This is a genomic window from Paraburkholderia saeva, assembly GCF_907164555.1.
GTDB classification, from domain to species: domain Bacteria; phylum Pseudomonadota; class Gammaproteobacteria; order Burkholderiales; family Burkholderiaceae; genus Paraburkholderia; species Paraburkholderia saeva.
Window position 1 is genome coordinate 343,506 of the sequence record NZ_CAJQZC010000004.1, and the last position, 57,671, is coordinate 401,176.

The window sequence follows — 57,671 nt, forward strand, 5'->3', positions numbered from 1 at the left end:
GGAAATCGTGCCTTCCTTCGGAATCACGAATTCGACGTTCGCGTGATCCTTGTACTTCGCGCGGTAGGCGTCGAAGTCGTAGTCGAGGAGGATCGGAATCTCGCCCGACAGCACGCGCGCGTAGGCCGTCTGTTTCGGCACGATCGGCGCGTTGGCCTTCAGCTTGCGAAACCAGTCGAGGCCCGGCTCGAAGTTATCGAGCGTGCCGCCCAGTGCCAGGTTCACGGCGACCGCGCCTGCGTAACCGACGAACGCACTCGACGGATCGAGATAGCCCACCATGCCTTTATATTCAGGCTTCAGCAGGTCGGCCCATGAACGCGGCACCGGTTTGCCTTCCAGCGCATCCTTGTTGACGAAGAAGCCCAGCGTGCCCGAGTGGATCGTGAACCAGTAACCTTGCGGGTCCTTCAGGTTCGCGGGAATGTCGTCCCAGTGCGCCGGTTTGTAGGCCTGAATGACGCCCTTGTCCTTCGCCTGAAAGGCCGACGAAACGCCGAGATAGACGACGTCGGCGACGGGGCTTTTCTGCTCGGCCATCAACTGTGCGATCGACTGGCCGGAGTTCTTGTTGTCGTACGGCACGCGAATGCCGGTCTTCTGCTGGATCGCGGCAATCTGGCTTGCCCAGTCCGCCCATTCGGGCGGGCAGTTGTAGCAGATCGCGGTTTCTTCGGCGTGAGCGAAGGGCGCTGCCAGCAGTGCGGCCGACGCGACGAGCGTCATGCCTGTCACGCGCGCGAGCCGGCGTAGCAGCGAGTCGATAAGGAAGGGACGACGGATCACAACAGGTCTCCTTTCAGGGAAAACGTCAGGGCGTGTGGATGAAGCGTGATGGATGCGGCAGTTTTCATCGTCCGGCTTGCGGCAGTTCGCGCACGCGGGCGACGCCGCCGTCACTGGCGCCTGCGATGGCCGCGATCGTCGCGCCTTCGCGCAACGTGTGCGGCAGTGTCAGCGAGAGCGATGCGTCGCATTCGTAGGTGCCTTCGATTCGGCCGGTGAGCCGGCGCCATGCGGCGCAGCCGATTTCGCGATTCGGCGCGCTGATACTCGCGAGCGGCGGCGACAGCAGCTCACCGACCGCGAGTCCGTCGAAGCCGAGAATCGACATGTCGCGTGGCACGTCGAACTGCGCGCGACGCAGGCCGCGCATGACGACCATCGCCAGCAGATCGTTGCTGCAGAAGAGGGCGGTAGGACGCGTTGCGCCGCTCGTCAGATGCGCGAGCACCGGGGGCGCGAGTTCGTCGGCGTTGAAATCGATTTCGAGCGCAGGCGCGGCCTGAAGTCCGGCCTGCTGCATTGCCTGTACGTAACCGGTATGGCGCAGCCGCGCGCGGTCCGACGCGGCGAGCGTGCCCGCGAGCATCAGGATGCGCCGGTGTCCGTGCGCGATCAGCATGCGCACGCCATCGTAGGCGGCAAGCCGGTTGTCGACGGAAACGGAAGGGCGGCGCACTGTGTCGTTGTGCATCAGCACGTAGAGCAGGCCGTCGCGGTCGAGTTCGTCGAGAATCGGATGCGTATCGGCATCGGCGACGGTCAGGATCATGCCTTCGACCCGTTGCGTGCGCAACGTGTCGATTGCGTGACGCTCACGGTCGGCGTCGTATTGCGTCGTCATCAGCATCAGGCGGTAGCCTTGTGCCGAAGCGAGTTCGTCGATGCCTTGCAGGCACTCCGCGAAAACAGGATTCGCAAGCGTCGGCAGCACGACACCGATGAGACGCGAGCGCTCGCCGCGCAACTGGCGGCCAAGCGGGCTCGGGCGAAAGTGGAGGGCGTCGATCGACTGACGGACCTTGTCGAGCGTGACCGGGTTGACGGTATGCGGGGCGTTGATCGCCCGCGAGACCGTTGCAATCGAGAAACCCGCGTGCGCCGCGACATCCTTGATCGTAGGTATCATCCACTCGCCCGTTTTGTAAACGTTTTCGTCGAGCGGATTATCTGGAAGGTTTGTGACTGTGCGATGACGCTTTCGGCGGGATGGGGGCGACGATGTCAGCCATGGTGGGCGTGGCGTTCGGCGGACCGCGCTCCGGCCGCGGCGGGTCGGGGCGCTGGCAGGTAATGGTAGAATCGCGTCCGCGCTGCCGGGGTGATGAAATTGGTAAACATAGCGGACTTAAAATCCGCCGCTTAACGGCTTACGGGTTCAAGTCCCGTCCCCGGCACCACGTATCAATCCAGGAATTTCCAAAGAAGTATGGAAACCCGCGACAGACAAAGTCTTCGCGGGTTTTTTTCATTCCAGGGTATTCCAGGCTCGGCCGTCGCGCGAAGAGCCATGCTGCGGCCAGCATTGCGCTCGTGCGCCTCCAAAGTCCGTTTCATGAATCGAACAGATTCTCGCTCCTGCCTGCTTTTTTGAAACGATGGTCTGCTGTCGCTGAGCGACGCCATGTTGAGCGCCAACGCCTTGACTAAAGAAGGTGTGCAGGTGAGACCATTCAGCGCGGCAGCAACGGTGGCGATCGATGTCACGCTTTTGACCTTGTTCTTCGATTGACCGCGAGTATTATTAATTCACGCCCCGTCATCAGCCCGGAATGGCGCCTGCCCGACACACGGTACAAATCCTGGCCAGCTCGCGATCTTGTGATTCGATTGATTGCGTGTGACTTTGTGTGCGCGCGCTGAGCGATAGTTGCTCAAAGTAAAACGATTCGAAGGGAATGCCGGGATCGTCCCGCCAATGGCAGGGTTCGCTGGGAATTCCCTTCGGTATTGAAAGGAGCGCGATATGGAAATCGGCATGCAGATGACCTGCATCGAATTCCCAGGAGCCGCATCCCTGGAGCGCGAGGCTGCATTGCAATTGCTGCGCTTGCAAACATATGGCGTCCTCATTTCGCGGTGTCGGCTGGCGATTAAGGCATTCGCCGCGTGCCCCGAAAGCGGGCATGACGGGGCCCAACCTGAAACCGGATCAACCGAAGACAAATGCAGACGCATAGGACGATGCGTCCGCGATAGCGCGGATGCAGCCGTTCAATGGGCGTTTAGTATCGCCGTTCGTTGCCTCGAACTGATTTCCCTTTGTTTCTGACCATAGTCCCTGCCGCGCACGCACTGGCGAGCGACGATTCTGCCGCGGCGTCGATCGTTCGATGGAAACGAAACGAGAGACCTGGATTGTTCCTGCGGTGAACCGTCACATAACCTCAGTAACGGCATAACTTCTACATTTTTTGCGCGCCGTTACGGGTAACAGGCAGCACCGTCTTTACGGTCGCTTCTTCAATGTTTGCCAAGGAGCATTAATGATGGGAAAAATAGCCAAACTCACGCGAACAGGCAGCATGACTCCGCTGGCCATGGCGCTGGCAGTATGCATAGCACTGGCTGGCTGCGGTTCGTCGCCGCCGCCCCCTCCGCCGCCAGTCTCTCAAGCTCCCGCGCCCGCGCCCGCGCCTGAAGCGCCTCCGCCGGCACCGGCGCCGACGCACGAACACTACACGCTTGCGGGCGGCGCGACCTTCAACTCGGGCCAGGCGAAACTGCGCCCCTCGGCCGATGTGCAACTGGACAAGATCATTGCTCACGTGCAACACGAGAGCGTGCAAACGGTGACGGTGACTGGCTACACCGACTCGGTGGGCTCGTCGGAGTCTAATCATCAACTCTCATTGCGCCGTGCGCAGGCAGTAGCGCATTACCTGCAGGAGCACGGGCTGAAGGCGAACGAGTACGTCGTGCACGGCAACGGAGAGTCCGATCCGGTGGATACGAACGATACAGAGCAGGGTCGCGCCCAGAATCGTCGCGTAGAGATCGATGTTGTCGGAGGCTAGTGTTCCGTACCGGAAGAAACGCTATGAGGCGGGTCGTTTCCTGCGATCGGGCTTATTCGAGGGCGGGCGCAGGACGACCCGGCATGGCTGTGGAAGTATCACCCGGCGAACGAGAACCCCTTGTGGCGATGAGCCGCTCTCGTTCGCTCCTGCATTCGCCGGTGTGTCACGCGCCGATTGTCCTCATGGTCAGTCGAAATCGTCGGACGCAGGGGCCCGCAAAACTCGACGTCACTCTGTAATAGGCCTTACGCATGTACGCCTTGCTGAAGGCGACCCATGGATCCTGGATTTCCTCGTGACAAAAAGCATCCGTCCGGCGTCCGCATGGAATGGATCAGCCCGCAGCCTGCGGGCTGCAATAACGCGCAGCGTGCCCTGTCTCCCGCTGCCGCACGTCATTTTTCAAAGCGCCGGCAGTGATAAGCAAGCCACGAATGATCGTTTTGATGGGCGAAAGCCGGTTCTTATACTGACCTCCTGATAGCCGTTGTCATAACAACGACCGACCTTTGAACCGGGTCGGTCCGTGGCGGAGAGGACTCAGTTGTCGTCGACGATTTTTCACACCGTTGCAGCCGCCGCACCCGCGCCCGTTTCGGCGCGCTACAGCCACGCGGTCGAAGCCGACGGCTGGCTCCATGTAACGGGGCAGTTGCCGGTCGACCCTGAACGGCCCGACGCGCCGCTGCCTGGCGATATCACTGCGCAGGCCCGGCTGTGTTTCGACAACCTGAAGCGCATTGTTTCCCATGCGCGTTACGCGCTGGACGACACGGTATTCGTGCGTATCTATCTGCGTGATTTCGATGCCGATTTTGCGGCGTTCAATCGCGTATACGACGCGTACTTCGACGATCCACAACGGCTGCCTTCGCGCACCACGGTGGGTGTGTCGCGCCTTGGCCGCGACGCACGCGTCGAGGTCGACATCGTGCTGTTCTCGCGCGAAAAACGTGCAACGGCGTCGCAGCCCCATACCTGACGCGAGCGGGAGCCGTCACTTTCGGATCATCTGAATCATCGCGCGCCCGACCGGCGCAACCATTCTCGGGGAACACTCATCATGTATGGAAAAATCACGCGACGCATTGCGCTCGCTCTGTCGTTTGCGATGCTGGCGGGCCCGGCGCTCGCGGCCGACAGGACGGTGACGATCGGCTACCAGACTGATATCGAACCGTCGAAGATCGCCCAGGCGGAAGGGCGTTACGAAAAGGCGAGCGGCTGGAAGATCAACTGGAGAAAGTTTTCGACCGGCGCGGAAGTGATCGCCGCGATGGCCTCGGGCGACGTGCAGGTGGGTTTCACCGGCAGCAGTCCGCTGGCTGCGGGCATCACGCGCGGGCTGCCATTGCAGACGTTTTTCATCGCGGCGGAAATCGGCTCCGCGGAAGCGCTCGTCGTACGTAACGGGAGCAACATCAACAGCCCGCAGGATCTGATCGGCAAGAAGATCGCGGTGCCATTTGTATCGACGACGCACTACAGCCTGCTCGCCGCGCTCAAGCACTGGAACATCTCGCCGCAGCAGGTCACGATCCTCAATCTTGCTCCGCCGGAAATTGCCGCCGCGTGGCAGCGTGGCGACATCGACGCGGCCTATATCTGGGACCCGGCGCTCGGCAAGGTCGCGAAAACAGGCAGGGTGTTGACGACGTCCGCCGAGGTGCGCAGCTGGGGTTCGCCGACTTTCCTCGCCTGGGTGGCGCGTAACGACTTCGCGCAGGCGCATCCGGATTTCCTTGTGACGTTCGCGAAGGTGACGGGTGAGGTCAACGCGGAATATCGCAAGGACGGCGCGAACTGGGCGGCGAATTCGCCGCAGGTCCGGGAGATCGCACGCATCAGCGGCTCGGATCCGGCGGACGTTCCGGCGTTGCTGCGCGGTACGACGTTTCCGCTCCTGAGCGAGCAGTCGGGGCAGACGCTGCTCGGCGGCGGGACGGCAACCGCGCTTGCGGATACATCACGCTTTCTGAAGGACCAGAAGCGCATTGACGAAGTGCTGCCGGATTACCGGCCGACCGTCACGGCATCCGTCGTCCAGCAGGCGATCGGACACTAGGTCGCCGGATCACTGCGCTTTGCGTCAACGTCAACAACCCGCGCTGTCCGTCAGCGAAAGGCGTACACGATGATTTCCATCGATTCGCTCAGCGTGAGCTTTGAGAGCCCGGGCGGACTTCGCACGGTGCTCTCGGATATCGATCTCGATCTGCGCGACGGCAGCTTTACCGTCGTACTGGGTCCGTCAGGCTGCGGCAAGACGACGTTGCTGAATGCGATCGCCGGCTTCGTGACGCCTTCTTCGGGAACGCTCACCATCGACGGTCACGCGATTGTCGGACCGGGCGCCGATCGGGGCGTCGTGGCTCAGGACGACGCGCTGCTGCCGTGGCAGAACGTGGCGCAGAACATCGGCTTCGGTCTCACGCTGGCCGGCGTGCCGCGCACCGAGCGCGCGGCGAAGGTGCAGTCGTTGCTGGCGCTGACGTCGCTCGAGGAATACGCGGACTATCCGTTGTGGAAGATTTCGGGCGGCATGCGCCAGCGCGTCGCGCTTGCGCGCTCGCTCGCCGTCGATCCGCGCTTCCTGCTGCTCGACGAGCCGCTTGGTGCGCTCGATTCGCTGACGCGCACACGCATGCAGGAGTATCTGCTGCGACTATGGACCGGCTACGGCAAAGGCATCCTGATGATCACGCACGACGTCACCGAGGCGCTCTTCATGGCCACGGATCTCGTCCTGATGAAGGCCGACCCCGGACGTATCGATTCGGTTCGCCGTCTGCATTTCGGCGAGCGCTTCGTCGCGGGCGAGCCATCCAGACAGATCAAGAACGATCCGGCCTTCATCGCACTGCGCGACGCAATCGAAGCCGGATTCTTTGCCGGCGAAATGGAGGAAGCTTGACGACAGCCAACACCCTTACGGGCAACACAGACGCGCGTACTGGCGTCGCGCCTGCGCGCCCCGAAGCCCGCGCCACGCAACCGGGTAGCGGCGGCGCTGGCCGCGAACGTGGCGCCGCGTCGCGCTCGCGCGCGGTGAGCGCGGTCACGGTGATCGTGCTGGTTGCGATCTGGTCGCTGGCCGCCGCCATGCATTGGGTCAGCCCCGTGTTCCTCCCATCTCCGCTTGCCGTCCTGAAGAAGGTCGTCGCGGTATCGACTGTCGGATTCAGCGATGCGACGTTGCTGCAGCACACGCTTGCGAGTCTGTCGCGCGTTTTTGCTGCGCTCGGGCTCGCCGTGCTGACGGCCGTGCCGCTGGGCGTGCTGGTTGGGGTGAACCGCACGGCGCAGGCGATAGCCGATCCGTTGATCGAGTTTTACCGGCCCATTCCCCCGCTCGCATATCTGCCACTGATCGTGATCTGGTGCGGCATCGGCGAGCCGTCGAAGATTCTGCTGATCTGGCTCGCGATCTTCGCGCCGCTGACCATCGCGACCCGCCAGGGCGTGAGCCGCGTGAAGGCAAGCCGTCTGCGTGGTGCACAGGCGCTGGGCGCTACGCGCTGGCAACTGGTCCGCTACGTGATCGTGCCTTCGGCGGCGCCTGATGTCCTGACCGGCATCCGCATCAGTCTCGGCGTGGGCTGGTCGGTGCTGGTCGCCGCGGAGCTGATCGCGGCGACTCGGGGGCTCGGGTTCATGATCCAGTCGGCGGCGCAGTTTCTGGTGACGGACGTCGTCGTGATGGGCATCGTCGTTATTGCCGTGATCGCGGCGGCATTCGAATGGGGACTGCGCCGTCTGCAGCGCACGCTTGTGCCATGGGACGGGCAGGCATGAGCGCGGCGACGGGCAAAGGGAACAGCATTGCACTCGACGTCGACGTGCTGGTGCTGGGCGGTGGCCCGGCGGGCGCATGGGCGGCGTTGAGTGCCGCGCGGCGGGGTGCCACGGTCGTTCTCGCGGACAAGGGTTATTGCGGCACGTCGGGTGCCGCGGCGGCGTCGAACAACAACGTCTGGTACGTCGCGGATTCGAACGACTACGAGCGACACTTCGCTGAACGACATGCGTCCGGGGGCGGCCTGAACGAACGGGCGTGGACCGATGCACTGCTGGCGAATGTGGTCGGGCGCCTGCATCTGCTGGGCGACCTCGGCTATCCGTTCGCGAGAAAAGACGACGGCACGGCGAATTACGCCACGCTGCGCGGGCCGGACTACATGCGCTTCATGCGTCAGCAGATTCGCCGCGCCGGTGTGACCGTTCTCGATCACAGCCCTGTGCTGGGGCTCGTCCGGCACGATGGCAGGGTGACAGGCGGTTACGGCATCCGGCGCGACGGCTCGACCTGGCGCGTTGGCGCGGGCGCCACGGTCATCGCGACGGGCGGTTGTGCTTTTCTTGGCGGCGCGCTGGGCACCGACGTCTGTACCGGCGACGGGCATCTCGCCGCCGCGGAAGCCGGTGCTACGTTCTCCGGGATGGAATTCTCGAGCCAGTACGGTCTTGCAGCCGCGTTCTCGTCGGTGACAAAAGGGCTGCCGTTCATGTGGGCGAGCTACTCGCGGGAAGACGGCAGCGAGATTCCGGTCGTCGACGATGAAGCGTTCGTTTCCGTTGCGCGCGTGCTGATAGACGAGCCGGTATTCGCGACGTTCGATCGAGCGAACGCGGACGTGCAGCGCTGGTTGCGCAGCGGTCAGGCCAACGCGTTCCTGCCGTTCGACCGGATGGGAATCGATCCTTTCCGGCAGCGCTTCCCAGTCGGGCTGAGACTCGAGGGCACGGTGCGCGGCACGGGTGGCATCCGGCTTGCTCACACCGACTGTTCGACGGACGTGCCCGGTCTCTACGCTGCGGGAGACGCGGCCTCGCGCGAAGTGATTGTAGGCGGACGCAGCGGCGGCGGCTCGCCGAATGCGGCGTGGGCCATCGCGACAGGCGCATGGGCTGGCGAGGCGGCGAGCGGGTTTGCGTCACGGCAGAGGCGCGTCGCATCGTCGCGGGGTGTCGATGCCGCTGGCTGGCCCGCGTACGAAGAGATCGCAATCGCGGATCCCGCGACGGCGCGTGAAGCGTTGCGCTCTGACGTCCTGCCGCCGCAGGTCAATCTGTTTCGCAATGAAGCGAGACTCGTGCAGGCGACGAAGACGCTCGACGCCGCACTGACCCAACCTGTGGCCGCGGACACGAAGCTTGCCGCCGCGCGCTCGGCGCGCGCGTTGGTGTATGTCGCGAAGCTCGCCTACCGGAGCGCGCTTGAGCGCCGCGAATCGCGTGCGCTCCATCGGCGCAGCGACTATCCGCAACGAGACGATGCGGCCGGTTACCGGCAGGTGATCGGCGGTATCGACACGCTCACAATCGCTCGCGAAACCGTGAACGCCTGAAGAGAGAACCTGCCTTGATCGAATTGATAAGTACGTCGCGCTGCACGTCCTGCAATCGCTGTGTCGATGTCTGCCCAACGGGCGTCTTCGATACGGTGGCGGGCGCCATTCCGGTGATCGCGCGTCCGGCCGACTGTCAGACCTGCTTCATGTGCGAACTGTACTGTCCTGTCGACGCGATGTACGTTCATCCGTTTCGCGACCAGCACGTCGTGGTGCGCGAGGAGGAACTCGTGCAACGGGCGCAGCTTGGCAGCTACGGCCGGGCGCTCGGCTGGCACAAGGCGCGTGCGGGCGGCACGGAACGCGATGAGACGCATCGGCTCTTCGAGATGGGCATCACATGAACGGGACGTCGCAGGCGGCACCGTCACCTTCAGAAAAACCCTTCAAGGCTCCGCGCAGATAAAGCTGCTCGCGCGGTTCACGTTCCCTTTGCCGCTGTAGCGCGGAAACGCCGGATACCGGCATAGCGGACGCGAACGTCCGTTGGTCGCCGCGGCGATATCGGTTGCGGTCAGCGTTTCCGGTGCAATGTCGCGCGTCACCCAGTTGTCGAGCGCGCCGAGCAGATCCGTCGACGGAATGAACGCGCCGCTGCCGTGCTGGAAGCCCGGCACCATGTAAAGGCGCATGAACGCATCGACCTTGCCCGCACCAAAGCGGTCCACGAGCGCTTCGTAGTACGCGATCGTCTGGTTGGGGCTGATGACTTCGTCGGCGAGACCCTGCAGCGTGATCAGCTTGCCACCGCGCGCGATATAACGGCTCAGGTCGGTGTTCATCGCGCCGATCGTCTGCGAGAGCGCCACGATCTGCTTCTGATAGCGGCCCGGATGCAGCACGTCGAACTTCAGCGAATCGAAACCTGGATCGCGCGCGATGAAGTACCGCACATAACCGTCGCCCTGCGAGAACAGATAGCCGTTTGCGACGATCGTGGGCGACGTCCCGCGGCTGTCGTTGTGCGCGAGACCCAGCATGCCGGTGAAAAGCGTGCCCTGAAACACGTTGTAGCCGCGATACCGGTTCACGTTCCACGCAAGCGGCCACGGCAGCGATAAACCCTCGCGCAGCACATCGAGCGTTGCGAGCTGCGCGTCCGACAGGCAGTCGTCGTTTGCGACATCGGCTTCGCCCGAAGGACACCGCAACGAAGCAATCACATCCGGCTCATGTTTGCGGCATGCGCCGACGTCGCTCACGATGCCATCCGCTGCGCCATCGAGCCCGTCGCACACTTCAAGCGTGCGCTGATAGACGCGTTCGAGGAGCGGCGGCGGCACGAAGCCGCCAGGCGTTCCGTACTCCGTCTGCCCGACTTTCACGCCGAGCAGACGGACGCCCGAGAAATTCAGCGCCGGCGAATTGGCGATCACACCGTCGTAGTCGTCGGGGAAACGCTGCATGACGGTATAGCCTTCGCGTCCACCCGTCGAGCCGCCGCCGAAGTACACGTGATCCGGCCGTCGGCCGTACGCGATCTCGATCAGTGCAAGTGCGGCGTCGTGAGTCTTCTTCAGATGCGCGTAGCCGAAGTTCACGACCGCTTCGTCGACGAGGCCAAACACCGCGAGCGCCGAATTGCCGACGTGGCCCGAGTCGTCGCCGAACGTCACGTACCCCTGGGCGAGCGGCGCGCGGTTCGGCGAGAAGGGCATCACCCCGGTGCCGCTCACCACGACGCCGTTATAGCCGCCGCCGCCGACCTGCAACGCACGGCCGTTCCAGCGGCGCGGCAGGTTCACGTCGAAGCGGATGTCGGGCGTGCCGACCTTGACTGGCTTGATGCTGCCGGTAATGCGGCAGTATTCGCCGTCCTGGTTGTTGTGGGCGGTCGCGGCGATCATCTCCGCGGTGTCGACCTGCGCGCCAGCGGTCGGCAGGCCGATGATCGCGGGAGAAAGAAGGAGTCCCGCGAGTTGCGTGCACTGCATGGCGAGGTTGGGTTCGGCGGCGGCTGTCGTGCCTGTGCTGACAATGCCACCTGTCAGCAGCAGTGCGGAACAGATACGCAGCCGCGAACGGTCATGCGCAGGTCCACGCAGGGGCGCAGCGACGGTCACGCACACAGAGACGAAGGCGCGGAGAGCGCCGTAGAACGCCATGCGAGCGCTCATCCGCAGCCGGCGCTGTTGACGGCCGTGCGCGCCTGCTGACCTTTCCATTCGCTCCAGGCGCGCGCGATCGCGAGCACCGCTGTGATCGCAACGAGGTCGCCCGCGAGCGCCACGATCGTGTGTTCGAAGCCGGTCAGGCCGCGCGGCGTCGCGGTATCGACGACGAGCGAGACGAGCGTGCCCGTGACGAAACACACGAGCCCCGTGCGCCCGACGGTCACGACAGCCGGCAGCCGCCGCGCAAGCCGCGCGATGCTGCCGGTGTGCACGAAGCGCGCGGCAAGCCACGCGATGACGAGAAAATTGATCACACGATCCATTGAAAGATTCTGTTTGAGATGACCCGGCAACGCCTGCGTCAGCACGAAAAGCTTGACCACGGCGAACGTGAACACGGCGGCGACGGCGGCGCGCGTCAGCCAGCGCGCGGCATTCGACATATGGAAACGCTCACCGACCGGCTGCACGCGGCACAGGATACCGAGTACGAACATCAGTTGCCATGCAAACGGATTGAAAGCCCAATCGCCGACGTCGTCAATGCTGAAAAGCGAGGCTAGCGGACGCGCGAGCGCCCAGATAACGAGGCTCGACGTCATCGCGAAGAGCGCCGAGCGGCGCGCGAGCGGCACCGCAAACGGCACGCACAGCGCGAAGATCACATACATCGGCAACACGCTCGACAGGTACGGCTGGCGCCTGAGCAATGCGATGTCGAGTGTTTCGCGCAAAGGCGCGCTGGAAAACGGCTGCCAGCCGGTCAGATCGACCATCGGCTGGTTGAGATGAAAGAGCGCGAGCGCGGCGCCCGAGACGAGCGTCAGTACCGCGGTAAGCAGATACGCACGATAGATCTCCCAGCAGCGCCTGAAAAAGCGCTTCTGGGCGGCGCCCGGACCGCGATGTTCGAGCACGGCCGTATAGGCCGCCGCCGACGCATAGCCGCCGAGAAACACGAACACTTCCGCTGAATCGCACAGCGCGTACGCGTGCAGCATCAGATGCGACAGCACACTGCCGGGAATGTGGTCCAGCACGATGACGATCAGCACGATTCCGCGGAAAAAATCCACTTCGATCGAGCGGCCTTGATGCGAGTTCATCGATGTTCCCGCGTGCGGTATGTCTCTCTGTACGAGCGGCATAAAAGCGGATCGTTCCGTGTAAACGCGAGCGGTGTCAATTGAATTCGTGCGAAGTCTGTGTGCTGCCAGCTAACTGAAATCGCGCTGTCGGCGCGTGGTAATCCAGCGGCCGTCGACGATATAAAAGCGACGTGCATCGAATCGGTTTGTGTATTCGCCTTCAGGATCTCCAATGCGAGTGGCACAGTCAGGAACGCGTAAAGAGAGGTGGTCGGGAGCACGCGTGGCAAGCGCAGCGCCATGCTGCGACAATGCACGAAACAGAGCGGTTTCCGACTGGCCTCCCCATAAATCCGGATTCGATCATGCAAGCATCGCGTCGCAGTTTTCTCATTCTCAGCGCCGGCATGGTGTCGTCGCTGGCGTTGTCCCGTGCGGCCATCGCCGACGCGCCGAAACTCACCGAAGACGACCCCGCTGCACAGAAACTCGGCTACCGGCTCGACGCAGCGAAGGTCGACCGCGCGAAATTCCCCAGTTGGGCCGCCGGTCAGACCTGCAGCAACTGCTCGCTCTTCCAGGGTGGCGCGAGCGATCCGTACGGCGGTTGCGCGCTCTTCGGCCCGAAACAGGTCGCTGCACGCGGCTGGTGCACGTCCTGGACGAATTCGTAAGCGTTGCACGCGGGTCGCGGGTCCGCGCCACGGTGCGATAATCATGGTTTGCTGTCCGCCCTGTCGCAACCCGCCTTACGGAGACTATCTTGAGCCGCCTGGACAACCCTTTGCACGATCAGGAAGCCGGCCGCGCCGACTCGACGCAGGACACCACCCGCATCGACGACACCCGCATCGGCGCCGTCCGTCCCCTGATTTCCCCGGCGCTGCTGCAGGACGAGCTGCCGGTTCCGCCGGACGTCCAGACGCTCGTCGAGCAAAGCCGCTCGGCGATCGCGGACATCCTGCATGGCCGGGACGACCGCCTCGTGGCCATTGTCGGCCCCTGTTCGATCCACGACCATCAGCAGGCGATGGACTACGCGCATCGTCTGAAGGAAGCGGCCGACGCGCTCAAGGACGACCTGCTCGTCGTCATGCGCGTCTACTTCGAAAAGCCGCGCACGACGGTCGGCTGGAAGGGCTACATCAACGACCCGCAACTCGACGGCAGCTTCCGCATCAACGAGGGGCTGCGCCGTGCGCGCGAACTCCTGCTCGACGTCAGCAGCCTCGGCCTGCCCACTGCGACGGAATTCCTCGACCTGCTGAGCCCGCAATACATCGCCGACCTGATCGCCTGGGGCGCGATCGGCGCGCGCACGACGGAAAGCCAGAGCCATCGCCAGCTGGCGTCCGGCCTGAGCTGTCCGATTGGCTTCAAGAACGGTACCGACGGCGGCGTTCAGATTGCCGCCGACGCGATCGTCGCGGCGCGGGCAAGCCACGCGTTCATGGGCATGACGAAAATGGGCATGGCGGCAATCTTCGAAACGCGCGGCAACGACGACGCCCACGTGATCCTGCGCGGCGGCAAGAAAGGCCCGAACTACGACGCCGCCGGCGTCGAGGCGTGCTGCTCGGCGTTGCGCGAGCTGGGACAGCGCGAGCAGGTGATGATCGACTGTTCGCACGCCAATTCCGGCAAGTCGCACCTGCGGCAGATGGATGTGGCCGAAGATCTGGCCGGACAGCTCTCGGCGGGCGATCGCCGCATCATCGGCGTGATGATCGAAAGCCACCTGGAGGAAGGGCGTCAGGACCTGAAACCCGGCGTGCCGCTGCGTTACGGCGTGTCGATCACCGACGCCTGCCTGTCATGGGCGCAGACCGCGCCGGTGCTCGACAGGCTCGCGGCGGCCGTGCGGGCGCGCCGCGCGGGTTGAAATCCGGGTTGATAACAGGGGCATGGGCCCGGTTTAGGCCGGCTTTGGTCCGATCCAGCCGACGGGGCGTTGTGATGCTGCGCGGCGCCCCGGCCAGTTTTCCTGCGTTTTCCTGAATTTTCCCCCGCCGCGATCCAGTTGCAATCTCGCCGCAATTCCGGCGGATGTCGCGCCGGATCTGCCAGGCGAGCGCCGACGGTTGCCCGGCGGGGTTCGCCGATTGTTCGAATTCACCGACATGTGACTTCGCGTTCTGCCCATTTATCCGTGGACAGGTCCCCTCTAGAATTGCTTCCATCGAACCAATGGATGCAGCGCCCCACAGATACACACGGGCAGAGGAGTGGACATGAGAGACCTGATCGAACGCCAGCTTTATCACCCGGCCGTGGTGTTGCCGATGGTGTCGCTCATGCAGCTCATGGTGTCGACGGATTTCAACCTGAGCCAGGTGGGATTCGTCGTCGCGACGCGCGGTGCAAAGGCCGCGCTCGACCGCTCACGCGAGTTGATCTGCCATATGTACTGCGAAGGCTGAAATCCCACGTTAACCACGCCCGCGTTCTCCGCCGGCACTGAGGGCCCGCGAAACCGCACTCAGGAAACGTCACGTGTAAGATGGCACGACCCCATACCGGCTTCCGGAGGTCTGCCATGCCCCAGCAATTCGACGCGATCGTGATCGGCACTGGACAGGGCGGCTCGCCGCTGGCGGTCCGCCTTGGCGCCAGCGGCCGCAAAACCGCCGTCATCGAACGCGCTGCATTTGGCGGCACCTGCGTAAACGTGGGCTGTACCCCGACGAAAGCGTACGTCGCATGCGCGCGTGCCGCGCACGTGGCGCGTCACGCGGCTGCGTACGGCGTCGATATCACGGGCGACATCACCGTCGATCTGGCGCGCGTGAAGGCGCGCAAGGACGAGATCATCGGCCAGTCCCGCAATGGCGTCGAAAAATGGCTGCGCGGTGCGAAAAATGTGACCGTCTTTAACGGTCACGCGCGCTTCACGGGCCCGCACACGCTGCATGTCGAAGGACGCAACGGTCAGCTAGACCAGGACCTCGAAGCAGGCGAGATCTTCATCAATACCGGCACGCGCCCGGTGGTGCCGGCACTGCCCGGCATCGACGATATCCGCTATTTCACGAACTCGACATTGCTTGAACTGACAACGTTGCCGGAGCATCTGGTGATCGTCGGCGCGAGTTATATCGCGCTGGAGTTCGCGCAGGTGTTCCGGCGCTTCGGTAGCCGCGTAACGGTGATCGTGCGTGGCGATCGCGTGCTGAACCGCGAAGACGCGGATTTCGCGAAGGCCATGCAGGACGTGTTCGTGCGTGAGGGCATCGAATTCCGCTTTCACGCCGAGCCCACGCGACTCGAAGCACTGGCTGGGGAGGGAGGCGGAGGCACCGCCGCGCGCATTCATTTCGATGGTGATGTACCCGCGCTCGACGCCTCGCATCTGCTCTTTGCGACGGGGCGTCGCCCGAATACCGACGATCTCGGTCTTGACGCAGCCGGCATCGCCGTCGACAAACACGACATGATTCCCGTCGACGGCGAGCTGCGGACCACGGTGCCCGGCGTGTGGGCCATTGGCGACGTCAACGGCCGCGGCGCGTTCACGCACACGTCGTATCACGACTATCAGGTCGTCGCGGCGAACGTCATCGATGCAGCGAAGACGGCCGAACGGCGCAGCGTCGACCGCCGCACGATGGTGTACGCGGTCTTCGTCGATCCGCCGCTTGCGCGCGTGGGGATGTCGGAGGCGGACGTGCGCAAGTCCGGCCGCAAGGCGCTGATTGCAACCATGCCGATGTCGCGCGTGGGTCGTGCGCGCGAGAAAGGCGAGACGGCGGGTTTCATGAAGGCGCTGGTCGACGCCGACACAAGCCAGATTCTCGGCGCGACGATTCTCGGTGTGGATGGCGACGAAGCGATCCACACGTTCATCGATACCATCAATGCAGGCGCACCGTACACCACGCTGGTGCGCGCGATGCACATCCACCCCACCATCAGCGAACTGGTCCCAACGCTGCTCGAAGGCCTCAAGCCGCTGGCCTGAGTTGCTGCCATCAAAGGGATACGCGCGATGAAACCCGAGACCGGTAGTCTGCTCGATGTGGCGGGACACGTGGCTTCCGGCGAGCGGTTCGACACGCTCGTCGATCGCACGGGGTTGCGTATCGAGCGGATCATTTCGACGGGGCAGGCGAGCCCACCAGACTTCTGGTACGACAGTCCTCACGAGGAATGGGTTCTGCTCATCGCGGGCGCAGCGGCGCTTGAATTCGAAACGCCCGTTGAAGGCATCGCGCAACCGCACGTGATGCAGCCCGGCGATTACGTACGGATTCCTGCGTATTGCCGGCATCGTGTGGCATGGACGCATGCGGGCGAACCGACGTTCTGGCTTGCCGTGCATTACGAACACGGCTGAACCGGTCCGGCCGCCCGGTCCCGACAATCGCTTTCGCTGCGATATGCGGCCTGTTAGCATGGTGATTCAGTCACGTGAATCTTCAAGGAGTACCGCGATGATCAGCGGAAAAACGACGCTTGTTGCGCATATCGGCTACCCGACGGAGGCGTTCAAGGCGCCATTGATCTATAACCCGTGGTTCGAGAAAAGCGGCATCGACGCCATCGTGATGCCGATGGGCGTGAAGCCCGAAGACTACGTTGCGTTCCTTCCGTTGCTGTTCCGCATGTCCAATATCCGGGGCGCGCTGGTGACGATGCCGCACAAGGTTACGACCATCAGCCTCGTCGACGAGGTGACGCCAACCGCCGCCATCGCAGGCGCCTGCAACGCGATACTGAAACGCGAGGACGGCACGCTGCTGGGCGACCAGTTCGATGGTGCGGGCTTCGTGCGAGGCGTCGAGCGCAAGGGGCGTGTGTTGAAAGGAGCGCGCGTGCTGGTGCTCGGTAGCGGCGGGGTAGGTTCGGCGATTGCCGCTTCGCTTGCGGGTGCGGGCGTCGCGGAGATGGCGCTTTTCGATACGGCCGAAGCCTCGGTCGAAGCGCTTGCGGACCGTCTGCGCAGGCACTATCCGCAACTCGTCGTAACCACGGGTTCCAGAGACCCCGCGGGTTTCGATCTGATCGTCAACGCCACACCGCTTGGCATGAAAGACGGCGACCCGATGCCGTTCGACATCGACCGCATTGCGCCCAGCACGTTCGTCGGCGAAGTCGTGATGAAGTCGGAATACACGCCGCTTCTGCGCGCGGCGAAGGACAAGGGGTGCCCTGTGCAGGTCGGCACCGACATGCTGTACGAAATGATTCCGGCCTATCTTGAGTTCTTTGGCTTCGGTACCACCACGCCCGAGGAGCTGCGCGCGGTTTCACAGATCAGGCAGTAAAGGACGAAGCAGGCGGGCCGGGTTTTCACGCAATGTGATGCCCGCCCGCTTCAGGTGCGTGATGGCATCGCCCATTGCGCGAGCGCGAGCGATACGATTCTCAGGTCGAGCCACAGGTTGTGGTGCTGGATGTAGAAAAGATCCAGGCTTGCCTGACGTTGCAGTTCCTCGTGTGTCTCAGGTGCACCGTTGATTCCGCTGACCTGGGCCCAGCCGGTCATGCCGGGTTTCACGCGATAGCGCAGGCGATAGCCTTCGATATATTCCTTGAACTGCTCACTGGCGGCGAGGGTCTCCGGTCGCGGGCCCACGATCGACATGTCGCCTGTCAGCACGTTGAAAAACTCCGGTAGCGTGTCAAGCGACGTACGTTTAAGCAGCGCGCCGATCCGCGTAATACGTGAATCATGCGCCTTTGCCTGTGCGAACACACCGGCAGCAGTGGAATCGCGCGCCACGTGCATCGTTCGAAACCGGTAGAGCGTGAAGACCTTTCCGTTCAGGCCGAGGCGCCGCTGGCCGGCCAGCAGCGGTCCAGGCGACGTAACCTTGATGCCCGCTGCGACAAGAGCGAACAGCGGCAGCAGCGCGACGAGCGCCAGCGCGGCAACGGTGCGGTCGAAGATTTCCTTCGACAGCATGCCCGGTTCGATGAACGACAAGCCGGCCATGCCGGGCGTGGAATCCGTATCCTCTTCTGCCGATGCATATCCCCGTTCGCTGCGCATCGCGGCGATGACCGCCTCTACATCCTTGCGAAACACAATGACGAACGAAAGCGTTGCGCACGCAAGGCAGATGAACAGGAAGAGCGCGAATATGCCAGCGGCGGCGAACATGGCCTAGCCCTGGTAGACGAAGATAAACGTATTGAACGCCGTCGCCGCCATGGCGATCGAGTAGGCGCATACGAAGAGCGTCCATTGCCAGAGCTTTGCCCGCCAGTCCTCCACGTTGGCGCGTACGCGCGGCTCGACGAGAATGCCGACAGCCCACCAGATGAGCAGTGTCACGACGGTCAGCACCACAAAGAGAAAACCGGCAAGCTCGCGAAACGTGGGGCCCGGAATCAGCCTGACGAATTCATCGACGGTCAGCGCGGCGGTAAGGTCGAACACCCACAAAACGAGCAGCCAGTCGGTGCCGCTGGAGCGCAAGGCTTCCTTGCGGCGAAGCAGCAGATTGCCGACAAAGCCGCAGATCGGCGGCACGATCACGCCTGCGCCGCTTGCCAGATATTTCGCATCCATGGGCCGACCTCCAGTCTCAGACGCGCCACGTCCACGCTTTTTCGCTGGACGATCGTAACACGCGATACGGCGGGCAAGAGAAGCACACGGACCTGGCATTCGGGAAGACGAACTCGTGCGCGTGCTGGACCCTTTCTATCGCATCGCAAATGCCGAAGGGCAGGGCAGCAGCCTGGGCCTTGCGATCGCCTCGCGTAGTGCAGGGCGGCATCGCGTTACGCTGAGCGTTTACAACAATGAGGACGCGCCGGGTCTTACGGTATCCATGACGGGCTTGCAGCCGCGCTGACCGCCATCGCGACCCATCGTTGACTACCGGGCTAAGGAGCACACTATGGTCCTTAAGATTTCCTTCATGTTTCGCCGGTAGTATTTCCCTCGCACACACCTGACCCGACAGATCCCGGAAAAAAGCGCCCGACGCGCTTGCTGCGGTCATCCTGAGATCAATAAAGCACGGACTGCACGCACCGGTTCCGCGAACGGGCGGCGCGCGCGTTGTCACGTCCGCTCGCCGGAGTTTCCATGAAGACACTGTTCGTGCAGGCGCCGTCCAGTGACGGTTTCGACGGGGGCGCAGGGTCGCGCTGTCAGGCGAGACGGGAAGTGCGCTCGTTCTGGTACCCGGCGTGGCTTGCACAGCCCGCGGCACTCATTGCCAACAGCCGCGTTCCCGGTCTGCCTGGTGAGACGCGGGGCACGATCGAAAAAGCGATCGGGTACGCGAAGGAAATCGTCCGCGAAATGCTGATGAGCTGGGAGATGATGAAGCGCCGGCTGCGCGAGGGCGTTGAATTCTTCCACTTCCTGCGCGCGCGCACAGCGTGAGCGCGCTGATCGCGCCTGACGCTACGGCGCACGCCATGCATCTGCTGCTCGTTACGCTGGCGCTCGCGTGTGGCGCATGCGCGCTCGTCGGTGTCGCCTACACGTTGCTGGCGGCGGCGCTGGCCGGCCGCTTCTTCAGGCGTCCCGCCGCGGAGCCCGCGAGCTTTCCACCGGTGACGATCGTCAAGCCGCTGCATGGCAACGAGTGGGCACTGTCCAGCAATCTCGCGAGCTTTTGCGCGCAGGACTATCCCGGCGACGTGCAGTTTCTGTTCGGCGTGCAGGATCCGGCCGATCCGGCGTTGAGCGTGCTCGACGCATTGTGCCGCGCGCATCCCGAGGCGGATATCAGCGTGATCGCGGACGTGCGTCTGCATGGCCCGAACCGCAAGATCAGCAACATCCTCAACATGCTGCCGCATGTACGGCACGACGTGCTTGTATTCGCGGACAGCGATGTCGGCGTCGAGGCGACGTATCTGCGTCAGGTGATCGGCGAATTGCAGCAGCCGGACGTGGGCCTTGTCACGTGCGTTTATCGCGGCGCGCCCGATCCGGGCTTCTGGCCGCGTCTGTCCGCGATGGCCACCAACTACCAGTTTCTGCCGGGCGTTGTCACCGGTCTCGCGCTGGGGCTCGCGCGGCCATGCTTTGGGCAGACTATTGCGATGCGCCGCGATACGCTCGAAAAAATCGGCGGCTTCGCGCCGTTCGTTCATCATCTGGCAGAAGATCACGCAATCGGCGAAGCGGTGCGCATGCTCGGCGAGCGGGTGGTGATTCCGCCGTTCGCCGTCTCGCACGCGTGCGTCGAGACCAGCGCGGCCGGCCTCGTCGCACACGAATTGCGCTGGAGTCGTACGATACGTCGTGTCGACCCGCGCGGGCATCTGGGTTCCATGCTCACGTATCCGCTTGCATTCGCGCTGCTGGGCGCGGCATTTTCGGGTGGCGCGCCGTGGGCATGGGCCTGCGTGGCGGCTTCCGTGGCGGCGCGCATGGTGCTCAAGGTCCTGCTCGATTACGCGCTCAGGCAGCGAGTGCGTGACCTGTGGCTCTTGCCGGCGTGGGACGTGGTGGCCTTTGCGATCTTCGTGGCGAGCTTCTTTTCGTCACGGGTGATCTGGCGTGGGTTCAGCTTCAATGTGGACGGCGATGGCCTGCTGTCGCCGGTTCAGGATGAGTGACGACAATCTGTCCGCCGCAAGGCGCACATCGCTGACGAAGCATCTCGGTCGGATCACGGCACTCGCCGGTCTTCTGATCTCGCTTGCGCTCGTCTGGCGCGAGCATCCAGGCACGGTTTTTGGCCTGATGCGTGAGGCGGGTGTCGGTCTCGTGCTTGCCGGGCTGGTTCATGTGCTGCCGATGCTCGCCAATGCACGCGACTGGCAGACGCTGATTCGCGGCACGCGGCGCCCACGTTTCACGCAGATGCTCCGTCTCGTCTGGATACGCGAGTCGGTGAACAGCATGTTGCCGGTGGCGCGCGTGGGCGGCGAAATCGTGTCGTTTCGCATATTGCGACGCTGGGGCGTGAAGTCGTCCGTGGCGGTGGCGAGCCTTGTCGTCGACATGCAGCTCACGGTCATCAGCCAGCTGATGTTCACGATGGTCGGCATCGGCTTTCTGTTTGCCCACGCGCAATCGGGCACGTTACGTCTTGCCAGCGATCTGGCGTGGGGCGTCGTCGTGCTCGCGCCGCTGCTGGTGCTCTTCGCGATGGTGCAGCACGCGAGTCCGTTTGAGCGCATCACGCGCATGCTCAATCGCGTGACGAGCGGCAAACTCGCCGCGATGACCGGCGAGTCCGCCCAGATCGACCGGGGGATCAAACACATCTGGCGCCAGCGGGCGACCGTGCTGCGCTATCTCTTCTTCTGGCAGACGCTGCAGTGCATCGCGACTTCGCTGGAGATCTGGATCGCGCTGTACTTCCTGCACGCGCCGGTGAGTTTCGCCGAAGCCGTCGTGATCGAATCGTTGATCCAGGCGGTGAGCAGCGCCGCGTTCTTCGTGCCGGGCGGCCTTGGCGTGCAGGAGGGCGGCTTTATCCTGATCGGCGGCGCCCTCGGCCTCGATCCGGCGACGTGCCTCGCACTCGCGGGTGCACGCCGGATTCGCGATCTGCTGGTTTTCATTCCCGGGCTCATCGCATGGCAGTTCGCCGAATCCGCACCTGAAGCTCGCGCCCGCGCGTGGTCGCGGGTATCGCGACGCAATGATCCGGACCGTCAGGTCACCGGCTCGTAGGCGGGAAACGAGATCTCGGTCGCCAGCCCGCGATTGCCAATCCCTGTGCTGAACGTTAGCCGTGCATCGAAGTGCTCGACGATCCGCGCAACAATCGAAAGGCCGAGCCCACTGCCGTTCGCCTCGTTACCTTTTGCCCTGAAAAAGCGGTTCGTCAGATTTGCGAGGTCGCCGTGCTCGACGCCGGGTCCATCGTCGCGTACGGTCAGCAGCACGCGTCGCGATTCGCGGCGCACGGCCACTTCGATGGCGCCGCCCGCACGGCCGTACTTGATCGAGTTGTCGATCAGGTTGTCGAGCAGAATGCCGATCAGCACGGGCTCGGCGGTAATCTCCGCCTTCAGGTCGCCGGTGAGTGCGACTGTCATGTGTTTTTGCAGCGCGTTCTGTTCGTTCGCAAGCACGGCATCGCGCGCGACGACGCCTGCCTGTAGCGGCGACGTGCTTACCTTTTCGTGTTCGTCGAGCCGCGCGAGCAGCAGCAACTGCTCGGCGAGCCGTGCACTGCGATCGACGCCCTGCACGACGCGCTGCATCGCGAGGCGTTGCAGCGTCGGGTCGGACTCGCCCAGCGCGACCTGCGCCTGGACCTTGATCGCGGCGAGCGGCGTCTTGAGTTCGTGCGCGGCGTCGGCGGTGAAGGCGCGCTCGCGTTCGATGGAATGTTGCAGGCGCGTGAGCACATGATTGATGGCGTCGACGAGCGGGCGCACCTCGACCGGCGCGCGGCCCATGTCGATCGGTTCGAGCTTGTGGATATCGCGCGAGCGGATCGCCTTCGACAACGTCTTGAGCGGCCCCAGGCTGAGGCCAATGCTGAACCAGACGAAGAGGGCGAGCACCGGCAGCGCGATGAGGATCGGCCGCGCGATGCGCCGCGCGACGCCGCTCACGAGGTCGCTACGCGTATTGGCGGGTTCGAAGACGCGCACGCTATGGCCGAGCGCGGTATCGCGTAGCGTGAACGTGTGCCACGACTGCCCGCCGAGCTCGATCGTGCGCGCGCCGCTGGTAGCGGGCACCGGCAGGTCGGAGGCATGCAGCGCGACGAGTTGCGGGCTTGCGGCCAGCACGCGGTTATTGGCGTCGCGCACCTGAAAGAGCGCGTCGCGCGGCAGTGTGTCGTCATCATCGTCGTCGTTGGCGCCGGGGTCGCCGCCTTTTTCTTCTTCACGCACATCGATGCGCGCGTTGGCGAGCGTGACCAGATCCGGCTGGTCGAGCAACGCGAGAATCTGCGCCAGCTCGGCAAGGCGCGCGTTTTCCCAGTCGCTGACTTCGTCGCTCGCCTGTCGGTAACTCGACACAAGCGTGACGCTCCATACAAGCGCGATACTGGCGAGCACGAGCAGCATCAGGCGACGGCGGATCGAGCCCAGCATCATGGTTTTTCCACGACGTAACCGATCCCGCGCACCGTCGTGATGAGCGCCGCGCCCAGCTTCTTGCGCAGGTTCGAGATGTGCACTTCGATCGCGTTGCTTTCGACTTCCTCCTGCCATCCATAGAGGCTCTCTTCGAGCCGCGATCGCGATTGCGGCACGCCCGGATTGGTCACCAGTTGATGCAGGATCGCCCATTCGCGTGACGTCAGCGGTATACGGTTTCCATCGAGGGCAGCGGTGCGCGCGGCCGGATCGACAGTGAGGCTGCCGTGACGGATCTGCTCGACGCTGCGACCCTGCGCGCGCCTTAGCAGCGCACGGCAGCGCGCGATGAGTTCAGTAAGATCGAAGGGCTTGCCGAGGTAGTCGTCGGCGCCGGCGTCGAGACCGTCGACGCGGTCCGCGACCGTGCCTTTCGCGGTCAGCACGAGTACGGGCACGTCCTTGCCGGCGCTTCGCAGCCGGCGCAGCAATTCCGTGCCGGAAATTCGCGGCAGGCCGAGGTCGAGGACGACGAGCGCGTAATCGGTGGTGGAGAGCGCGAGATCGGCCTTGTGACCGTCCCGCGCCCAGTCGACGGTGAAGCCCGCCTGACGAAGGCCTGCTTCGACACCGTAGCCGATCAGGTCATCGTCTTCAACAAGAAGCACGCGCATGGGAAATAGGTCCGTTTCTGGAGTCACGATGATGCGGCGCATGCCGGTCGTTCTGCGGACTGCGAATTCACGATTGCGGAAGGTGAACCGTCATGTCACGCGGTGCTACGACGACAGCGTCGCCGAAGGCATATTACGCTGCCTTCCCCGCGTTTTCCTTGCGATCGCGGCTTCAGATTTCCTTCAGGTTGGATCGGTACTATCGGCGACAGAGTATGCGCGCCGGCTTCGGGGCGCGCGCTGTTCCACTGATGTCGTTCTGGACAAACGAATTGCACCTGTCATGAAGCCCGCCGTTGTCGACATGCTGCGTGCCCATCTGCTGACCGCATCGCTTGCTGCGATGTGTCTTCAGCTCATCGCGCTTGTGTCGCTGCTCTTCGACGTCTCCGAAGCGGCGCTCGAATCCGTGCCGTTCCGGCTTCTTGCGACAGGATGTGTCGTCACGAGCGTGCTGCTGACGCGGCACGTCGCTTCGATGTCGTTCAGCCGCGCGCTGCACAGCCGTCATGCGACGTATCGCGCGGCGTCCGCACAGGGCGGCGTGGTCTCTGTGGCTTCGAACTGCCCGCTGCGCAAGCTCGTGATCCTGCATCTGCGTATGAACGGCAGGCCGTTCGAACTGCTACAGCGCGACGCGTGTTGCGCGACGGCGCACAGCAGTTCATTTCGCCATTGAAGCGAACCCCATAGCGGCCAGTCCGCCTGCGTGCCGTACTGCGCAGATATCTGTTCCATCAAACTTCTCCCGTAACCCCACCTGACGACACCTGTCCATCGCTGCATGCGTTGCGATCCGGAACACCTGTGCCCTGGTCGAATCGAACGTCGACAGCACTTCGGCATGCCCTGACTTTACGAATGGCAAGTATTCTCATGGTGGGCCCGCTGTCAGGCAAAATGGTCAGGCTGCGCGCATGATCCATACGGCCTGCAAGGCGGCCGGCCGAAGCGGGCCGTGCGGCTTGTCAGGTCAGGCGCGGCACTGCGCTTGCTGGAGAAAGCCGAACGACTGGAGACGAAACATGCATGTGCTGACTAAAGGCCGGGCGACGTACCGCGTGCGCGCAGTGTGGCTGATGCGGGTTGCGGTGGCGGCATGTCTGCTCGCGGGAATGCCTGGCCACGCGCTGCGCGCCCAGGGCACCGACGACGCGGCGACGCTTCGCAGCAAGTATCAGAGCCTGACGCAGCAACTCGATCACAATCCGTTTCACCGGCCGCTCTATATGGATTCGTCGGAATCGCCGACGAATCTCAAGGGCGACATCTACGCTGTCGTCGACTATCCGTTCGCGACCGTGAACGGCGCGCTGAACGATCCGGCGAACGGCCCGGCCAACTGGTGCGACGTGCTGATCCTGCATCTGAACATCAAGTACTGCCACGCGGCGACAGCCAATGGCACGGCGATACTCAGCGTCAATCTCGGCAAGAAGGTGGAAGAGAAGCTGTCGTCGACATATCGCCTGCAGTTTCACTACCGCTCGGCGGTGGCGAGCGCCGACTATTTCCGTGTCGAGCTGAATGCCGATACGGGGCCGCTCAGCACGAAGGATTACCGGATCGTGCTGGAGGCGATACCGGCCAGCGGGAGCCGTACATTCCTGCATCTGACCTATGCCTATGGTTATGGCGTCGCGGGACGCATGGCGATGAAGACGTATCTGTCGACTATCGGCAGCGACAAGGTCGGCTTCACCACGGTGAACAATGCGTCGTCGGGGCAACCGGAATATATCGGCGGCGTGCGTGGCCTGCTGGAGCGCAACACGATGCGCTATTACCTCGCTATCGATGCGTATCTCGGCGCATTGCAGGCGCCGGCCGGGGCGCGTCTGCAGCAGCGTCTGACAACATGGTTCGATGCGACCGAACAATATCCACGACAGCTTCACGAAGTGGACCGCGAAGATTATCTTCAGATGAAGAACAACGAATACCGTCGCCAGCAAACGGCGCAGTAGCGGGCGGCGAGTCCACGATTGCGGTATGGTTCACGCGCAGTGCGTGCTGATTGAGTGGTTCCGGCCGCACGGGCCGTGTCGGGCGCGGGGATTTCGCGTTATTTTTGGCTGCGGCGGACTCGCGTTACCGGCTTGCTACACTGAACGGGTTTCCCTGACTGCCCATTCCCGCGCAACCACGATGCTGCTGCCGTCGCCCGTCCAGACCAGGACTTGCGTATGGACAATGCGCCCGGAACCGGTCGCCGGGCGTTGCCGGGATCGAGCCGGAGGTTCCCCATGTCCAGCACATTGCGTTTGCGTCTGTCGAGGGTCGTCGCGACGGGTGCGTTGTGCGCCGCGGCGATGGCGGCGTCCGGCGCGCGCCCGCAGCGGCCGCCCGAGACGATTCCCTCCCAGCTTCTGAGCGAAGACGAACGCACCGACTATTGTGCGCAGATGCAGCAGGCGACGACGCCCGGCGCACGCCAGGCCGTCCTCGCGCACCTGCGCGATACGCTGACTCCACGCGCCAGCGCCCAGGCGGTTACGTTGCCTTCGTGGCTCGTGGACGGGCGTGAGCCCGGCCCGGCGGGACGCTCGAAAGACAGCATTCCGGGCCTCGGATGTACACCAGGCGCTACGCCGCGTCCCGCGCCGGCAACGAGCCAGGCGGCGCCGGCCGTGCCGCCAGGTGAGGTTGCCGTCGAAAGCACAGCGCCCGCGTCGGCGCGTAATGAACCGCCGCCGCGAACGCAGCGCGAGACATCAGTGACCACAATGGCCAATGCACCTTCCGTGACGACGGGAGCCCCGGTGACGAACGCGGTCCCGGACGCGACGCGCGGCGGACTGCCCGCTGGACGCGACCATGGGGTCGACTTCGTCACGGGCGGCGTCGGACAGGACGAAGCCGCCGCGTTGCGTCAGCTCGCATCGGGTTACAACATGCGCGCGATGTTCACGCTTGGCAACGGCGAGTATCTGTCGGGCGTCGCGGTGCAGGTTTCGCGTGCCGATGGTACGGTCGTGCTCTCGACGCGCACGGAAGGTCCGTATCTGTATGCACGGTTGCCATCGGGACAATATCGTGTGCTCGCCACGCTCGACGGCGTGACACGCGCCCGCGCGCTCTATGTGCCTTCGCGCGGCAGTGTGCGTTTCACGTTGACGTGGCCCAACTCGTCTGCACGGTAGACGCTCGAAAGAGCCGCCGCGGCAAGATGCAAATCGCAGGACGGTCGTGTCCAGGCATGACCCGCAACATCGACAAGCCCGTTAACCACAAAACGAAAACCGGACGCATGGTGTCCTTATGAAAACGCCGTCGCGCATTGGCGTGATTTCCGACACGCACAATCTGGTGCGTCCCGAAGCGCTCGCGCATCTCGCGGGCTGCGAGGCGATCATCCACGCGGGCGATATCTGCGGGCAGCCCGTGCTCGACGCGCTCGCGCAGATCGCGCCGGTCAGCGCGGTGCGCGGCAACAACGATTTCGGCGACTGGGCTGCTTCGCTGCGCACGCACGCGATCGTGACCGTGCAGCAAACGAAGATTCTCGTCGTGCACGATATCGCGGATGTGAGAGGCGATCCGCGCGAAGAGGGAATCGGCGTTGTCATCACCGGGCATTCGCACAAGCCGCTGATCGATACACGCGATGGCGTGCTGTACCTCAATCCAGGCAGCGCGGGTCCACGCAGGTTTAAATTGCCGGTCACGGCGGCGATCCTGCTGGTCGATGGCAGGCAGGCCGAGGCGTCGCTGCGTCAATTGATCGAATGAAAAAAAGCCAGCGCGAGGCTGGCTCTTTCCTTTGAGGCGATAGAGACGGGCGGACGTTCATACCGCCGGAACGCTACCCGCTAAAGCGTGCGAGCTTCACGCGCGCGCCGTTGCGGCCGCTGCGTAGGCTTCGTCCATCTCGGCGGCTTCGCGTTCTCCGCGCAACACGGCGTGCGCCTCGGCGCGTGTCGCCACGCACGGACCTGAGCCGGGCAGGGGCTTGCGGGCCGTCTCGCTCAGCGCGAGCACCGACACGATCCCGATCAGCGAGGCGCCCATCAGGTAGTACGCCGGCATCATCAGGTTACCGGTCGAGTTCACGAGCCAGGCCGTGACGAGCGGCGTTGTGCCACCGAAGAGTGATACCGAAATGTTGAAGCCAATCGCGAGCGCGCCATAGCGGATCTTCGTCGGGAAGAGCGCCGGCAGCGCCGACGGCATCACGCCCGTGAAGCACGACAGCAGCGTGCCCAGAATCAGCAGGCCGAAGAACACCGGCACGATCGCGCCGGTGCGGATCAGCAGCAGCGAAGGGATCGACAGCAGCAACAGGCCGACGCAGCCCGCGAGCATGACCGGCTTGCGGCCAATACGGTCCGACAGACGCCCCGCATAGAGCGTCATCGGCATCATGAGCACCATCACGACCAGCACGAGAAAGAGACCGTGCGTTTCGTTGAAGTTGAGCGTTGCGGACAGATAGCTCGGCAGATACGACAGCGCCATGTAATCGGTCACGTTGAAAATCAGCACGAGGCCGACGCACAGCAGAAGCGGCTTCCAGTGCTGCGCGAGCAGATCCCGCAGCGAGTGCTTCGGCGCGGCCTTGTCTTCGGCTTCGCGCTGTTCGGCCTGCTTCTTGAACGCGGGCGTTTCTTCGAGCTTCATCCGGATGTACAGACCCACGAGACCGAGCGGACCCGCGATCAGGAACGGCACACGCCAGCCCCACGAAAGGAGTGCTTCGTGCGAGAGCGTCGCAGTCAGTACTGCCACTGTGCCCGCGCCGAGCACATAGCCGATCAGCGTGCCGAATTCGAGAAAGCTGCCCATGAAGCCGCGCTTGCGGTCGGTGGAAAATTCGGCGATGAAGGTCGCCGCGCCACCGTATTCGCCGCCGGTCGAGAAACCCTGCACGAGACGCGCGACGAGCAGCAGCACCGGCGCGAAAATGCCGATCGACGCATAGCTCGGAATCAGGCCGATGGCAAACGTGCCGAGCGCCATCATGATCATCGTCATTGCGAGCACACGCTGGCGGCCGATGCGGTCGCCGAGCGGCCCGAACACCATGCCACCGATCGGACGAACGAGAAACGCGGCCGCGAACGTGCCGAACGTGGCGATCAACTGCGCGGACGGGCTGCTCGAGGGGAAGAACACCTTGCCGAGCGTCACGGCGATATAGCTGTACACGCCAAAGTCGAACCATTCCATCGCATTGCCGAGCGCCATGGCGCCGACGGCGCGCTTGAGGAGGGATTTATCAACGATGGTGATGTCGTCGAGCGTGAGGCTCTTTTCTTTTTTGTGATGTCGCCAGAAACCGTTGCTGGAAGCGGTCAAGGTAAGTTCTCCAATGACTGCGGCTGAAACGCGTGAGCGCTCCGCCACGGGTGCCGGGAAAGTGCAGTTTCGCGAAGACGTTTGCTGGCCGTGGCACGCATTGCCACACGCGGACGAACAAAAAGAAACGCCCGTGCCTCGCGAGGGTGGTCGCGAAAATGCACTCGTTCGAGTTGCTGCTGACTGGTGCACCTGCGTGGCCGTGGAAGGGGGGCAGATGCATGAGGACGCTGAGGAGGACAGGTTGCCCGCCCGCGCCACTGAAAGGCTTGAAACGAAAAAGGCCGGTGATTTTTCGCCACTCCGCAGGGGAGCAGCGCGATGCGACCGACAAGCCTTCTTGTATAAAACTATTCAACCCGGACTGGCAGGCCTCTGTTCGAGACAGATTAACCGGCTGCGAATTGAACGTGAATGAAGGTGGATTGCTGTTGAAACGAGACACATAGTAGCACGATAACAGCGGATCGTGCAAACGGCATGGCCTTCCGCGCTTCGTCGAACCTTGCTCAATCCCAGGCCTGGTGGGCGATTGCGCGGATTGCGCCGGAATGAAAAAGGGGCTTAAAAACGGTGGGGCGAATGGCGCGAGAAGGTGAAATTTTGCCCACGTCGAGGGTGAAAACCCAGGGCAAAGCGTGGCTCGTGAGCAAAAAAAATCCGCGCAGCGCGCGGATTTTTCTCGAATTCCCGAAGTCGGAAATCAGCCTTGCGACGGCGGCACGTAACCCGACGCCTGATCGGCGCCTTCGCCAAAGAAGAACTTCTCCGTCTGCTTCATCAGATACTGACGGGCACGTGGATCGGCCATGTTCAGGCGGTTTTCGTTGATCAGCATCGTCTGCTGCTTGAGCCACGCCTGCCACGCTTCCTTCGAAATACCTTCGTAGATGCGCTTGCCGAGTTCGCCCGGCAGCGGCGGAAAATCGAGGCCTTCGGCTTCCTTGCCGAGCTTCGCGCATTGAACCATACGAGCCATGCTGTGCTTCTCCTGTAATCAGTGTGGGGCGGCAGTCGCCTTATATGGGGCCGTTCAGAGCTGTTTCATCAGCACGAGCGACTTGCGCTGCCAGTTATAGAGCCGGCGACGGTCTTCGGGCAGGTCATCGACAGTGACCTTCACGAAGCCGCGCTTCAGGAACCAGTGTTCGGTGCGGGTCGTCAGCACGAAAATGCGGGTGAGGCCGCGCGCGCGGGCGCGCTGTTCGATGCGCTTCAGCAGACGTTCGCCGTCGCCCGAGCCTTGTGCTTCAGGCGACACCGTCAGGCACGCCATTTCGCCGATGCGCTCCTGCGGGTACGGATACAGCGCCGCGCAGCCGAAGAGCACGCCATCGTGCTCGATCACCGAGAAATGGTCGATGTCGCGTTCGATCTGGTGGCGGCCGCGCCGTACCAGTGTGCCGTCGGACTCAAGCGGTTCGATCAGCGTGAGGATGCCGCCGACGTCGTCCGGCGTCGCTTCGCGCAGGCTTTCGAGGTTCTCGTACGAGATCATCGTGCCGACGCCATCGTGCAGGAACAGTTCGAGCAGCAGGCTGCCGTCAAGCGCGTAGGGCACGATGTGCGCCCGCGCGACGCCGCCGCGGCACGCGCGGATCGAGTGTTTCAGATAGAACGCCTCGTCGCCCTGCAGCTCGCCACTTTCGTGCAGCTTGTAGGCGTCATCGAGCGAGAGTTCGCGGATGAGTTCGCCCGCTTCGTCCATCAGGCCGGCCGTTTCGGTCAGGAACACGATCTTGTCGGCGCGCAGCGCGATGGCCGCTGCCGATGCCACGTCTTCCATGTTCAGGTTGAACGCCTCGCCCGTAGGCGAGAAGCCGAGCGGCGAGAGCAGCACGAGCTTGCGGCTCGCGAGCGAATGACGGATCGAATCCGCATCGATCTTGCGGACCACGCCCGTGTGCGCGAAATCGACGCCGTCCAGAATCCCGACCGGCCGTGCCGTCACGAAGTTGCCCGACACGACGCTGATGTGCGCGTGCGCCATCGGCGTGTTCGGCAAGCCCTGGCTGATCGCCGCCTCGATATCGAGACGCACTTCGCCGGCGGCTTCTTTCGCGGATTCGAGCGCGCGGGCGTCGGTGATACGCATGCCATGCGAAAACTCCGACTCCACGCCGTGCAGGCTCATCTGCTCCTCGACCTGCGGTCGCGAGCCATGGACCAGCACGATCTGGATGCCCATCGCCTGCAACAGGGCGATATCGGACACGAGCGCGTTCAGGAGCCCCTGATGCACCACTTCGCCGCCGAACCCGACGACGAACGTCTTGTTTCGGAACGCGTGAATGTACGGCGCGACCGAGCGCATCCAGTCGACGAATTGCGCGTGGTGGGCGAAGTCTTCCGCGGTGCCGGACGAGGCCGGAACGCTCGCGGGCGTGGGGACGAGGTCGGTTTGGGAATTCATGCCCGGGATTATAATGCGCCCCCATGTCGAACGTACCCAAAAGTCCCAACGCGGCGAACCCGAATCACACGCCCGATGGCGGGCCAGGCCAGCCCGCGCATGCGCGCGAGGATCGCGCGGGCGCGGGGCACGCGTCGCGCGATCGTGCGAGCGATGCGCAGAAGGCTTCATCCGCCGAGGCCGCAGGTGGCGTGCGAGGCGATCGCGCCGGCAGCCAGAAGCCGGTTGCGCAAAAGGAACAGCCCCGCGGGACGGACGCGCTGGCGTTGCTGCGTCAGGAGCTGTTGCGACAAAAGCCGCCGCCCGGGGCGCCGCAAAAGAAGCAGCCGAAGGTGCCCGTCACAGTGCCGTCACACTCGGCAGAAGCCGGGCAGCGGGACGCATCGCGACCTTCGGGAGAGCCTTTGTCGGGCGAAGCGGGTGATGCGCGCGCGCAACGGTCGCAGGGATCGGGTGCGCCGCGGACTGCGCAGGCATCGCCGGATGCAGAGCGCAACCCGAGGCCACAACGCGGTGAGGGAAAGCCGCGCGAAGCTACACGGCCGGACAGTGCGACGCAGCCGCGCAAGGCAGGGCAGGCACGCGGCGCGGGTCAATCGCGTAACGAGGGACAGCCGCGAAACACAGCGCCGCGGCACAACGAAGGCCAGCGGCGCGATGGCGACGCGCCGCGAAACGTACAGCTGCCGCACGACGAAACCGCCGCTCCGCGCGAAAAGAAACCGCCGCGTGCCGCGCGCGTCGTCACGCCGAATCCGGTTCCGCCGGTTACGTTCCCTGAAGCGCTGCCCGTGTCGGGCCGGCGCGAAGAGATTGCCCGCGCGATTTCGGAGAATCAGGTCGTGATCGTCAGCGGCGAAACCGGCTCCGGCAAAACCACGCAGCTGCCGAAAATCTGTCTGTCGCTGGGACGCGGGCTCGGTGCGGGCGGCGCGGGTCTGATCGGCCACACGCAGCCGCGCCGGATCGCGGCGTCCGCGACGGGCCGGCGCATTGCCGAAGAACTCGGCACGCCGTTCGGCGAAGTGGTCGGCTACAAGGTGCGCTTCACGGACAACCTGGCGCCGGGCGCTTCGGTGAAATTGATGACGGACGGCATTCTGCTTGCCGAAACGCAGACCGATCCGCTCCTCAAGGCCTACGACACGATCATCATCGACGAGGCGCACGAGCGCAGTCTGAACATCGACTTCCTGCTTGGCTACCTGCGCGAAATCCTGCCGAAGCGTCCCGATCTGAAGGTGATCGTGACCTCGGCGACGATCGACGCCGACCGTTTCGCGCGCCATTTCGGCAGCGACGAAAAGCCAGCGCCGGTGATCGAAGTCAGCGGGCGTCTCTATCCGGTCGAAGTGCGTTACCGGCCGGTCGTCGAGGACAGCCCGGCCGTGAAATCGGCGGAAGGCACGTCGTCCGGGCGCGAGCGCACGGATCGTCCGGAGCGCCAGAAATTGCAGCGTGACACCGATCGCGATCTGATGGAAGCGATCGTCGATGCGGTCGACGAACTCTGCCGCGAAGGCCCCGGCGATGTGCTGGTGTTTTTGCCTGGCGAGCGCGAAATTCGCGATGCCGCCGAGGCGCTGCGCAAGCACCATCCGCCGCATACCGAGATCCTGCCGCTCTTCGCGCGGCTTTCGGCGGCCGAGCAGGAGCGCGTGTTCAAGGCGTCGAACGCGCGCCGGATTGTGCTGGCGACGAACGTCGCCGAAACGTCGCTGACCGTGCCAGGCATCCGCTACGTGGTCGATTCGGGGCTCGCGCGCGTGAAGCGTTATTCGTATCGCAACAAGGTCGAGCAGTTGCAGATCGAGTCGATTTCGCAGGCGGCGGCGAACCAGCGTGCCGGGCGTTGCGGCCGCGTTGCCGATGGCGTCTGCATCCGGCTTTACGAAGAAAGCGATTACCAGGGCCGCGTGCGGTTCACCGATCCGGAAATCCTGCGCTCGTCGCTCGCGTCCGTGATCTTGCGGATGAAGTCGCTGCATCTGACTGAGATCGAAACGTTTCCGTTTATCGAGCCGCCACCGGGCCGCGCGATAGCCGACGGTTACCAGTTGCTGAACGAACTCGGCGCGGTCGACGACGATAACGCGCTGACGCCGCTTGGCCGCGAACTCGCGCGCCTGCCGCTCGATCCGCGTGTCGGCCGGATGATTCTCGCCGCGCGCGACCAGCAGGCGTTGCGCGAAGTGCTGATCATCGCGAGCGCGCTGTCCGTGCAGGACCCGCGCGACCGGCCGGTCGAAGCGCAGGAACAGGCCGATCAGGCGCATCGCCGCTTTGCCGACGATCGCTCCGAATTCCTGCAGTGGCTGAAGATCTGGACGTGGTTCGAGGAAGCCGTCGCGCACAAGAAGTCGAACAAGCAGCTGGTCGATGCGTGCCGCGCGAATTTCCTGTCGCATCTGCGGCTGCGTGAATGGCGCGACGTGCATTCGCAGTTGCTGACGGTGGTGCGCGAACACGGCTGGCGTCTGAACGAAAGCGAGGCGACGTTCGAGCAGATCCATCTGGCGTTGCTCACGGGTCTCCTCGGCAACATTGGCCTCAAGGCGGACGACGAGCCGTACTACCTCGGCGCGCGCAGCATCAAGTTCTACCTGTGGCCGGGCTCGGCGCTCGTGAAGAAGGCGGGCCGCTGGGTGATCGCAGCGGAACTGGTCGAGACGAGCCGCTTGTACGCGCGCTGCATCGCGAAAGTCGAGCCGGAGTGGATCGAACAGATCGGCGCGCATCTGCTGAAAAAGTCGCTGTCGGAGCCGCATTGGGAAAAGCGCGCGGCACAGGTGTCGGCGTTCGAGCGCGCCGTGCTGTACGGTTTGCCGGTGTATCACCGGCGGCGCGTGAGTTTCGGCAAGCAGGACCCGGCACGTGCGCGTGAGCTGTTCATCCGCGGCGCGCTGGTCGAAGGCGAGTTCGACACGAAGCTCGCGTTTTTCGCGCATAACCGCAAGCTGCTCGCCGACATCGAGCAGCTGGAACACAAGTCGCGTCGCCAGGACGTGCTGGTCGACGACGAACTGATCTTCGGCTTTTACGATGCGGCGCTCCCAGAGGGCATTTATACGGGCGCGTCGTTCGAGCGCTGGTACAAGGACGAAGTCAAAAAGAGCGGGCAGACCGAGGACAAACTGCGTCTTCTGTACCTGTCGCGGGACGATCTGATGCGGCACGAAGCCGCCGGCGTCACGACCGACCTGTTTCCGAAGCGCATGACGATGTCGGGCGTCGAGATGGCGCTCACGTATCACTTCGAGCCGGGTTCGCCACGCGACGGCGTGACGGCGGCCGTTCCGCTCTATGCGTTGAACCAGGTCGACGCGCGCCGGTGCGAATGGCTCGTGCCCGGCATGCTGAAGGAGAAGATTCAACTGCTTCTGAAGTCGCTACCGCAAAAATTGCGCCGCCACTGCGTGCCGCTGCCGGAATACGCGGCGGGATTTGTCCAGCGCACGGGTGGTCCGCGTTTCGGTGCGGGCGGTCTGCTCGAAGCGCTGATCGCCGATGTGCGCGAGCAGACCCAGGTCGCGATGAAGCAGTCCGACTTCAAGCTTGAGACGCTGCCTGCGCATCTGTTCATGAACTTCAAGGTCTTCGACGAGCACGGCCGGCAACTCGCGATGGGTCGCAACCTCGCGCAACTGCGTGCCGAACTCGGTGGCCAGGCGCAGCAGCATTTCCAGAAGATCGCTGCAGGCGCTGCGTTCGGCGGCGCGGCGGGCCTTATCGGCCAGACTTCCGGCGATGCGGCGTCGCGCGATGCCGCGTCGGTCTCGTCGCCGGTGAAGGGCGACGTGCGCGGGCAGGGCGGCGGCGCGCCGCAGACGGCGGCAGCGGGCAGCAACACAGCCACCGCGCTGTACGAAAACCTCACGACATGGAATTTCGGCAAGCTGCCCGAGCTGCTCGAAATCCGCCGTGGCGGACAGACCCTGTTCGGCTACCCGGCACTCGTGGATCGCACGACGCATTGCGACGTCGAAGTGTTCGATTCCCCGGAAGAAGCGGCGCGGATTCATCGCGCGGGTCTGCGGCGTCTTTTTGCACTGCAACTGCGCGAGCCCATCAAGTATCTCGAGAAGAACCTGCCAGGCATGCGCGAAATGTCGATGCAGTTCATGCCGCGCGGAACACAGGAAGAGTTACGCGATCAACTCGTCGACACGGCGCTTGATCGCGCCTGCCTCCAGGAGCCGCTCCCCGACGACGACGTCACATTCCACACGCGACGCGACGAGGGCCGTGGCCGTCTGACGCTGCTCGCCCAGGAAATCGCCCGGCTTGCCGGACAGATCCTGGCCGAATATGCCGCGGTGACCAAAAAGCTCGCGCAGGCGAAATCGTTTACGTCGGCGCATGCGGACATGCAGAACCAGCTGGATGGGCTGGTCGGCAAACGCTTTGTCGTCGATACGCCGTATGTGCAACTGGCGCATTTCCCGCGGTACCTGAAGGGGATCGCGTTGCGTATCGACAAACTGAAAGCCGATCCGGCTCGTGACGCGCGTCAGTTCGCCGAATTCCAGCCTCTCCTGCAGCACTACCAGCGTGCCATTTCGCAGCGCGGCGGCGTGATGGATTCGCGCCTGACCGAGTTCCGCTGGTTACTGGAGGAACTGCGCATTTCGCTTTTCGCACAGGAGCTGCGTACGCCGATGCCCGTATCCGTGAAGCGGCTGCACAAGGTGTGGGAGTCGATGCAGCGATAAGCGAAGGCGAACGAACGCGCGTGGACGGCGGCTGGTCCGTTGCCCACGCGTAATGCGTTACCAGTGCATGCCCGCTCCAACCGATGCGCCGAATTCGCCGCGTGAATTCGCGGCGCCCTGAACCTTGTAGGCCCACTTTCCCGTCTCCGAAAGTTGCGATACGCCAAGCGCGACAGCGGACTGACCGCCGTAGGTGCCCGCTGCCGCCGCCACCATGCCGTGACCGGGCAACACCGCTTGCGGCAACCCTGCAACCGCCAGCGCGGAGGCGGTGCCGCCGTAAGCGTCGCGACGGGCGGAGCGCACCTGGTCGTCGGTGTAGCTGTTCGCCTGGCCAAGCGCGCCGCTCATGCTCTGGTTCAGCTGGTTCACATTGACTGCATCGGTGCCCTGCACACCCGCGGCGACGTTCCCAATCTGTCGCTCCGCCCCCGCCGCGCCGACTGAAACCGTATTCGCACGATCTGCGATGGACCCCGCGCCGAGCGCGACCGCGTTGTCGGCGCTTGCACTGGCTCCTGCGCCAAGTGCGGTTGCGTTCGTGGCGCTCGCGACCGCATTTGCACCCACTGCGGCGGCGTTGTTTCCGCTTGCCCGGGCGTTCGCACCGGCTGCGACGGAGCGCGTGCCGACCGACTGGGCGGCCTCGCCATCGCGATCGCCATCGGCGCTAAAGAGTGGATTGGCGGTATTGACCGCGATGTGGCTGATGGCGTCGCCGACGGCGGCGTTCAACTGGCCGACGTTGACTGCGTCGAGTGCGTCGATGCCGTTTGCGACGTTGTGGATGATCGTGCCGCCGTCAGTCGCGCTGCCGGCCAGCGTGATGCTGTTGTGATTGACCGTTGCGTCGGGGTTGGTATCGTAGGTGATGGCGTTTTCGACCCTCGTTGCCGCCTGATCTGCTTTTGCGCTCACGGCATTCAGTTGCGCGACATTGACCGCGTCGTGCGCGTCGATGCCATCCGCCACGTTGTGAATCACGGTTCCGCCGCTGGCCGGATCCCCGCCGAGCGTGAAGCTGTTGCGGTTGAAGGAGCCGTCAGCATAACGGTCATAGAACGCGGCGCCGTCGACCTTGCTGTCGAGCGCTTTCAGCTGGCTCAGATTGACCGCGTCGGTATCGGCCGCGCCTGCGGCGACGTTCGTGATGCGTCGTTCAGCATTGACGGCGCCCATGGAAACCTCGCCCGAGGCCGTGGCACCCGTAATCATGAGTGTCGCGCCGACGGGCGTGAACGCGAGCGCGGCGAGATTCGCATACGTCGTGGAGTCGGCCCCCAGCGCGACGCTGTTCGCGCGCGTGGCCTGGGCGCCGTTGCCGATCGCGACGGACGACAGGCCGCTGGCATTTGCCGCCGCGCCGATCGCCGTGCTGCGCGAGCCGGTTGCCGTGGCAAAGATGCCGGTGGCGGTGGCGAGATCGACGGCTTTCGACTGATATCCGGCCGCAAATGCGCCATTGCCGGCGGCGCTCGCGTCCTTGCCGGTCGCCATCGCGCCGAGCCCATTGGCGCGCGCGTTGCCGCCGATCGCAATTGTGCCGGTGCTGGTCGCTGCCGCGCCATCGCCGACGGCAACTGCATCTGCACTCGTCGCGCTCGCCCCGTTGCCCGCCGCGACGGCGGCCGTGCCGGTAGCGCGGGCGTTGGCGCCCACCGACACGCTGCGCAAACCCGAGGCGGCGACGGCGTCATCAGAGCCGTCGTTGGCGCCATCTGCCCTGAAATAGGGGTCGCTACCATTGACGGACGAAACAGTGGGGGCCGTGCCTGTCTGCTGTACCTGTTGCTCCGTTTGCTGATCCGCGGTGACAGGGACGGATGCGCCGGCCTCCGTCGATGCGATTCCGGTCATCGCGAGCAGCGTGGTCGTTACGAACCGGGTTAAAAAGCGCCTGCGCGTCGAATGCAGGAGCGATGCCAGACTCGCGTCGCGGGAGTCGGGTTTAACGGTAATGGGTAGGTCGTAATATCGATGCATTCCTAAAGTACTCTGCCATATTAAGACCGCGATCTGATTCAGTGGGCCAGTCTTCGAATCGATCAGCCCGCTCAGGCTTCCATCGAGTGGTAAGAACTCAGCCCTGACCGCCACAAACTATTTCAGTACGCGTGAGATAGATGTGAAAAGCCCTGTGCGAAGCCGGCTGCACAGTGCCTTCTTGCTGAAACGATCGCGGATTTGTTGCGGGGAAAATGATTCGATCTGATTTTCCCTGCTGGCAGATCTGGTAAGTATGAGTTAACTCTTAAATTATCAATGGCTATTCGGTCTAAGAAAAAATTCAGAGTGATTAAGGGAGCTTAAATTGAATCTGATATTTTCTTAGTTAAGAAAAGGCTGGCGTTATTTAATTAATCGACCTCCTGTTCGTATCCAGCGAAAAACGGGGAACAGGACATCAGGCCGCCATCATCAGCAGCGGCGCAGGCTTTTTCCTGCGGGATGCCGACTTGCGTCAACCGCGCGCCGGAGCAAACGTTCTACAATGATGGTTGTCCTCCGACGTGAGTTTTCATGCGCAATTTTTTTCTCTCCCGGCAGACCGGTACACTGGCAGCGGGTGCGGCTCTGGTCGCCGCAGCAGGCTTTTTTTCTCCGGCGGCACACGCGAACAACGTGATCGTGCTCAATTCCGGCGAGGCGACGCTTAGCCTGATCGATGAAACGACCCGTCAGGTCGTCGGCACCGTTCCTACGGGTAAGGAGCCGCACCATCTGATGGCGACGCCGGACAATTCGTCGCTGATCGTCGCCAATTCGGTCTCGAACAACCTGATGTTCGTCGATCCGAAAACGGGCCAGGTGCAGCGCTGGGTTGAAGGCATCGAAGATCCGTATCAGATTGGCTTTTCGCCGGATCACAAGTGGATGGTTACCACGGGGTTGCGCCTCGATCGCCTCGATATCTATCACTACGACGGTCACAACATGGCGCTCGCAAACCGTTTGCCGCTCGCCGTGATGCCGAGTCACATGGCGTTCACGAACGACAGCAAAACGGTGTTCGTCACGTTGCAGGTGTCGGGTGAACTCGCCGCGGTCGATCTTGCCACCCAGCAGGTCAAGTGGAAGATGAAAGTCGGCAAGGTGCCGGCTGGCCTCTGGATGACGCCGGGCGAGAAATATCTGCTCGTCGGCATGACGGGGGCGGACTATGTCGCGGTGGTCGACTGGAAGAACCAGAAGATCGTGAAGACGATTCCGACGGGCAAGGGCGCACATAACTTCCGCTCGCTGGCCGATGGCAAGCACGTTGCGGTGTCGAACCGCGTGGCGAGCACCATCAGCATCATCGACGAAGACACGCTCACGAACACGGGTGACATCACGGGCCTGATGCCAGGTCCGGACGATATGGAACTTTCTGCCGACAAGCGCTATCTGTGGGTGACGTTCCGGTTCGCAAAGCACGTCGGTATCATTGATCTGTCAACGCGCAAGCTGATCCAGACAATCGCGGTGGGCCGGTCGCCGCATGGCATCTATTTCTTCAATCGCGCGCCGGTGACGGCGCCGAACGGTGCGTAGGTCGCAACCCGCGCGGCCGATGCACGATGTAGAAGCACCGGGTTGAACTACCGTATCGACGTACAGCAGGCACCATGTTCCACATGATTTTTTCGACTCTCGATAGTTTCGTCTCCGCAGTGCAGACGCTGCTGTATGTCGACATCGTGCAGCCGCTGCTGTTTCGTCTCGACCTGATGGACTACGACGAGGACACGTACGACAGCCTCTACTGGGTCATCGTCGGTGTGATCGAAGTGCTGGCCATGTATGCCGTGCTGCGGCCGCTGGAGGCGTTGCGGCCCGTCGAGCGGTGGGAAAACCGCAAGGCGGTGCGTGTCGATGTGCTCTACACGTGGATCGCGAAGCTCGGCATCCTGAACCTGTTTTTCTTCTTCGCGCTGCAACCGTTCTTCGATGGCGTGCAGGGCTGGCTGCGGCTGCACAATATCTCGAACATCGAGTTCGACAACCTGTGGCCCGGCGTCACCACGCAACCGGTCGTCACGTTCCTGATGTACCTGGTCGTGCTGGATTTCGCGGGGTACTGGTATCACCGTGGAGAGCATCGTTTCGGGCTCTGGTGGGAACTGCACGCGGTGCATCACAGCCAGCGCCAGATGTCGCTCTGGTCCGACGACCGCAACCATCTGCTCGACGACGTGCTGCAGGCGTGCTTTTTCGCCGTGATCGCGTTGGTGATCGGCGTGCCGCCGTCGCAGTTCGTCGTGCTGACAGCCATCACGAATCTCGCTCAGAGCGTTCAGCACGCCAACATCCGGATGTACTTCGGCTGGCTGGGCGAGCGCCTGCTCGTCAGTCCGACGTTCCATCGCCGGCATCACGCCATGCGCTACGGTCATGAGGGCTCGAACTACGGATGCAATTTCGGCGTGCTGTTTCCGTGGTGGGATCAGCTGTTCCGTACCGCTTCGTGGGTTCGCGACATGGAGCCCACCGGCATCCAGGATCAGCTGGAAGGCCGCCAGTACGGCGATGGCTTCTGGGCGCAGCATTGGCTTGCGCTCGTGCGTATTGCCCGGCGGCTCGCACCCGGGCGCCGGGGTCAGGGCAACGATGCCGCGCCCGTCTGAGCGACCTGCTCCTCTTTCATTCTCCTTGTCGGATTTCACCTGGGATCGGCGAGCGCAGCGTCGCTAACGCGTCTGTTGATACGCGGCGCATCCGCGGGTTTTCCTGGCGACGCGGTCCCTGGTTTATCCTGTCCACAGTTCGACCGGCGACAATTGCGATCGAAGGCGTGTGTATGACCGAGGCCGCCCGCGCAGTCGTCCCGCTGGTTCGCAGCGATGTTCGTTGCCCATTCACCGCTTCATCCACCGGTATCTGGCTCGCATGAATGATCTGTTGCGCTCGTTTGGGCGCGCACTCTCCAGCGCGCTCCATCCGCGCATGCTCTGGCTGACCTTCATGCCGTTCGCGGCGGCGGCAATCGTCTGGGGCGTCATCCTCTGGTTTTCCTGGCAGGCCTGGACCGATGCCACGCGCGCGTGGCTCGAAAGCTGGGCGTTCACCGCGTCCCTTTATGGCATGTTCGACTGGCTCGGGTTTTCGTCGCTGCATGCGGTGATCGCGCCGTTCATCGTGATCGCGCTCGCGATCCCGTTGATCGTGGTGACCGTGCTGCTGCTGATCGCGACGCTCTCGATGCCGGCGGTCATCCGGCACCTGTCCGTCAGGCAGTTTGCCAGCCTGGAGATGCGCCGCGGCGGAACGTGGTACGGTAGTCTGATTCACGCGCTGTGGACGACGCTCGTCTGTCTTGTGCTACTCGTGGTGACGTTGCCGCTGTGGCTCGTGCCGCCGTTCTTCGCGCTGATTCCGCCGCTCTTGTGGGGCTGGCTCACGTATCGCGTGATGACGTACGACGCGCTCGCGTTGCATGCCACCAGCGAGGAGCGCCGCGCGCTGGTGCGCAGGCACCGGTTGCCGTTGTTGCTGATTGGCGTCGCAAGCGGCCTGCTGGGTTCGCTGCCGACGCTGCTCTGGGCTTCGTCGGTCTGGCTGATCGTCCTGTTTCCGGTGGTGACGGCGGCGACCATCTGGATTTATGCGTTTATCCTGGTCTTTTCGGCGCTGTGGTTTGGCTACTACTGCCTGCGCGCGCTGCAGCGCATGCGTGCGGAAGAGCACGGGGCGCGAACGGTAGCAACGGTTCCATACTGAAACCATTTTTCAGGACGAGGCGGCAATGGCATTTGGCGTCATCATCATCGGCGACGAAATCCTCTCGGGCAGGCGAACAGACAAACATCTGCCGAAAGTCATCCAGCTATTGACAGAGCGCGGGCTCGCGCTGGGCTGGGCGGAATACATCGGCGACGACCCGGAGCGCATCACGACGACGTTGCGCCGTTCGTTTGCAACAGGCGACATCGTGTTTTCGACAGGTGGCATAGGCGCGACGCCGGATGACCACACGCGTCAATGTGCGGCGGCCGCGCTGGGCGTGCCGCTCGAACTGCATACCGAAGCCGCACGGCTTATCCAGGAGCGGATTCGCGACATGCATGTCGACGCTTCCGGTGCGCCGCCCGATCTCGAGTCTCCGGAGAATCGCCATCGTCTGAACATGGGCACATTCCCGCGCGGCGCGTCGATCATTCCGAACGGCTACAACAAGATTCCCGGCTTCTCGATGGGTGACCATCACTTTGTCCCCGGTTTTCCCGTGATGGCCTGGCCGATGATCGAGTGGGTGCTGGATACGAAGTACGCGCATCTTCACCACGCGATGCCCCACGCGGAAAAATCACTACTCGTATTCGAGTTGCCCGAATCGACGCTCACGCCGCTCATGGAAAAGATCGAACACGACTTTCCGGGTGTGCGCGTGTTCAGCCTGCCGAGCGTCGGTGACGCGGAGCGGGGCGGCATCTACGCCCGTCGCCACATCGACCTCGGCGTGAAGGGTGAGCCAGAAGCGGTCGCCGCCGCGTTTGTGAAGCTACGCGAGGGCGTGCATCTGCTTGGTGGCGATATCATCGAACCCGACGTGGCGCCAGCGAAACCCCGGGGGTGACAGGCTCGGCCGTTTTTACGCAGGCGGCCAGACAGACAGGCCGCTACCAGGGCCGCCGGCGACGCAAGATCATCGCTGTGTCACATCCACCGCTCAGGATCGGTGCGAACCCATCCTGAAACGGCCAGTCAATCCAGCCGCGAAACGTGAACACCCGTTACGCGCCGATCCACGGCAGACCGCGGAAGCACCAGCCTGAGACCGTTTTCCGATGACCTTGGCCGTCCTTGTCGCCTTCGAAGCCTTCCAGCAGGTCAAACGCCTGCGTAAAGCCCGCCTGGGTCGCGGCAATAGCGGCAAGCTTGGAACGGGCTGCACTGCGGCACAGGAACAGTACAGGCGTGTCTGGCGTAGCAACCTTGCCCAGCTGGTCGAGAAACTCCGGATTCGGGACGCCGCCCGGATAGCGCGTCCACTCGATGTGGGCGTACTGGCCGTCACCGATGACCGGCCTGCCTACCCAGTCGAGTTCGGCGCGGGTGCGAACGTCGACGAGGCGTGTTCGCGGATCAAGTTGAAGAAGCTCGAATGCCTCGGCAGGCGAAATCGCGCCTGCATACGGCAACTGGTTCTCGACACGCCGTTTTCCGGCCTGCGCGTACAACTGTTCGAGCGTACTCATGACGGCAAATCTCCTTCGTGCTGGAAACCAAAAGGTCATTCTAGCGCGCTCGCCATGGCACGCGTACCTGGCCGGCCGGTCGATGCACAGTTCCTTCTCCGGCTGTTATGCTCCATAAAGGTGCAAATTTTGTATAACGCACCGAAATGGATCAGTCATATTCATTCGCCTGTGTACCGGCACAATTATGGTGCATTTTCGGGCGGTGTCTCGTGCTGGACACGCGGGATTGCAGGGCGAGATTCCCCGTAAGTGCACGTGGCGGAAGGATTTTTGCGCCAGGCTGGCGCATGTTGGCACAGAAGCTGCTTTATACGGCCCGATCGATTCAACCACCGTTTTTTTCGCCCGATCTGCCAGATCGGATAGACGTACGGTGGCGGGTCAGCTAGATTTGGGCGGCGGCAGAATCCGCCGAATTCGTTAATCAGGAGAATAGGTTATGAGTAAATCCGTGGCCGACGTCATGCAACTCGTCAAGGACGAGGACGTCAAGTTTGTCGACTTCCGTTTCACCGACACGCGTGGCAAGGAGCAACACGTTTCGGTGCCGGTGTCGGCATTCGACGAAGACAAATTCGAAAGCGGCCATGCGTTCGACGGTTCTTCGATCGCCGGCTGGAAGGGCATCGAAGCTTCGGACATGCTGCTCGTTCCGGACGCTGACACGGCATTCATCGACCCGTTCTACGAAGAGTCGACCCTCGTCATGACCTGCGACGTTGTCGAACCGGCGGACGGCAAGGGCTACGAACGCGACCCGCGTTCGCTGGCAAAGCGCGCTGAAGCGTACCTGAAGAGCACGGGCCTTGGCGACACGGCTTTCTTCGGTCCGGAACCCGAATTCTTCATTTTCGACTCGGTCCGGTGGAACACGGACCAGTCGGGTTGCTTCGTGAAGATCGGCTCGGAAGAAGCACCGTGGTCGTCGGGTATGGAATTCGAAGGCGGCAACACGGGTCACCGTCCGGGCACGAAGGGCGGCTATTTCCCGGTCGCACCGGTTGATTCGTTCCAGGACATCCGCTCGGAAATGTGTCTGCTGCTCGAGCAGATTGGCATTCCGGTCGAAGTGCACCACCACGAAGTGGCAGGTCAAGGCCAGAACGAAATCGGCACCAAGTTCTCGACGCTCGTGCAGCGCGCGGACTGGACGCAGCAGCTCAAGTACATCGTCCACAACGTGGCGCACACGTACGGCAAGACGGCGACGTTCATGCCGAAGCCGATCGTGGGCGACAACGGTTCGGGCATGCACGTTCACCAGTCGATCTGGAAGGATGGCCAGAACCTGTTCGCAGGCAACGGCTACGCTGGCCTGTCGGAATTCGCGCTGTTCTACATCGGCGGCATCATCAAGCACGCCCGTGCCCTGAACGCGATTACGAACCCGGGTACAAACTCGTACAAGCGTCTCGTGCCGCACTTCGAAGCACCGGTGAAACTCGCCTACTCGGCGCGCAACCGCTCGGCATCGATCCGTATTCCGCACGTTTCGAATCCGAAGGGCCGCCGTATCGAAACGCGCTTCCCGGATCCGCTGGCCAACCCGTACCTGTGCTTCTCGGCACTGATGATGGCAGGTCTGGACGGCGTGCAGAACAAGATCCATCCGGGCGAAGCAGCAGACAAGAACCTGTACGACCTGCCGCCGGAAGAAGATGCAAAGATCCCGACCGTGTGTGCCGGCCTCGACCAGGCACTGGACGCGCTGAACAACGACCGCGAGTTCCTGACGCGCGGTGGCGTGTTCACGGATTCGATGATCGACGCTTACCTGGAACTGAAGGAAGGCGAACTTCAACGTGTGCGTATGACCACGCACCCGGTCGAATTCGAACTGTACTACTCGCTGTAATGGCGATGGCGCTTCGCCGGAGCATGGCGAAGCGCGCGTCCGAACGTTCGCGATCGGTCACGGAGGGACGGCGGCGCCGTCCCTTTTTTGTTGAACGCTCGCGACGTGCCGCTGGACTGTCTTGACTGTTGTCGTAGCTGCTGTACCCAGGGTTAGCCGTGTTCGCCTCATCACCGTTTCATACCGACCAGATTGATACAAGATGGATCTCAAGAATCTGATCAAGGCTAGAAAAGGGCACGCTGAACCGCTGTCGAGCGATGTCCAGCTTCTCGAATCCGGTTTGCTGCCGGGATTCGAAGCGTTGCCGACTGTTGTGCTGGTACTGGAAAAGCGCACGTTGCGCGTCGTGTTCGCGAATCCTTCCGCTGAATCGATGCTTGACCTGTCGCGCCGGCAACTCACGCAGATGATGTGGCCGGATATCTTTTCGAGCGCGGACGAATTGCTGCTCACGATCGCCGCGATCGCCGAACACCGTTTCCACGCAACGCATCTCGACGCGGTTCTCGAGCGTCCTGGCCACGAACCGCTGCATGTGCATGCGATCGTTGGTTTTCTCGAGAGCGCACCTGACTACGTGCTGCTCGAACTCTTCGAGAACGAGCGACATCTGCGCACCGACCGCGAAGAGCGCATTCAGGATCTGACTGCGGTGAACAAGCAGTTGATCCGCAATCTCGCGCACGAAATCAAGAACCCGCTTGGCGGCATTCGTGGCGCCGCGCAACTGCTCGAATTCGAGTTGAGCGCGCGGGAGCGCGACGAGTTGCGCGAATACACGCAGGTCGTCATCAAGGAATCCGACCGGTTGCAGACGCTCGTCGACCGGCTCCTCGAGCCGCATCGTCATCCGCATATCGTCGGCGACGTGAACATTCACGAAGTATGTGAGCGCGTGCGCGCGGTGATCCTCGCGGAGTTTCCGCGTGGCCTCACGATCGAGCGCGACTACGACGTGAGCGTGCCCGATCTGCGCGGCGACAAGGAGCAGTTGATCCAGGCGCTCCTGAACATCGTGCGCAACGCAGCCGAAGCGTTACGTGAACGTATCTCGCAGGGCGATGCGCGTATCGAATTGCGCACGCGTGTCGCGCGCAAGGTCACGATTGCGAAACGTCTTTGTAAGCTGGCATTGGACTTGCATATCATCGACAACGGTCCCGGTATTCCCGACGATATCCGGGACCGCATCTTCTATCCGCTCGTTTCGGGGCGTGAGGATGGAAGCGGTCTTGGCCTGACGCTCGCGCAGACATTCGTGCAACAGCACGACGGTCTGATCGAAGTGGAAAGCCGGCCGGGTCACACCGAGTTTCAGATCCTGCTGCCGCTTGAGTAATTGTCCGTTCATGACGGGCATGCATTCGAAAGGCAGCACACACGCTGACGCACCTCAAGACTTCTGAACGACTATATGAAGCCGATCTGGATAGTAGACGACGATCAATCGATCCGCTGGGTGCTCGAAAAAGCCCTCGCACGAGAAAATTTCGCGACGCGTAGTTTCGCGAACGTGCGCGAGGCGGCGGGGGCGCTGGATCACGACAGCCCGCAGGTGCTGGTGTCCGACATCCGGATGCCGGGCGGCTCTGGCCTCGAGCTGTTGCAGACCGTCCGTGAACGCGTGCCGGGTCTGCCCGTCATCATCATGACGGCCTTCTCCGATCTGGATAGCGCAGTTGCCGCGTTCCAGGGCGGCGCGTTCGAGTATCTCGCCAAGCCGTTCGATGTGGACAAGGCAGTGGAGCTGATTCGACGCGCGGTCGACGAAAGCATGCGCGGCGAACAGACGTGGGACGACCGCGTCGCCGATGCACCGGAAATGCTCGGTCAGGCGCCGGCGATGCAGGACATGTTCCGTGCCATCGGGCGATTGTCCCATTCCGCGGCAACCGTGCTCATCACCGGAGAATCAGGCACCGGTAAGGAGCTTGTCGCACGCGCCTTGCACCGACATAGCCCGCGCGCGAACGGTCCATTCATCGCGCTCAACACGGCGGCGATTCCAAAGGACCTGCTGGAATCCGAACTGTTCGGTCACGAGCGGGGCGCGTTCACTGGCGCGCAGGCGATGCGGCAAGGTCGCTTCGAGCAGGCCGAGAACGGCACGCTGTTCCTCGACGAAATCGGCGACATGCCGTTCGATCTGCAGACGCGTCTGTTGCGCGTGTTGTCGGATGGCCAGTTCTATCGTGTCGGTGGCCACAATCCGCTGCGCGCCAACGTGCGGGTCATCGCGGCGACGCACCAGAATCTTGAATCGCGCGTGCGTCAGGGCTTGTTCCGCGAGGATCTGTATCACCGTCTAAACGTGATCCGTCTGCGATTGCCAGCGCTACGCGAACGCAGTGAAGACATACCGCTCCTCACGCGCCATTTTCTGCAGAAGAGCGCGCGTGATCTGGGGGTCGAGCCAAAGCGCGTATCCGACGAAACGCTCGCGTACCTCGCGTCGCTCACGTTTGCCGGCAATGTGCGGCAACTCGAGAACCTGGCCAACTGGCTGACGGTCATGGCGCCGGCGCAGACGATCGAGATCAAGGATCTGCCGCCTGACCTCGTGCCTTCGTCGGCGGGTAACGGCGATATGATCGCGGGCGGTGGTCTCGCCACCGACGCGGGCGGCAACGCAATGGCCGCGGCTGGAGCGAACGGAGCGGCGTCGCCGTCGCCGATGTCCCCGGTGCCGGGCGTGCCCACAAGCGCGCCGGTCAGCGTGTGGGAGAGCGGATTGCGAACTGAAGTGGCCCGCATGCTGCGCGAGAATTCGGCCGATGTGATGGACGAACTGTCGCGTCGTTTCGAGGCTGCCGTGATTCGCGAAGCGCTCGACTTTACGCGTGGACGTAAGGTCGAAGCGGCGGAGCGTCTCGGTATCGGGCGCAACACGATCACGCGCAAGATCCAGGAACTGAACCTCGAATAGCCGTTCGGCAGAGCCGGCAGGATCGCGGGCCGTCCACGCGTGACATTACGCGTGTACGGCCTTTCTGTTTCCTGTTGTCGATGATCCTGCGGATCTTGCCAGTTTGATATGCCGAACGGTCAGGTCGCGGCGCGGGCTGGCGACAGGGCATAATCGGTGCTGTTCTTCTTTTGACAGCTCACCATGCCCGCAGCGCGCTCCTGGCCTCGCAGTATCGATCCGTTCATCAATCTCGAAGCGCTTCACGATGCGGCGTCCATGGCGTGGGTCGGCGAGCAGAACGCACGCACCCGTGCCGAATGGCGCGACGGCGAGCGTTTCAACGCATTGACGCAGCGTCTCTCGAGCGCGTACCTGCCGCGCGAACGGCCGGTTATCCCGAGCCGCTGGAAAGACTGGGCCTACGACTTCTGGCAGGACGATCGCAATCCGAAAGGTCTCTGGCGGCGTACGTCGTGGGCGAGCTGGCGCAACGGCTCGCCGCAATGGCAGAACCTGCTCGACTTCGACGCGCTGGGCGAGGCCGAAGCCGCGCCGTGGGTCTGCGCCGATATCGAGATCCTGTATCCGGATGGTGACCGTGCACTGATCGCGCTGTCGCCGGGCGGATCCGACGCGACAGTCGTGCGCGAGTTCGATATCGATAACCAGCGCTTCGTATCGAACGGATTCACGATTGAAGTTGCGGGCAAACACACTGCATCGTGGATCGACCGCAACACGCTGTATGTCGGCTGGGACAATGGCGACGCAACGCTCACGCGCTCGGGTTATCCGCGTGAGGTCCGTCGCTGGCAGCGAGGCACAACGCTCGCCGCTGCGCCGGTTGTCTTCGCCGGCGAATTCGACGACATCGGCGTGGAGGCGCACTACGATCCCGTCGAGCGGCGTCATTCGGCGGTGCGCGATGTCGACTTCTTCGATTCGCATACCTATTGGCCCGACGGGGAGGGTGTGTGGCAACGCTACGACGTGCCGTCGCACGTTTCGGTGGGCGGCTGGCATGGCTGGCTGCTGCTTGAACCGCGCCTCGACTGGAAGTGTGAAGGCGCCGTTCATGCCGGCGGTGCGTTGCTCGCGATCCGCGAGACGGCGTTTCTTGCCGGCAACCGGCAATTCGTGCCGCTCTTCACGCCGACGCCACTCACGTCGGCCTGCGAGTGGACGCATTCGCTCAACATGCTGATCGTGTCGTACCTCGACGATGTCGAGAGCCGCACGCTGCTCTGGCAACCGCGGCAATTGCCCGATGGCGAGTGGCACTGGGAATCGCGCACGTTTCCGTCGCGCGAAACATCACAGGTAGATGTATCGCCGATCGAGGCCACGCTTAACGACGAAGTTTACGTCGATGTCGACGATTATCTGCAGCCGCCCGAATACTGTCTTGCCGATCTCGGTCAGGAAGACCTGGGTGTGTGGACCGTGCTGGACCGCTGGCCCACGCAGTTCGACGCTGCGCCGCTTACCGTGAAGCGCGGTTATGCCCAGTCGAAAGACGGCACGCGGGTGCCGTACACGGTTGTAGGTGCACGCCGTCTTCTTGATGCGCCGACACCGCTGGCGAGTCCATGTCTGTTGACGGGCTATGGCGGCTTTGCTGTCCCGCTGACGCCGGATTACCTCGTGAGCACGGGCATCGGCTGGCTGGAGCAGGGCGGCGTCTATGTGGTCGCGCATATCCGGGGTGGCGGCGAGTACGGCACGCAATGGCATCTGGCCGCGCAGCGCGAACACCGGCAACGCGCGTTCGATGACTTTATCGCGGTCGCCGAAGCGTTAATCGCCGACGGCGTGACGACCGCAGCGCGACTCGGCATCCAGGGTGGCAGTAACGGCGGCCTGCTGGTTGCCGCGTGCATGATGCAACGTCCGGAACTCTTTGGCGCGGTCGTGTGCGAAGTGCCGCTGCTCGACATGCAGCGGTATCACCTGTTGCATGCCGGGGCATCGTGGATGGACGAATACGGCGACCCCGACGATCCGCACGAAGCGCGAGCGCTGGCGGCGTACTCGCCGTATCACCATGTTTCCGCGGACGTGAAGTACCCGCCCGTGCTGTTCACGACATCAACGAGCGACGATCGCGTGCATCCAGGGCACGCACGCAAGATGGTGGCGCGCATGCAGGCAGCGGGCCACACGGATGTCTGGTACTGGGAGAATACCGACGGCGGACACGGTTCAGGTTCCGATGCGCTGGAGCGTGCCGCCTACGATGCAATGGTGTTCGGATTTCTGTCGTCGCGGCTGGCGTCGTAACGGCCGCGCGCGGGGTTTCGGTGAACGTGTGCTGCGCAACGTCGTCCGCTGCACACGTGCGGGTTCAGCCTATTTCCGCAATGACCGGCGCGTGGTCCGAAGGCTGGTCCCATTTGCGCGGAACGCGGTCGACATCGCACGACGTGCATGACCCGGCAAGCGCGTTCGAGAGCAGGATGTGGTCGATGCGAAGCCCTGCGTTGCGACGGAACGCGAGCATCCGGTAGTCCCACCACGTGAAGGTCTTCTCGGGATGCTCGAATTTCCGGAAGGCATCCACCAGACCCAGTTCGACGAGACGCACGAACTGCGCGCGTTCTTCCGGCGAGACGAGATTCTGTCCTTCCCACGCCTTCGGGTCGTGTACGTCGCGATCTTCGGGGGCGATGTTGTAGTCGCCGAGCAGGGCGAGTTTCGGATGTTGCGCGAGCTCGCCTGATATCCAGTCGTGCAGCGCATCGAGCCAGCGGAGTTTGTAGGCGAACTTCTCGGTGCCCGGTGCCTGACCGTTCGGAAAATACGCGGAGATGATGCGCACGCCCTCGATCGTCGCGGCAATCACGCGTTGCTGCGGGTCCTCGAAACCGGGGATGTTGCGCACGATCGAGGTCTCATCGACAACGAGGCCTTCGCGCACAAGAATGCCGACGCCATTGTAGGTTTTCTGCCCGGCGAACCAGCTTCGATAACCTTTGGCTTCGAGTTCTGCTCGCGGGAATTTCTCGTCGGGCAGCTTGAGTTCCTGCAGACACAGCACGTCGGTCTGACTCGTTTCGAGCCAGTCGGTTACGTGCTGCTGGCGAACCTTCAGGGAGTTCACATTCCAGGTGGCGATTTTCATTCGATGTCGGAGAGAGCGGGCGCGATGAGGAAGAGTTTACATGAAGGCGGCGCGCGACTGGATCCCTTCCGTTCTGCGTTGGGAAAGGCGCTGCGCAGGCTTGGCAACGGCGCGCTTCACCAGGGCAAATAAATGTCAGACCGCGGCACCGCGCGGCGTATAGTGGGGCGACACACACGTTTCAGGGGCACATCATGGCCGAACTCTATCCTGCCATTTACAAGGACTTCGAAGTGCATCCGCTGGTCTTTTCGCGGGAATTCGACAAGTTCGACGGCCACAAGAAACACGCCGAAGGTTATGACGTTGCGGTGCGCGTCTGCCGCCCGGGCGCCATTAGCGGCTCGAAGGCGAGCCGTGTGTTTCGGCTCTCGCGACAACTGACGTTTTCCGATTTCGGCGTGGCTAAACGCAGCGCAAGTCAGTACGGCGCCGACATCATCGACGGAAAAATCGAAGGTGCAACGGTAGCCGATCTGTGAGCATGCAAAATAGTTTGCATGAGTGTTTGACGTTATGCAGGTGCGCCAGTACAATTCGCTTCCTCTGACGCGGGGTGGAGCAGTCTGGCAGCTCGTCGGGCTCATAACCCGAAGGTCACAGGTTCAAATCCTGTCCCCGCAACCAAATATCGCCTTGCTGGTTTTCCCATCGAGGCGCTGCATCAAACCGGCGATAACGTCGCCAGCAAAAAACCCGCTTCGGCGGGTTTTTTGTTTTGCGCCGATACACTGCTGCGTGTACGTCAGACTGGCGAACGCGGTGGCGATGCGTGTCGCCGCAATCCTTCGATCATTCAGTTCACTGTCACCCGCTTGATGCGGTAGAACCTGAACGCGGGCTCCTGCACGTTGACCGTCTGGCCAATACATGGCACGAGCGTATATTCCGCGGCCTCGTTTTGCCGCTGCGCGGCTTTGACTGCACGCACCATGTTTTGCGCGCTGTACCTGCTGTTTTCGTGAATCAGTAGCACTTCGTCCGGCTGCAGTTGTGCAATCTGCCATGTCAGTGAGCCGTTCAGTAGCTCGCTCATTTCCTCACTCCGTTTAAATCGCGTTATCTCTAAAACAAGAATAGTGCCCGGGCGGTCTTTCAGGGAGTGGCCGATCGACGCATGGGCTCGCGTAACCTGCGGCCGCCATTTCGCGGGTCTGTGCACCGATGCATGCCATGGGCTCGTCCAGATGGCTAAACGGGTTCCATCCGCTTTCTGACGTCGATAGAATCGAAGGCAATCAAAGGAGCCGCTGATGGATCTGATCATTCGCCGTGCTGTCCTGCCGGGCCATGTTCCGGGTCGCAACGAGCCCGTCGATATCGGCATCGAGGCCGGTCGCATTCGGACCGTTGAACCGCGTCTTGCGGCCACGGCACCGGAAGAGATCGACGCGGCCGGCGCGCTCGTCACGCCGCCCTTCGTCGATCCGCATTTCCATATGGATGCGACGCTGTCGTATGGTTTGCCACGGGTGAATGCGTCCGGCACGTTGCTGGAGGGGATCGCACTCTGGGGCGAGCTCAAGCCGCAACTCACCCAGGAAGCGTTGATCGAGCGCGCATTGCAGTATTGCGACTGGGCGGTCGCGCGCGGGCTGCTGGCCATTCGTACGCATGTGGACGTCTGCGATCCGCGTCTCCTCGCAGTGGAAGCGCTGCTCGAAGTGAAGCGTCGCGTCGCGCCTTATCTGGACATGCAACTGGTCGCGTTCCCGCAGGACGGTGTGCTGCGCAGCGCGGGCGCGTTCGACAACCTCAAGCGTGCGATATCGATGGGCGTCGACGTGGTCGGCGGTATTCCGCACTTCGAGCGCACCATGGCCGATGGCGCGGAGTCGGTGCGCATTCTGTGCGAATACGCGGCGGAGCGGGGCTTGCGCGTCGACATGCATTGCGACGAATCAGACGACCCCATGTCGCGTCACATCGAGACGCTTGCGGCGCAGTCGCATCGTCTCGGCTTGCATGGGCGTGTCACCGGGTCGCATCTGACGTCCATGCATTCGATGGACAACTACTACGTCAGCAAGTTGCTGCCGTTGATGCGCGAAGCGGGCGTCGCGGCGATCGCCAATCCGCTGATCAATATCACCTTGCAGGGCCGCAGCGATACCTATCCGAAGCGACGCGGCATGACGCGCGTGCCGGAGATGCTGGCGGCTGGCATCAACGTCGCGTTTGGTCACGATTGTGTGATGGATCCCTGGTACGGTCTCGGTTCGGGCGACATGCTCGAAGTTGCGCACATGGGCCTGCACGTTGCGCAGATGACCAGTCAGGACGGCATACGTGCCTGTTTCGATGCGGTGACGGTCAATGCGGCACGTATTCTCGGGCTCGAAGGCTACGGGATCGAACCGGGTTGCGAGGCGAATCTCGTCGTTCTCGATGCACGCGACACGACCGAGGCGATACGCCTAAGGGCGGCGCGCCTCGCAGTGATCCGGCGTGGCAAGTTGGTCAGCCGCATGCCGGCAGCGACTGCGACGCTCTCGCTTGAAGGCCGGCCATTGTCGGTCGATTTCAAGCTGCATCGTTGAGTGGGCGCGCGAGCAAAGAAAAAAAGCCTGTGATTGCGTGAACAATCACAGGCTTTGCAGAAAACAGATGTGGCGCTGGCGCCGCCGGGGCATCGAGGCAACCCGCACCCGATCCACGCGACAGCGTCACACTACAGGCTAATGTGTCGCGCCAGGCGTCATGCCGTTATGGCGCAGCAACGCATCGATATTCGGCTCGCGGCCCCGGAAGGCCTTGAACGATTCCATCGCGGGCCGGCTACCGCCGACTTCGAGGATCTCCTTGCGGTATCGCGTGCCGGTTGCTACGTCGAGCACGCTGCCGTTCGTTGCCTGCGCGGCTTCTTCGAATGCGGCATACGCGTCGGCGGACAGCACTTCCGCCCACTTGTAGCTGTAGTAGCCGGCCGCGTAACCACCGGCGAAGATGTGGCTGAACGTATTCGGCCAGCGCGAAAATGAAGCCTGCGGAATCACGTGAAAACGCTCGTTGATTTCGCGGGCGAGGTCGTTCGCGCTCTTCTCGCCGGACGCATCGAAATCGACGTGCAACGACATGTCGAACATCGAGAAGACGATCTGCCGCAGCGTGCCAAGGCCGCTCTGGAAATTCTTCGCGGCAAGCATCTTGTCGTACAGCGGACGCGGCAGCGGTGCAGCGGTTTCGACGTGCGAGGTCATATCGCTCAGCACGTCCCACTCCCAGCAGAAGTTCTCCATGAACTGCGACGGCAATTCGACGGCATCCCACTCGACGCCGTTGATGCCCGACACGCCCAGTTCGTCGACGCGCGTGAGCATGTGATGCAGGCCGTGACCGAACTCGTGGAACAGCGTGATCACTTCGTCGTGCGTGAAGCACGCCGGCTTGCCGCCAATCGGCGCCGAGAAGTTACACGTGAGATAGGCGACAGGCGTCTGCACGCCGCCCTCGGCGCGCCGGCGACGTGTGCGCGCGTCGTCCATCCAGGCGCCGCCACGTTTGCCTTCGCGTGCGTACAGATCGAGATAGAACTGCGCCACAAGCCCGCCGTCCTGATTCTCGACGCGGAAAAAGCGCACGTCCGGGTGCCAGGCCGTGGCTTCATCGCGACGGATGCGCACGCCGAACAACGTCTCGGTCACCTTGAACAGGCCCTTCAGCACCGCCTCTTCGGGGAAATACTGTTTGACCTCGTTCTCGGAGAACGAATAGCGCTTCTGACGCAGCCGTTCGGCGGCAAACGTCATGTCCCACGGCTGCATGTCGGTCAGGCCAAGCTCGCTGGCAGCGAATGCGCGCAGCGCCTTCCAGTCCTCTTCCGCGTGCGGGCGCGCGCGGGTTGCGAGGTCTTCGAGGAACGCCATCACCTGTTGGGGCGACTCGGCCATTTTGGGGGCCAGCGAGACTTCCGCGAAATTCCTGAAGCCAAGCATCTTCGCTTCTTCGTCGCGCACTTTCAGTTCTTCGGCGAGCACGGCCGTGTTGTCCCACTCGGCCTTGCCGTTGCCGTACGCGGCGCCCAGTTCCGATGCGCGCGTCGAATACGCGCGATACATCGTTTCACGCATCGCGCGGTTTTCCGAATACTGCATCACCGGAAAGTACGACGGGAAATGCAGCGTAAATTTCCAGCCTTCCTTGCCATCGCGTTGCGCTGCTTCACGCGCGCCTTCGACGACGTCTTCCGGCAATCCCGCCAGTTCCGCTTCGCTCGTGGCGATGTGCGCGTACGCATTGGTCGCATCGAGCACATGATCGGAGAACGACTTCGACAGCCTGGCCTGGCGTTCCTGCAATTCTGCAAAGCGCGGTTTCTGGTCTTCGGGCAGTTCGGCGCCCGACAGGCGGAAGTCGCGCAGCGCGTTGCCGAGAATCTTCTTGCGCTCGCCGGTCAGCGATGCGAAATCGGCGCTGGCATTGAGCGCCTTGTACTTTTCGTAAAGCGCGAGATTTTGTCCGACGCTCGACCAGAACTCGGTCACGCGGGGCAGATTTTCGCCGTAGGTTGCGCGCAGTTCTGGCGTATCGGCCACGGCGTTCAGATGGCCGATCACGCCCCACGCGCGCGACAGCGGCTCGGTCGCGCGTTCGACGGGCTCGACGACATCGGCCCACGAAGCCGGGGTGGCCGGCGCGCTTGCGCGCTCGACGGCAGCGGTCGCATTGGCGAGCAGCACATCGAGAGCGGGGGTGACGTGTTCAGGGCGGATCTCGCCAAATCGCGGCAGGTCGGTGAAATCGAGGAGCGGATTGTCCGCGTCCGGGCGGGTGTTGGCTGACGTAGATGACATAAGGCTTCCTGTCTGTCGCGGATCAAAAAAGGGCTACGCGCGGGCGTGCGTCGCAAGGCGTCCCGCGCCCGTCATGGATGTTATTGGGGCAGGAGACGCCGTTTCCAACCGTCAGGAAGCAAATTATCAGAAGTTGGGCCGCCCGGCGCGATTCGACGCGATTCACACCGCACTGTCCAGCGCGGGATAGTGCAAGACCCGTGCGGGACGGCGCGAGGTAATGTCAGGCCGCGGCCGCGTCTGCCGCGCGTTCGGCGGCTTCGATCGTGTTGACGAGCAGCATCGTGATCGTCATCGGTCCTACGCCGCCCGGCACCGGCGTAATGTGACCGGCCACTTCCTTGATGCCCGCGAAGTCGACGTCGCCGCACAGCTTGCCGGCGTCGTCGCGATTCATGCCGACGTCGATGACCGTTGCGCCCGGTTTCACCATGGAGGCTGTCAGGATGTTGCGCATGCCCGTTGCCGCGACGACCACGTCGGCGTTACGCGTGTGCGCAGCGAGATCGCGCGTCTTGCTGTGGCAGATCGTGACGGTTGCGCCGGCTTCGAGCAGCAGTAGCGCCATCGGTTTGCCCACGATATTCGAACGGCCGATCACGACGGCTTCCGCGCCCTTCAGGTCGATGCCGTACGCTTCGAACATCTTCATCACGCCATACGGCGTGCACGGACGAAACAGCGGCTTGCCGGTCATCAGTGCGCCCGCGTTGGCCACGTGAAAGCCATCGACATCCTTCTCCGGCGCAATCGCTTCGATCACCTTGTGGCTGTCGATATGCTTCGGCAGCGGCAACTGCACCAGAATGCCGTGAATTTTCGGATCGTGGTTCAGTTCGTCGATGCGGGCCAGCAGATCGGCTTCCGACAACGATGCCGGAAACCGGTCATACGAAGAATAGAGACCGTTGTCCTGACACGCCTTCACCTTGTTGCGCACATAGACTTCGCTCGCCGGATTGTCGCCGACGAGTACGACGGCAAGGCCCGGCTGGTGACCGCGGGCGGTGAGGGCGGCGGCGCGTGTGGCGACGTCGGCGCGCAAGGTTCGGGAGAGGGCGTTGCCGTCGATGAGAGTGGCTGTCATGGTCGGTCGAGAATGGGCGGTTCGGAATGCGGGGGCGCGTTAGATGCGTGACAGGCGCCTGAGCACGTGTGTGCGTCGTGACGCCTGCCGGCACGCGATGCGACGTGACGAAAAGCGCGCGGCGCAGAATCTGCGCCGCTGCGAAGTCTCACATTATACCGTCGCGTCCCGCATGACCGGACGCTCAGGGCTGCGTTGCCTGCCAGGACGAATCGGGGTCGAACGACTTGACGGCCATCACGGCGCGCGGCGTCTGCGGCCCGAGATTCTTCTCGTAGAGCTGGCCGTCCTGATTGACGATGAAGCTC

General features: G+C 63.1%; 51 protein-coding genes, 2 tRNA genes and 1 pseudogene (2 of these 54 cut by a window edge). 35 read left to right on the forward strand and 19 right to left on the reverse strand.

What is annotated here, in order from left to right; genetic code table 11:
* Both LPA36_RS13035 and LPA36_RS13040 read right to left on the reverse strand, forming a co-directional pair.
* Positions 1-726, reverse strand: the 5' portion of a protein-coding gene (locus tag LPA36_RS13035; RefSeq protein ID WP_228877517.1) for an ABC transporter substrate-binding protein. Its footprint begins 264 nt before the window's first position; only the first 726 of its 990 coding nucleotides appear in the window; the start codon lies at positions 724-726; its stop codon lies off the left edge, out of view.
* 124 nt (positions 727-850) lie between these two features.
* A complete protein-coding gene (locus LPA36_RS13040) occupies positions 851-1,912 on the reverse strand; it encodes a LacI family DNA-binding transcriptional regulator (protein ID WP_228877062.1) in 1,062 nt (353 codons plus the stop codon).
* Between the two features lie 186 nt (positions 1,913-2,098).
* Between LPA36_RS13040 and LPA36_RS13045 the strand changes: the two genes are divergently transcribed.
* Positions 2,099-2,183, forward strand: a tRNA-Leu gene (locus LPA36_RS13045).
* A gap of 4 nt (positions 2,184-2,187) precedes the next feature.
* Here LPA36_RS13045 and LPA36_RS13050 read toward each other — a convergent pair.
* The gene (locus tag LPA36_RS13050) at positions 2,188-2,490 is read right to left on the reverse strand and encodes a hypothetical protein (RefSeq protein ID WP_228877064.1); all 303 of its coding nucleotides are present in this window, start codon (positions 2,488-2,490) and stop codon (positions 2,188-2,190) included.
* Between the two features lie 259 nt (positions 2,491-2,749).
* Between LPA36_RS13050 and LPA36_RS13055 the strand changes: the two genes are divergently transcribed.
* From LPA36_RS13055 to LPA36_RS13090, 8 genes are all read left to right on the forward strand, one after another.
* Positions 2,750-3,055, forward strand: a complete 306-nt coding sequence (locus tag LPA36_RS13055; RefSeq protein ID WP_228877065.1) for a hypothetical protein — start codon at positions 2,750-2,752, stop codon at positions 3,053-3,055.
* 253 nt (positions 3,056-3,308) lie between these two features.
* Entirely contained in the window at positions 3,309-3,800 is a 492-nt protein-coding gene (locus tag LPA36_RS13060; protein ID WP_228877067.1) for an OmpA family protein, read from the forward strand.
* 547 nt (positions 3,801-4,347) lie between these two features.
* Positions 4,348-4,785, forward strand: a complete 438-nt coding sequence (locus tag LPA36_RS13065) for a RidA family protein (protein ID WP_228877073.1) — start codon at positions 4,348-4,350, stop codon at positions 4,783-4,785.
* A gap of 81 nt (positions 4,786-4,866) precedes the next feature.
* On the forward strand, positions 4,867-5,868 hold the full coding sequence (tauA, locus tag LPA36_RS13070) for a taurine ABC transporter substrate-binding protein (RefSeq protein WP_228877074.1): 1,002 nt from the start codon (positions 4,867-4,869) through the stop codon (positions 5,866-5,868).
* A gap of 69 nt (positions 5,869-5,937) precedes the next feature.
* Entirely contained in the window at positions 5,938-6,717 is a 780-nt protein-coding gene (locus LPA36_RS13075) for a taurine ABC transporter ATP-binding protein (protein WP_228877080.1), read from the forward strand.
* Positions 6,714-7,598, forward strand: a complete 885-nt coding sequence (locus LPA36_RS13080) for an ABC transporter permease subunit (RefSeq protein ID WP_228877082.1) — start codon at positions 6,714-6,716, stop codon at positions 7,596-7,598. Before LPA36_RS13075 ends, LPA36_RS13080 begins: the two co-directional genes overlap by 4 nt.
* Entirely contained in the window at positions 7,595-9,151 is a 1,557-nt protein-coding gene (locus tag LPA36_RS13085) for an FAD-dependent oxidoreductase (protein WP_228877085.1), read from the forward strand. The genes LPA36_RS13080 and LPA36_RS13085 overlap by 4 nt, the downstream gene beginning before the upstream one ends.
* Before the next feature lie 14 nt (positions 9,152-9,165).
* The gene (locus tag LPA36_RS13090) at positions 9,166-9,498 is read left to right on the forward strand and encodes a 4Fe-4S dicluster domain-containing protein (RefSeq protein ID WP_228877087.1); all 333 of its coding nucleotides are present in this window, start codon (positions 9,166-9,168) and stop codon (positions 9,496-9,498) included.
* Between the two features lie 42 nt (positions 9,499-9,540).
* Here the strand turns inward: LPA36_RS13090 and LPA36_RS13095 are convergent, their stop codons facing one another.
* Together LPA36_RS13095 and LPA36_RS13100 are read right to left on the reverse strand one after the other, a co-directional pair.
* The gene (locus tag LPA36_RS13095) at positions 9,541-11,259 is read right to left on the reverse strand and encodes a tannase/feruloyl esterase family alpha/beta hydrolase (RefSeq protein WP_228877089.1); all 1,719 of its coding nucleotides are present in this window, start codon (positions 11,257-11,259) and stop codon (positions 9,541-9,543) included.
* Positions 11,260-11,267: 8 nt separating this feature from the next.
* On the reverse strand, positions 11,268-12,374 hold the full coding sequence (locus LPA36_RS13100) for an OpgC domain-containing protein (protein ID WP_228877090.1): 1,107 nt from the start codon (positions 12,372-12,374) through the stop codon (positions 11,268-11,270).
* A 347-nt stretch (positions 12,375-12,721) separates the two neighbouring features.
* On the opposite strand from LPA36_RS13100, the gene LPA36_RS13105 reads away from it, so the two are divergent.
* The 6 genes from LPA36_RS13105 to LPA36_RS13130 all read left to right on the forward strand — a co-directional run bounded on the left by LPA36_RS13105 (position 12,722) and on the right by LPA36_RS13130 (position 17,620).
* Positions 12,722-13,030 carry a high-potential iron-sulfur protein gene (locus tag LPA36_RS13105; RefSeq protein ID WP_228877092.1) on the forward strand — a complete coding sequence of 103 codons (309 nt, stop codon included), beginning with the start codon at positions 12,722-12,724 and terminating at the stop codon, positions 13,028-13,030.
* Between the two features lie 89 nt (positions 13,031-13,119).
* On the forward strand, positions 13,120-14,238 hold the full coding sequence (locus LPA36_RS13110; RefSeq protein ID WP_324250937.1) for a 3-deoxy-7-phosphoheptulonate synthase: 1,119 nt from the start codon (positions 13,120-13,122) through the stop codon (positions 14,236-14,238).
* A 349-nt stretch (positions 14,239-14,587) separates the two neighbouring features.
* Positions 14,588-14,776, forward strand: a complete 189-nt coding sequence (locus LPA36_RS13115; protein ID WP_228877094.1) for a hypothetical protein — start codon at positions 14,588-14,590, stop codon at positions 14,774-14,776.
* A 116-nt stretch (positions 14,777-14,892) separates the two neighbouring features.
* Entirely contained in the window at positions 14,893-16,314 is a 1,422-nt protein-coding gene (locus LPA36_RS13120) for an FAD-containing oxidoreductase (RefSeq protein ID WP_228877096.1), read from the forward strand.
* Between the two features lie 27 nt (positions 16,315-16,341).
* The gene (locus tag LPA36_RS13125; protein WP_228877098.1) at positions 16,342-16,689 is read left to right on the forward strand and encodes a cupin domain-containing protein; all 348 of its coding nucleotides are present in this window, start codon (positions 16,342-16,344) and stop codon (positions 16,687-16,689) included.
* A 97-nt stretch (positions 16,690-16,786) separates the two neighbouring features.
* A complete protein-coding gene (locus LPA36_RS13130) occupies positions 16,787-17,620 on the forward strand; it encodes a shikimate dehydrogenase family protein (RefSeq protein WP_228877100.1) in 834 nt (277 codons plus the stop codon).
* A gap of 50 nt (positions 17,621-17,670) precedes the next feature.
* Here LPA36_RS13130 and LPA36_RS13135 read toward each other — a convergent pair whose 3' ends face one another.
* Together LPA36_RS13135 and LPA36_RS13140 are read right to left on the reverse strand one after the other, a co-directional pair.
* Entirely contained in the window at positions 17,671-18,459 is a 789-nt protein-coding gene (locus LPA36_RS13135; RefSeq protein ID WP_228877102.1) for a sugar transferase, read from the reverse strand.
* Between the two features lie 3 nt (positions 18,460-18,462).
* On the reverse strand, positions 18,463-18,870 hold the full coding sequence (locus tag LPA36_RS13140; protein ID WP_228877103.1) for a hypothetical protein: 408 nt from the start codon (positions 18,868-18,870) through the stop codon (positions 18,463-18,465).
* A 97-nt stretch (positions 18,871-18,967) separates the two neighbouring features.
* Here LPA36_RS13140 and LPA36_RS29520 point away from each other — a divergent pair, with 97 nt between their 5' ends.
* From LPA36_RS29520 to LPA36_RS13155, 4 genes and pseudogenes are all read left to right on the forward strand, one after another.
* Positions 18,968-19,159, forward strand: a complete 192-nt coding sequence (locus tag LPA36_RS29520) for an ATP-binding protein (protein ID WP_324250940.1) — start codon at positions 18,968-18,970, stop codon at positions 19,157-19,159.
* A 236-nt stretch (positions 19,160-19,395) separates the two neighbouring features.
* Positions 19,396-19,560 (forward strand): annotated as a pseudogene (locus tag LPA36_RS13145) (hopanoid biosynthesis associated radical SAM protein HpnJ); the annotation flags it as partial.
* 173 nt (positions 19,561-19,733) lie between these two features.
* Positions 19,734-20,885 (forward strand): bacteriohopanetetrol glucosamine biosynthesis glycosyltransferase HpnI, encoded by a 1,152-nt coding sequence (hpnI, locus tag LPA36_RS13150; protein ID WP_228877521.1) that lies wholly within the window; start codon positions 19,734-19,736, stop codon positions 20,883-20,885.
* A gap of 31 nt (positions 20,886-20,916) precedes the next feature.
* Entirely contained in the window at positions 20,917-21,951 is a 1,035-nt protein-coding gene (locus tag LPA36_RS13155) for a lysylphosphatidylglycerol synthase domain-containing protein (RefSeq protein WP_407674280.1), read from the forward strand.
* Here the strand turns inward: LPA36_RS13155 and LPA36_RS13160 are convergent.
* Positions 21,933-23,336 (reverse strand): ATP-binding protein, encoded by a 1,404-nt coding sequence (locus tag LPA36_RS13160; RefSeq protein ID WP_228877107.1) that lies wholly within the window; start codon positions 23,334-23,336, stop codon positions 21,933-21,935. The two genes, LPA36_RS13155 and LPA36_RS13160, sit on opposite strands and share 19 nt — an antisense overlap.
* Positions 23,333-23,992, reverse strand: coding sequence for a response regulator (locus tag LPA36_RS13165; RefSeq protein ID WP_228877109.1), 660 nt, complete (start codon positions 23,990-23,992; stop codon positions 23,333-23,335). The genes LPA36_RS13160 and LPA36_RS13165 overlap by 4 nt, the downstream gene beginning before the upstream one ends.
* Positions 23,993-24,275: 283 nt before the next feature.
* Between LPA36_RS13165 and LPA36_RS13170 the strand changes: the two genes are divergently transcribed.
* From LPA36_RS13170 to LPA36_RS13185, 4 genes are all read left to right on the forward strand, one after another.
* Positions 24,276-24,671: a hypothetical protein gene (locus tag LPA36_RS13170; RefSeq protein WP_228877111.1), complete on the forward strand. Its 396-nt coding sequence runs from the start codon at positions 24,276-24,278 to the stop codon at positions 24,669-24,671.
* Positions 24,672-25,071: 400 nt separating this feature from the next.
* On the forward strand, positions 25,072-25,959 hold the full coding sequence (locus LPA36_RS13175; protein ID WP_407674281.1) for a hypothetical protein: 888 nt from the start codon (positions 25,072-25,074) through the stop codon (positions 25,957-25,959).
* A 279-nt stretch (positions 25,960-26,238) separates the two neighbouring features.
* Positions 26,239-27,135, forward strand: a complete 897-nt coding sequence (locus tag LPA36_RS13180) for a hypothetical protein (RefSeq protein WP_228877113.1) — start codon at positions 26,239-26,241, stop codon at positions 27,133-27,135.
* Positions 27,136-27,253: 118 nt separating this feature from the next.
* Complete coding sequence (locus tag LPA36_RS13185) at positions 27,254-27,724, forward strand: metallophosphoesterase family protein (protein WP_228877114.1); 471 nt, start codon at positions 27,254-27,256, stop codon at positions 27,722-27,724.
* Between the two features lie 96 nt (positions 27,725-27,820).
* Here the strand turns inward: LPA36_RS13185 and proP are convergent, their stop codons facing one another.
* From proP to argA, 3 genes are all read right to left on the reverse strand, one after another.
* Entirely contained in the window at positions 27,821-29,290 is a 1,470-nt protein-coding gene (proP, locus tag LPA36_RS13190; RefSeq protein ID WP_228877115.1) for a glycine betaine/L-proline transporter ProP, read from the reverse strand.
* 703 nt (positions 29,291-29,993) lie between these two features.
* Positions 29,994-30,269 (reverse strand): oxidative damage protection protein, encoded by a 276-nt coding sequence (locus LPA36_RS13195; protein ID WP_228877117.1) that lies wholly within the window; start codon positions 30,267-30,269, stop codon positions 29,994-29,996.
* Between the two features lie 54 nt (positions 30,270-30,323).
* On the reverse strand, positions 30,324-31,703 hold the full coding sequence (gene argA / locus LPA36_RS13200; RefSeq protein WP_228877119.1) for an amino-acid N-acetyltransferase: 1,380 nt from the start codon (positions 31,701-31,703) through the stop codon (positions 30,324-30,326).
* 23 nt (positions 31,704-31,726) lie between these two features.
* Here argA and hrpA point away from each other — a divergent pair, with 23 nt between their 5' ends.
* Positions 31,727-36,415, forward strand: coding sequence for an ATP-dependent RNA helicase HrpA (hrpA, locus tag LPA36_RS13205; RefSeq protein WP_228877122.1), 4,689 nt, complete (start codon positions 31,727-31,729; stop codon positions 36,413-36,415).
* 57 nt (positions 36,416-36,472) lie between these two features.
* Here the strand turns inward: hrpA and LPA36_RS13210 are convergent, their stop codons facing one another.
* The gene (locus LPA36_RS13210; protein WP_228877123.1) at positions 36,473-38,272 is read right to left on the reverse strand and encodes a YadA family autotransporter adhesin; all 1,800 of its coding nucleotides are present in this window, start codon (positions 38,270-38,272) and stop codon (positions 36,473-36,475) included.
* Positions 38,273-38,935: 663 nt separating this feature from the next.
* Here LPA36_RS13210 and LPA36_RS13215 point away from each other — a divergent pair.
* The 4 genes from LPA36_RS13215 (at position 38,936) to LPA36_RS13230 (ending at position 42,971) form a co-directional block, all read left to right on the forward strand.
* Positions 38,936-39,949: a YVTN family beta-propeller repeat protein gene (locus LPA36_RS13215; protein WP_228877126.1), complete on the forward strand. Its 1,014-nt coding sequence runs from the start codon at positions 38,936-38,938 to the stop codon at positions 39,947-39,949.
* A 74-nt stretch (positions 39,950-40,023) separates the two neighbouring features.
* Positions 40,024-41,022 (forward strand): sterol desaturase family protein, encoded by a 999-nt coding sequence (locus LPA36_RS13220; protein WP_228877128.1) that lies wholly within the window; start codon positions 40,024-40,026, stop codon positions 41,020-41,022.
* Positions 41,023-41,284: 262 nt separating this feature from the next.
* Positions 41,285-42,115, forward strand: a complete 831-nt coding sequence (locus LPA36_RS13225) for an EI24 domain-containing protein (protein WP_228877130.1) — start codon at positions 41,285-41,287, stop codon at positions 42,113-42,115.
* Positions 42,116-42,140: 25 nt separating this feature from the next.
* A complete protein-coding gene (locus LPA36_RS13230; RefSeq protein ID WP_228877132.1) occupies positions 42,141-42,971 on the forward strand; it encodes a competence/damage-inducible protein A in 831 nt (276 codons plus the stop codon).
* Positions 42,972-43,128: 157 nt separating this feature from the next.
* Here the strand turns inward: LPA36_RS13230 and LPA36_RS13235 are convergent, their stop codons facing one another.
* A complete protein-coding gene (locus LPA36_RS13235; RefSeq protein ID WP_228877134.1) occupies positions 43,129-43,593 on the reverse strand; it encodes a rhodanese-like domain-containing protein in 465 nt (154 codons plus the stop codon).
* 442 nt (positions 43,594-44,035) lie between these two features.
* Here LPA36_RS13235 and glnA point away from each other — a divergent pair, with 442 nt between their 5' ends.
* The 4 genes from glnA (at position 44,036) to LPA36_RS13255 (ending at position 50,642) form a co-directional block, all read left to right on the forward strand.
* Entirely contained in the window at positions 44,036-45,451 is a 1,416-nt protein-coding gene (glnA, locus tag LPA36_RS13240) for a type I glutamate--ammonia ligase (protein WP_228877136.1), read from the forward strand.
* 202 nt (positions 45,452-45,653) lie between these two features.
* On the forward strand, positions 45,654-46,793 hold the full coding sequence (gene glnL / locus LPA36_RS13245) for a nitrogen regulation protein NR(II) (RefSeq protein ID WP_228877137.1): 1,140 nt from the start codon (positions 45,654-45,656) through the stop codon (positions 46,791-46,793).
* Positions 46,794-46,868: 75 nt separating this feature from the next.
* A complete protein-coding gene (gene ntrC / locus LPA36_RS13250) occupies positions 46,869-48,380 on the forward strand; it encodes a nitrogen regulation protein NR(I) (RefSeq protein ID WP_228877139.1) in 1,512 nt (503 codons plus the stop codon).
* A gap of 183 nt (positions 48,381-48,563) precedes the next feature.
* Positions 48,564-50,642 carry a prolyl oligopeptidase family serine peptidase gene (locus LPA36_RS13255; RefSeq protein WP_228877141.1) on the forward strand — a complete coding sequence of 693 codons (2,079 nt, stop codon included), beginning with the start codon at positions 48,564-48,566 and terminating at the stop codon, positions 50,640-50,642.
* 64 nt (positions 50,643-50,706) lie between these two features.
* On the opposite strand, the gene xth is transcribed toward LPA36_RS13255, so the two are convergent.
* Positions 50,707-51,483 (reverse strand): exodeoxyribonuclease III, encoded by a 777-nt coding sequence (xth, locus tag LPA36_RS13260; RefSeq protein ID WP_228877142.1) that lies wholly within the window; start codon positions 51,481-51,483, stop codon positions 50,707-50,709.
* Between the two features lie 194 nt (positions 51,484-51,677).
* Between xth and LPA36_RS13265 the strand changes: the two genes are divergently transcribed.
* Positions 51,678-51,965 (forward strand): hypothetical protein, encoded by a 288-nt coding sequence (locus tag LPA36_RS13265; protein WP_228877144.1) that lies wholly within the window; start codon positions 51,678-51,680, stop codon positions 51,963-51,965.
* Between the two features lie 68 nt (positions 51,966-52,033).
* Positions 52,034-52,110, forward strand: a tRNA-Met gene (locus LPA36_RS13270).
* 169 nt (positions 52,111-52,279) lie between these two features.
* Here the strand turns inward: LPA36_RS13270 and LPA36_RS13275 are convergent.
* Positions 52,280-52,519 (reverse strand): hypothetical protein, encoded by a 240-nt coding sequence (locus LPA36_RS13275; protein ID WP_228877146.1) that lies wholly within the window; start codon positions 52,517-52,519, stop codon positions 52,280-52,282.
* Positions 52,520-52,736: 217 nt separating this feature from the next.
* Between LPA36_RS13275 and LPA36_RS13280 the strand changes: the two genes are divergently transcribed.
* Positions 52,737-54,023: an amidohydrolase family protein gene (locus LPA36_RS13280; RefSeq protein WP_228877148.1), complete on the forward strand. Its 1,287-nt coding sequence runs from the start codon at positions 52,737-52,739 to the stop codon at positions 54,021-54,023.
* A gap of 138 nt (positions 54,024-54,161) precedes the next feature.
* Here LPA36_RS13280 and LPA36_RS13285 read toward each other — a convergent pair whose 3' ends face one another.
* The 3 genes from LPA36_RS13285 to LPA36_RS13295 form a co-directional block, all read right to left on the reverse strand.
* A complete protein-coding gene (locus LPA36_RS13285) occupies positions 54,162-56,276 on the reverse strand; it encodes a M3 family metallopeptidase (RefSeq protein WP_228877149.1) in 2,115 nt (704 codons plus the stop codon).
* 223 nt (positions 56,277-56,499) lie between these two features.
* The gene (gene folD, locus LPA36_RS13290) at positions 56,500-57,363 is read right to left on the reverse strand and encodes a bifunctional methylenetetrahydrofolate dehydrogenase/methenyltetrahydrofolate cyclohydrolase FolD (RefSeq protein WP_228877151.1); all 864 of its coding nucleotides are present in this window, start codon (positions 57,361-57,363) and stop codon (positions 56,500-56,502) included.
* 184 nt (positions 57,364-57,547) lie between these two features.
* Positions 57,548-57,671, reverse strand: partial view of a DUF2950 domain-containing protein gene (locus LPA36_RS13295; RefSeq protein ID WP_228877153.1) — the 3' end only. 818 nt of this gene lie beyond the right edge of the window; only the last 124 of its 942 coding nucleotides appear in the window; its start codon lies beyond the right edge, outside the window; it ends in the stop codon at positions 57,548-57,550.

Coding starts and splice junctions, on each gene's coding strand:
- LPA36_RS13040 (WP_228877062.1), bottom strand. CDS start 1,912: ATGATACCTACGATCAAGGATGTCGCGGCGCACGCGGGTTTCTCGATT.
- LPA36_RS13055 (WP_228877065.1), top strand. CDS start 2,750: ATGGAAATCGGCATGCAGATGACCTGCATCGAATTCCCAGGAGCCGCA.
- LPA36_RS13060 (WP_228877067.1), top strand. CDS start 3,309: ATGACTCCGCTGGCCATGGCGCTGGCAGTATGCATAGCACTGGCTGGC.
- tauA (WP_228877074.1), top strand. CDS start 4,867: ATGTATGGAAAAATCACGCGACGCATTGCGCTCGCTCTGTCGTTTGCG.
- LPA36_RS13075 (WP_228877080.1), top strand. CDS start 5,938: ATGATTTCCATCGATTCGCTCAGCGTGAGCTTTGAGAGCCCGGGCGGA.
- LPA36_RS13085 (WP_228877085.1), top strand. CDS start 7,595: ATGAGCGCGGCGACGGGCAAAGGGAACAGCATTGCACTCGACGTCGAC.
- LPA36_RS13095 (WP_228877089.1), bottom strand. CDS start 11,259: ATGGCGTTCTACGGCGCTCTCCGCGCCTTCGTCTCTGTGTGCGTGACC.
- LPA36_RS13100 (WP_228877090.1), bottom strand. CDS start 12,374: ATGAACTCGCATCAAGGCCGCTCGATCGAAGTGGATTTTTTCCGCGGA.
- LPA36_RS13105 (WP_228877092.1), top strand. CDS start 12,722: ATGCAAGCATCGCGTCGCAGTTTTCTCATTCTCAGCGCCGGCATGGTG.
- LPA36_RS13115 (WP_228877094.1), top strand. CDS start 14,588: ATGAGAGACCTGATCGAACGCCAGCTTTATCACCCGGCCGTGGTGTTG.
- LPA36_RS13120 (WP_228877096.1), top strand. CDS start 14,893: ATGCCCCAGCAATTCGACGCGATCGTGATCGGCACTGGACAGGGCGGC.
- LPA36_RS13125 (WP_228877098.1), top strand. CDS start 16,342: ATGAAACCCGAGACCGGTAGTCTGCTCGATGTGGCGGGACACGTGGCT.
- LPA36_RS13130 (WP_228877100.1), top strand. CDS start 16,787: ATGATCAGCGGAAAAACGACGCTTGTTGCGCATATCGGCTACCCGACG.
- LPA36_RS13135 (WP_228877102.1), bottom strand. CDS start 18,459: ATGTTCGCCGCCGCTGGCATATTCGCGCTCTTCCTGTTCATCTGCCTT.
- LPA36_RS13140 (WP_228877103.1), bottom strand. CDS start 18,870: ATGGATGCGAAATATCTGGCAAGCGGCGCAGGCGTGATCGTGCCGCCG.
- hpnI (WP_228877521.1), top strand. CDS start 19,734: ATGCATCTGCTGCTCGTTACGCTGGCGCTCGCGTGTGGCGCATGCGCG.
- LPA36_RS13160 (WP_228877107.1), bottom strand. CDS start 23,336: ATGATGCTGGGCTCGATCCGCCGTCGCCTGATGCTGCTCGTGCTCGCC.
- LPA36_RS13165 (WP_228877109.1), bottom strand. CDS start 23,992: ATGCGCGTGCTTCTTGTTGAAGACGATGACCTGATCGGCTACGGTGTC.
- LPA36_RS13170 (WP_228877111.1), top strand. CDS start 24,276: ATGAAGCCCGCCGTTGTCGACATGCTGCGTGCCCATCTGCTGACCGCA.
- LPA36_RS13175 (WP_407674281.1), top strand. CDS start 25,072: ATGCGGGTTGCGGTGGCGGCATGTCTGCTCGCGGGAATGCCTGGCCAC.
- LPA36_RS13180 (WP_228877113.1), top strand. CDS start 26,239: ATGTCCAGCACATTGCGTTTGCGTCTGTCGAGGGTCGTCGCGACGGGT.
- LPA36_RS13185 (WP_228877114.1), top strand. CDS start 27,254: ATGAAAACGCCGTCGCGCATTGGCGTGATTTCCGACACGCACAATCTG.
- LPA36_RS13195 (WP_228877117.1), bottom strand. CDS start 30,269: ATGGCTCGTATGGTTCAATGCGCGAAGCTCGGCAAGGAAGCCGAAGGC.
- argA (WP_228877119.1), bottom strand. CDS start 31,703: ATGAATTCCCAAACCGACCTCGTCCCCACGCCCGCGAGCGTTCCGGCC.
- hrpA (WP_228877122.1), top strand. CDS start 31,727: ATGTCGAACGTACCCAAAAGTCCCAACGCGGCGAACCCGAATCACACG.
- LPA36_RS13210 (WP_228877123.1), bottom strand. CDS start 38,272: ATGACCGGAATCGCATCGACGGAGGCCGGCGCATCCGTCCCTGTCACC.
- LPA36_RS13215 (WP_228877126.1), top strand. CDS start 38,936: ATGCGCAATTTTTTTCTCTCCCGGCAGACCGGTACACTGGCAGCGGGT.
- LPA36_RS13220 (WP_228877128.1), top strand. CDS start 40,024: ATGTTCCACATGATTTTTTCGACTCTCGATAGTTTCGTCTCCGCAGTG.
- LPA36_RS13225 (WP_228877130.1), top strand. CDS start 41,285: ATGAATGATCTGTTGCGCTCGTTTGGGCGCGCACTCTCCAGCGCGCTC.
- LPA36_RS13230 (WP_228877132.1), top strand. CDS start 42,141: ATGGCATTTGGCGTCATCATCATCGGCGACGAAATCCTCTCGGGCAGG.
- LPA36_RS13235 (WP_228877134.1), bottom strand. CDS start 43,593: ATGAGTACGCTCGAACAGTTGTACGCGCAGGCCGGAAAACGGCGTGTC.
- glnA (WP_228877136.1), top strand. CDS start 44,036: ATGAGTAAATCCGTGGCCGACGTCATGCAACTCGTCAAGGACGAGGAC.
- glnL (WP_228877137.1), top strand. CDS start 45,654: ATGGATCTCAAGAATCTGATCAAGGCTAGAAAAGGGCACGCTGAACCG.
- ntrC (WP_228877139.1), top strand. CDS start 46,869: ATGAAGCCGATCTGGATAGTAGACGACGATCAATCGATCCGCTGGGTG.
- LPA36_RS13255 (WP_228877141.1), top strand. CDS start 48,564: ATGCCCGCAGCGCGCTCCTGGCCTCGCAGTATCGATCCGTTCATCAAT.
- xth (WP_228877142.1), bottom strand. CDS start 51,483: ATGAAAATCGCCACCTGGAATGTGAACTCCCTGAAGGTTCGCCAGCAG.
- LPA36_RS13265 (WP_228877144.1), top strand. CDS start 51,678: ATGGCCGAACTCTATCCTGCCATTTACAAGGACTTCGAAGTGCATCCG.
- LPA36_RS13275 (WP_228877146.1), bottom strand. CDS start 52,519: ATGAGCGAGCTACTGAACGGCTCACTGACATGGCAGATTGCACAACTG.
- LPA36_RS13280 (WP_228877148.1), top strand. CDS start 52,737: ATGGATCTGATCATTCGCCGTGCTGTCCTGCCGGGCCATGTTCCGGGT.
- LPA36_RS13285 (WP_228877149.1), bottom strand. CDS start 56,276: ATGTCATCTACGTCAGCCAACACCCGCCCGGACGCGGACAATCCGCTC.
- folD (WP_228877151.1), bottom strand. CDS start 57,363: ATGACAGCCACTCTCATCGACGGCAACGCCCTCTCCCGAACCTTGCGC.